Annotated in this window: 51 protein-coding genes and 1 tRNA gene (1 of these 52 running past the window's edge); 20 read left to right on the top strand and 32 right to left on the bottom strand. The window is 59.3% G+C overall.

The genetic code is table 11. The features are described from left to right. From pqqF to E4P01_RS00530, 4 genes are all read right to left on the bottom strand, one after another. Positions 1-1266: the 5' portion of a pyrroloquinoline quinone biosynthesis protein PqqF gene (gene pqqF / locus E4P01_RS00545; RefSeq protein ID WP_216090389.1), read on the bottom strand. 1110 nt of this gene lie to the left of the window's left edge; only the first 1266 of its 2376 coding nucleotides appear in the window; the start codon lies at positions 1264-1266; its stop codon lies beyond the left edge, outside the window. A gap of 48 nt (positions 1267-1314) precedes the next feature. Then, a complete protein-coding gene (locus E4P01_RS00540) occupies positions 1315-2109 on the bottom strand; it encodes a carbon-nitrogen hydrolase family protein (RefSeq protein ID WP_032879127.1) in 795 nt (264 codons plus the stop codon). Positions 2110-2119: 10 nt separating this feature from the next. Further along, positions 2120-3802 (bottom strand): NAD(P)/FAD-dependent oxidoreductase, encoded by a 1683-nt coding sequence (locus tag E4P01_RS00535; protein ID WP_032881195.1) that lies wholly within the window; start codon positions 3800-3802, stop codon positions 2120-2122. Between the two features lie 167 nt (positions 3803-3969). Next, positions 3970-4416, bottom strand: a complete 447-nt coding sequence (locus E4P01_RS00530) for an Lrp/AsnC family transcriptional regulator (protein ID WP_216090388.1) — start codon at positions 4414-4416, stop codon at positions 3970-3972. A 281-nt stretch (positions 4417-4697) separates the two neighbouring features. Between E4P01_RS00530 and E4P01_RS00525 the strand changes: the two genes are divergently transcribed. Both E4P01_RS00525 and E4P01_RS00520 read left to right on the top strand, forming a co-directional pair. Next, a complete protein-coding gene (locus E4P01_RS00525; protein ID WP_082629601.1) occupies positions 4698-4880 on the top strand; it encodes a type II toxin-antitoxin system HicA family toxin in 183 nt (60 codons plus the stop codon). Between the two features lie 52 nt (positions 4881-4932). After that, positions 4933-5334, top strand: a complete 402-nt coding sequence (locus E4P01_RS00520) for a type II toxin-antitoxin system HicB family antitoxin (RefSeq protein ID WP_216090387.1) — start codon at positions 4933-4935, stop codon at positions 5332-5334. Between the two features lie 47 nt (positions 5335-5381). Here the strand turns inward: E4P01_RS00520 and E4P01_RS00515 are convergent. The 5 genes from E4P01_RS00515 to rpsU all read right to left on the bottom strand — a co-directional run bounded on the left by E4P01_RS00515 (position 5382) and on the right by rpsU (position 13886). Next, positions 5382-5458: transfer RNA gene (locus tag E4P01_RS00515), tRNA-Ile, on the bottom strand. 15 nt (positions 5459-5473) lie between these two features. After that, complete coding sequence (locus E4P01_RS00510) at positions 5474-9217, bottom strand: bifunctional diguanylate cyclase/phosphodiesterase (protein WP_216090386.1); 3744 nt, start codon at positions 9215-9217, stop codon at positions 5474-5476. Positions 9218-9338: 121 nt separating this feature from the next. Beyond that, positions 9339-11189 carry an RNA polymerase sigma factor RpoD gene (gene rpoD, locus E4P01_RS00505; RefSeq protein ID WP_005792068.1) on the bottom strand — a complete coding sequence of 617 codons (1851 nt, stop codon included), beginning with the start codon at positions 11187-11189 and terminating at the stop codon, positions 9339-9341. Positions 11190-11256: 67 nt separating this feature from the next. Beyond that, entirely contained in the window at positions 11257-13227 is a 1971-nt protein-coding gene (gene dnaG / locus E4P01_RS00500; RefSeq protein ID WP_005792066.1) for a DNA primase, read from the bottom strand. Between the two features lie 443 nt (positions 13228-13670). Then, positions 13671-13886, bottom strand: coding sequence for a 30S ribosomal protein S21 (rpsU, locus tag E4P01_RS00495; RefSeq protein WP_002551877.1), 216 nt, complete (start codon positions 13884-13886; stop codon positions 13671-13673). A gap of 203 nt (positions 13887-14089) precedes the next feature. Here rpsU and tsaD point away from each other — a divergent pair, with 203 nt between their 5' ends. Beyond that, on the top strand, positions 14090-15115 hold the full coding sequence (gene tsaD, locus E4P01_RS00490) for a tRNA (adenosine(37)-N6)-threonylcarbamoyltransferase complex transferase subunit TsaD (RefSeq protein ID WP_005792063.1): 1026 nt from the start codon (positions 14090-14092) through the stop codon (positions 15113-15115). Positions 15116-15146: 31 nt separating this feature from the next. Here tsaD and plsY read toward each other — a convergent pair whose 3' ends face one another. Then, positions 15147-15716, bottom strand: coding sequence for a glycerol-3-phosphate 1-O-acyltransferase PlsY (gene plsY, locus E4P01_RS00485; protein ID WP_005792062.1), 570 nt, complete (start codon positions 15714-15716; stop codon positions 15147-15149). Positions 15717-15790: 74 nt separating this feature from the next. Between plsY and folB the strand changes: the two genes are divergently transcribed. Beyond that, positions 15791-16144, top strand: coding sequence for a dihydroneopterin aldolase (gene folB / locus E4P01_RS00480; protein ID WP_216090385.1), 354 nt, complete (start codon positions 15791-15793; stop codon positions 16142-16144). Next, on the top strand, positions 16135-16653 hold the full coding sequence (gene folK / locus E4P01_RS00475) for a 2-amino-4-hydroxy-6-hydroxymethyldihydropteridine diphosphokinase (RefSeq protein WP_032879174.1): 519 nt from the start codon (positions 16135-16137) through the stop codon (positions 16651-16653). Before folB ends, folK begins: the two co-directional genes overlap by 10 nt. Before the next feature lie 114 nt (positions 16654-16767). On the opposite strand, the gene E4P01_RS00470 is transcribed toward folK, so the two are convergent. The 11 genes from E4P01_RS00470 to E4P01_RS00420 form a co-directional block, all read right to left on the bottom strand. Continuing rightward, on the bottom strand, positions 16768-18000 hold the full coding sequence (locus E4P01_RS00470) for a multifunctional CCA addition/repair protein (RefSeq protein ID WP_032879176.1): 1233 nt from the start codon (positions 17998-18000) through the stop codon (positions 16768-16770). A gap of 63 nt (positions 18001-18063) precedes the next feature. Further along, on the bottom strand, positions 18064-19629 hold the full coding sequence (locus E4P01_RS00465) for a SpoVR family protein (protein WP_005792056.1): 1566 nt from the start codon (positions 19627-19629) through the stop codon (positions 18064-18066). Beyond that, positions 19626-20897, bottom strand: a complete 1272-nt coding sequence (locus E4P01_RS00460) for a YeaH/YhbH family protein (protein WP_122735999.1) — start codon at positions 20895-20897, stop codon at positions 19626-19628. Before E4P01_RS00460 ends, E4P01_RS00465 begins: the two co-directional genes overlap by 4 nt. A gap of 113 nt (positions 20898-21010) precedes the next feature. Then, positions 21011-22933, bottom strand: coding sequence for a PrkA family serine protein kinase (locus E4P01_RS00455; RefSeq protein ID WP_003194732.1), 1923 nt, complete (start codon positions 22931-22933; stop codon positions 21011-21013). 285 nt (positions 22934-23218) lie between these two features. Next, entirely contained in the window at positions 23219-23548 is a 330-nt protein-coding gene (glpE, locus tag E4P01_RS00450; RefSeq protein ID WP_032879179.1) for a thiosulfate sulfurtransferase GlpE, read from the bottom strand. Between the two features lie 9 nt (positions 23549-23557). Beyond that, on the bottom strand, positions 23558-24409 hold the full coding sequence (locus E4P01_RS00445) for a symmetrical bis(5'-nucleosyl)-tetraphosphatase (RefSeq protein WP_078822480.1): 852 nt from the start codon (positions 24407-24409) through the stop codon (positions 23558-23560). After that, on the bottom strand, positions 24409-24789 hold the full coding sequence (apaG, locus tag E4P01_RS00440) for a Co2+/Mg2+ efflux protein ApaG (protein ID WP_032879182.1): 381 nt from the start codon (positions 24787-24789) through the stop codon (positions 24409-24411). Before apaG ends, E4P01_RS00445 begins: the two co-directional genes overlap by 1 nt. Positions 24790-24979: 190 nt before the next feature. Further along, the gene (gene rsmA, locus E4P01_RS00435; RefSeq protein WP_005792048.1) at positions 24980-25792 is read right to left on the bottom strand and encodes a 16S rRNA (adenine(1518)-N(6)/adenine(1519)-N(6))-dimethyltransferase RsmA; all 813 of its coding nucleotides are present in this window, start codon (positions 25790-25792) and stop codon (positions 24980-24982) included. Then, a complete protein-coding gene (gene pdxA, locus E4P01_RS00430; RefSeq protein ID WP_078822479.1) occupies positions 25789-26778 on the bottom strand; it encodes a 4-hydroxythreonine-4-phosphate dehydrogenase PdxA in 990 nt (329 codons plus the stop codon). Before pdxA ends, rsmA begins: the two co-directional genes overlap by 4 nt. After that, a complete protein-coding gene (locus E4P01_RS00425; protein WP_143508490.1) occupies positions 26775-28109 on the bottom strand; it encodes a peptidylprolyl isomerase in 1335 nt (444 codons plus the stop codon). Before E4P01_RS00425 ends, pdxA begins: the two co-directional genes overlap by 4 nt. Next, a complete protein-coding gene (locus E4P01_RS00420) occupies positions 28090-30930 on the bottom strand; it encodes an LPS-assembly protein LptD (protein ID WP_122736004.1) in 2841 nt (946 codons plus the stop codon). The genes E4P01_RS00425 and E4P01_RS00420 overlap by 20 nt, the downstream gene beginning before the upstream one ends. Before the next feature lie 130 nt (positions 30931-31060). On the opposite strand from E4P01_RS00420, the gene E4P01_RS00415 reads away from it, so the two are divergent. From E4P01_RS00415 to E4P01_RS00405, 3 genes are read left to right on the top strand one after another with little or no spacing between them, the layout of a single operon-like run. Continuing rightward, positions 31061-32086: a phosphotransferase gene (locus tag E4P01_RS00415; protein ID WP_216090384.1), complete on the top strand. Its 1026-nt coding sequence runs from the start codon at positions 31061-31063 to the stop codon at positions 32084-32086. Further along, complete coding sequence (gene murU / locus E4P01_RS00410) at positions 32083-32757, top strand: N-acetylmuramate alpha-1-phosphate uridylyltransferase MurU (protein WP_216090383.1); 675 nt, start codon at positions 32083-32085, stop codon at positions 32755-32757. Before E4P01_RS00415 ends, murU begins: the two co-directional genes overlap by 4 nt. A 1-nt stretch (position 32758) precedes the next feature. Beyond that, the gene (locus E4P01_RS00405; RefSeq protein WP_078822474.1) at positions 32759-33526 is read left to right on the top strand and encodes a TerB family tellurite resistance protein; all 768 of its coding nucleotides are present in this window, start codon (positions 32759-32761) and stop codon (positions 33524-33526) included. A gap of 58 nt (positions 33527-33584) precedes the next feature. On the opposite strand, the gene E4P01_RS00400 is transcribed toward E4P01_RS00405, so the two are convergent. Then, the gene (locus E4P01_RS00400) at positions 33585-34559 is read right to left on the bottom strand and encodes an alpha/beta hydrolase family protein (RefSeq protein WP_032879192.1); all 975 of its coding nucleotides are present in this window, start codon (positions 34557-34559) and stop codon (positions 33585-33587) included. A 183-nt stretch (positions 34560-34742) separates the two neighbouring features. Here E4P01_RS00400 and E4P01_RS00395 point away from each other — a divergent pair, with 183 nt between their 5' ends. From E4P01_RS00395 to trpE, 4 genes are all read left to right on the top strand, one after another. Next, positions 34743-35891: an iron-containing alcohol dehydrogenase gene (locus E4P01_RS00395; RefSeq protein WP_078822473.1), complete on the top strand. Its 1149-nt coding sequence runs from the start codon at positions 34743-34745 to the stop codon at positions 35889-35891. An 84-nt stretch (positions 35892-35975) separates the two neighbouring features. Then, entirely contained in the window at positions 35976-36650 is a 675-nt protein-coding gene (gene rpe / locus E4P01_RS00390) for a ribulose-phosphate 3-epimerase (RefSeq protein WP_078822472.1), read from the top strand. Further along, positions 36647-37465: a phosphoglycolate phosphatase gene (locus E4P01_RS00385; protein ID WP_005792030.1), complete on the top strand. Its 819-nt coding sequence runs from the start codon at positions 36647-36649 to the stop codon at positions 37463-37465. The genes rpe and E4P01_RS00385 overlap by 4 nt, the downstream gene beginning before the upstream one ends. Positions 37466-37534: 69 nt before the next feature. Continuing rightward, positions 37535-39016 (top strand): anthranilate synthase component I, encoded by a 1482-nt coding sequence (gene trpE, locus E4P01_RS00380; RefSeq protein WP_005792028.1) that lies wholly within the window; start codon positions 37535-37537, stop codon positions 39014-39016. A 122-nt stretch (positions 39017-39138) separates the two neighbouring features. Here the strand turns inward: trpE and estP are convergent, their stop codons facing one another. Next, complete coding sequence (estP, locus tag E4P01_RS00375) at positions 39139-41061, bottom strand: esterase EstP (protein WP_078822471.1); 1923 nt, start codon at positions 41059-41061, stop codon at positions 39139-39141. Positions 41062-41471: 410 nt separating this feature from the next. Here estP and E4P01_RS00370 point away from each other — a divergent pair, with 410 nt between their 5' ends. The 4 genes from E4P01_RS00370 to E4P01_RS00355 all read left to right on the top strand — a co-directional run bounded on the left by E4P01_RS00370 (position 41472) and on the right by E4P01_RS00355 (position 44797). Next, on the top strand, positions 41472-42065 hold the full coding sequence (locus E4P01_RS00370; protein ID WP_032879198.1) for an aminodeoxychorismate/anthranilate synthase component II: 594 nt from the start codon (positions 41472-41474) through the stop codon (positions 42063-42065). 9 nt (positions 42066-42074) lie between these two features. Then, positions 42075-43124 (top strand): anthranilate phosphoribosyltransferase, encoded by a 1050-nt coding sequence (trpD, locus tag E4P01_RS00365; protein WP_003194694.1) that lies wholly within the window; start codon positions 42075-42077, stop codon positions 43122-43124. Continuing rightward, positions 43121-43957 (top strand): indole-3-glycerol phosphate synthase TrpC, encoded by an 837-nt coding sequence (gene trpC, locus E4P01_RS00360; protein WP_032879200.1) that lies wholly within the window; start codon positions 43121-43123, stop codon positions 43955-43957. The genes trpD and trpC overlap by 4 nt, the downstream gene beginning before the upstream one ends. 144 nt (positions 43958-44101) lie before the next feature. Next, the gene (locus E4P01_RS00355) at positions 44102-44797 is read left to right on the top strand and encodes a lipoate--protein ligase family protein (RefSeq protein ID WP_216090382.1); all 696 of its coding nucleotides are present in this window, start codon (positions 44102-44104) and stop codon (positions 44795-44797) included. Here the strand turns inward: E4P01_RS00355 and crp are convergent. Beyond that, the gene (gene crp, locus E4P01_RS00350; protein WP_103735280.1) at positions 44794-45438 is read right to left on the bottom strand and encodes a cAMP-activated global transcriptional regulator CRP; all 645 of its coding nucleotides are present in this window, start codon (positions 45436-45438) and stop codon (positions 44794-44796) included. The genes E4P01_RS00355 and crp overlap by 4 nt on opposite strands. Positions 45439-45684: 246 nt before the next feature. Here crp and E4P01_RS00345 point away from each other — a divergent pair, with 246 nt between their 5' ends. After that, positions 45685-46107, top strand: coding sequence for an OsmC family protein (locus E4P01_RS00345; RefSeq protein WP_003210947.1), 423 nt, complete (start codon positions 45685-45687; stop codon positions 46105-46107). A gap of 49 nt (positions 46108-46156) precedes the next feature. Here E4P01_RS00345 and coq7 read toward each other — a convergent pair whose 3' ends face one another. From coq7 to hemJ, 6 genes are all read right to left on the bottom strand, one after another. Further along, on the bottom strand, positions 46157-46804 hold the full coding sequence (coq7, locus tag E4P01_RS00340) for a 2-polyprenyl-3-methyl-6-methoxy-1,4-benzoquinone monooxygenase (protein WP_005792017.1): 648 nt from the start codon (positions 46802-46804) through the stop codon (positions 46157-46159). Between the two features lie 85 nt (positions 46805-46889). Further along, positions 46890-47228, bottom strand: coding sequence for a histidine triad nucleotide-binding protein (locus tag E4P01_RS00335; protein WP_005792015.1), 339 nt, complete (start codon positions 47226-47228; stop codon positions 46890-46892). A 45-nt stretch (positions 47229-47273) separates the two neighbouring features. After that, positions 47274-48062, bottom strand: coding sequence for an SDR family oxidoreductase (locus tag E4P01_RS00330; protein WP_032879204.1), 789 nt, complete (start codon positions 48060-48062; stop codon positions 47274-47276). Positions 48063-48125: 63 nt separating this feature from the next. Continuing rightward, the gene (locus E4P01_RS00325) at positions 48126-49088 is read right to left on the bottom strand and encodes a DUF805 domain-containing protein (RefSeq protein WP_032879205.1); all 963 of its coding nucleotides are present in this window, start codon (positions 49086-49088) and stop codon (positions 48126-48128) included. A gap of 68 nt (positions 49089-49156) precedes the next feature. Beyond that, positions 49157-50119, bottom strand: a complete 963-nt coding sequence (locus tag E4P01_RS00320) for a nitronate monooxygenase family protein (protein WP_216090381.1) — start codon at positions 50117-50119, stop codon at positions 49157-49159. A gap of 25 nt (positions 50120-50144) precedes the next feature. Then, positions 50145-50573, bottom strand: coding sequence for a protoporphyrinogen oxidase HemJ (hemJ, locus tag E4P01_RS00315; protein ID WP_032879206.1), 429 nt, complete (start codon positions 50571-50573; stop codon positions 50145-50147). 134 nt (positions 50574-50707) lie between these two features. Between hemJ and argC the strand changes: the two genes are divergently transcribed. After that, positions 50708-51742, top strand: coding sequence for an N-acetyl-gamma-glutamyl-phosphate reductase (gene argC / locus E4P01_RS00310; protein WP_078822468.1), 1035 nt, complete (start codon positions 50708-50710; stop codon positions 51740-51742). Between the two features lie 164 nt (positions 51743-51906). Continuing rightward, positions 51907-52257 carry an iron-sulfur cluster insertion protein ErpA gene (gene erpA, locus E4P01_RS00305; protein WP_003176443.1) on the top strand — a complete coding sequence of 117 codons (351 nt, stop codon included), beginning with the start codon at positions 51907-51909 and terminating at the stop codon, positions 52255-52257. A gap of 69 nt (positions 52258-52326) precedes the next feature. Here the strand turns inward: erpA and E4P01_RS00300 are convergent, their stop codons facing one another. Together E4P01_RS00300 and E4P01_RS00295 are read right to left on the bottom strand one after the other, a co-directional pair. Continuing rightward, on the bottom strand, positions 52327-53418 hold the full coding sequence (locus E4P01_RS00300) for an anhydro-N-acetylmuramic acid kinase (RefSeq protein ID WP_078822467.1): 1092 nt from the start codon (positions 53416-53418) through the stop codon (positions 52327-52329). Positions 53419-53421: 3 nt separating this feature from the next. Then, a complete protein-coding gene (locus E4P01_RS00295) occupies positions 53422-54834 on the bottom strand; it encodes a peptidoglycan DD-metalloendopeptidase family protein (protein ID WP_005792000.1) in 1413 nt (470 codons plus the stop codon). Between the two features lie 208 nt (positions 54835-55042). Between E4P01_RS00295 and tyrS the strand changes: the two genes are divergently transcribed. Next, positions 55043-56242 (top strand): tyrosine--tRNA ligase, encoded by a 1200-nt coding sequence (gene tyrS, locus E4P01_RS00290; protein ID WP_078822466.1) that lies wholly within the window; start codon positions 55043-55045, stop codon positions 56240-56242. Positions 56243-56330 lie beyond the last annotated feature (88 nt).

Genomic DNA, 56330 nt, shown 5'->3' with positions numbered 1-56330 from the left:
CAAGCCCCGATGGGCGCTGGTTTGGCCGCGGATCAAACCGGCGCGTTCTTCCTTGGCCGGCGCACGAAGAAAGGGGTTACCCGGTGGGAGTTGCCAACCGTGTTCAGACGCGGGCAGATGCAGCGAGGCCAGCATGGCCTTGAGGGCTGCAATGCCTTGGTCCGACAGGTCTTCGCTGTCGTCGCGAGCCAATGTCAGGGCGCCTTGAACCTGCTGTTGACGCGCATTGAGCAAGGCAAGCTCTTCACGTAATGGATTCCAGTCGCTGTGTGCGAAAAAGCTCAGCCAGTCATACAACAAGGCTTCGATCTGCGTCGCCGGTTGGCGGTCGCTATCGAGGGTAACGTCGATATCCAGTACCGCCTGGTCCGCGTAGTGGTACAGCACAGACGCATGCAGCGCGCTGGCCAGTTGGCTAGCTTTCAGTTTGGCCAACAACCCGCCTGCCGCCGAAGCGTTGAGCCAGGTGCAGAGAAACTCCAGTGCTTGGCGGGGGGCGTTACAGGTGATGACCTGATGCAGGTGCTGGCTGGCGGTGTGTTGATAGCTGCGTGCCTGGCCGTGCATCAGGGGTGGTGGTGCGGTTTGCGGGTGCAGGGGGCCGGCAATCAGTTCGTCACCGAACTGCTGGGCAAGGGTTTGCAAATCTGCCAGCGATTGCGGACCGGCGAGGCTCAAGGTCATCTGCCCGCTTTGATAGAAGTGCCTATGGAATTCGCGCAAGGCTTGCTGAAAATCGTCGCTTTCCACCGTCAGGCTGTCGCGGTTGCCGGCATGGAATCCTCGCAGCGGGTGATCGGCCGCTAAACCTTGCAACAACGCAACTTGGTGTTGTGCGCTGGCGTCCTCGGACCAGGCCACGAATTCCGCGTGCAGCACTTCGCGTTCACGTCGTTGATCGTCGAGCGTCAGGCGTGGATGAGTCACCATGTCTGCCAACCGCGCCAGCCCGTCAGCGAAGGCCGACACCGGCAGCTCAAAGAAATACTCGGTGGTTCGCTCGCGGGTACTGGCATTGACCTGCCCACCGAGGCGCTGCACGTAGGCCATCAATCCTTCCCCGGCCGGAAAACGCTCGGTACCGAGAAACAGCAAATGCTCAAGAAAGTGTGCCAGCCCCGGCCAGGCCAATGGCACATCGTGACTGCCGGCAGCCACGCGCAGAACGGCGGCGCAGCGCTTCAAGCGCGGCGCATGGCGCAGGGATACTCGCAGGCCATTGGCCAGGGTCAGATGAACGGGGTGAGGGTGAACCGGCGCAGGCATGGGCACTTCCGAGGCGTGAGAAGTGCCTATGCTAGCAAACCCGTGGGGTCAGGGCTTGTGCAGCGCGCCGTAGAGTTCGGGGCGTCGGTCTTGCAGGTAGTGGTTGGCGGCGCGTGCGCTGAGGATTGACTGGCGATCCAGGGTGCCGACGATCAAGGCTTCGTCCAGGCCGGCCTGGGCGATACGTTGGCCATCCGGTGCGGCAATGCTGCTTTGTCCACAGTAATGAATCTCGCCTTCGTGCCCGCAGTAATTGGCATAGGCCACAAAGCACTGGTTTTCAAACGCCCGCGAACGCACGGTGACGTCGGCGACAAAATCGAACGGCACCATGTTGGCGGTGGGCACCAGAATCAGTTCGGCGCCGGCCAGGGCCAGACGCCGGGTATTCTCCGGAAACTCCAGGTCGTAGCAAATCAGAAACCCCAGCTTCCAGCCGTTGAGTTCTACCACCGGAAAATCATCGTCGCCTGCGCTGAACATGGCGTGATCCAGATCGCCAAACAGGTGGGTCTTGCGATAGTTACACAGGCGCTGCCCCTCGGCGTCGATCAACTGGACGGCGTTGTAGATCTGCCCATCGTCAGCCCGCTCCGGATAGCCGTAAAGAATGGCCAGCCCGGCGTTTTGCGCGATCTCGGCAATGGCTTGGGCAGACTCCCCATCCCGCGCCTCGGCCAACGCGCCAACGGCTTCGGCGCCGATGTTATAGCCCGAGAGAAACATCTCTGGCAGCACCAGCACATCGGCGTCGGATGCCTCTTGCGCCAGTTGGCGCAGGCGCTGGATATTACCGGCCACATCCAGCGGCAGCGGCGGGCATTGGTACAGGGCGACACGCATGTTCAGCTCCTTACTCGGCCAGGGCGATTGGCCCAATTTCATCGAACACATCGCCGGGGCCCGGGTTCTCTGGGTGGGTGCTGCCACCGAAGTGAGTCATGATGCCCCACACCGCGTTGAGCGAGGTTTGTACGGCGCCTTCGACCCACGCGGGCGTCCACGATACGTCGTCACCGGCGATGAAAATCCCGCGTTGTTCGGCGGGCATGTCTTTCTGCATGAAGTGCGCGTACATCCGCTGGTTGTAGCGATAGTGGCCGGGCAGTGCACCTTTGAAAGCCCCGAGGAAGTGCGGGTCGGCTTCCCAGGAAACCGTGATCGGGTCGCCGATGATGCGTGCCTTGATATCGACGTTGGGGTAGATCTTGTTCAACGCGTCCAGGGCCAGCTTCACCCGCTTGTCGATAGGCTGGGGAAGCATTTTCAGGGCGTCGCTCATCCACGAGTAGGAAAGGCAAATCACCCCCGGCTTGTCGTCGCCATTATCGAACAGATAGGTGCCGCGGGTCAGGCGGTCGGTGAGGGTCATGCTCATCAGGTCGCGGCCGGTTTGCGGGTCTTTGTCTTTCCAGAATGGGCGGTCAACCATCACGAAGGTTTTCGACGACTGCATGTAGCGCGTGCGGTCCAGGGCCATCCACATTTTTTGCGAGAACAAGGTTTCGTCGCATTCAATCTGGGTGGTCAGCAGCCAGCTTTGGCAGGTGGTCAGCACCGCGGCGTACTCGCGGGTATCACCGTAGTTGTCAGTGACGGCGAAACGGCCATCGGCCGCATGAGCAATGCGTTTTACCCCTGCCCGTGGTGCGCCTCTATGCAGCAAGCTGAGGCTGGTGCCGGCCGGCCAATGGGCGCAGCGCTCCGGCACATGACGCCAGATGCCCATGGGCACTTGCGCTACGCCGCCAACGACCAGGTGTTGATGGTCGTCGCAGTTGGTCATCACCACGCGGAAGATTTCCAGCATGGAGTTGGGGAAGTCCGAGTCCCAGCCGCCGGTGCCGAAGCCGACCTGGCCAAACACCTCGCGATGATGGAACGACAACTTGGCAAAGGCCTTGGAGGTTGCGACGAAGTCGTAGAAGGTACGGTCATCCCACAGCGGCACGAGCTTGTTCCACAGTTCTTTGAGCCGCGGTACATCACGGTCGCGGATCGCCTGCTGGATATCGCCGAACTGCGAGCCGGCTTCCAGTGCATCGGCCCAGGCATCGGCCACTTCCTGAAACAGCGCAGGCAAGTCGGAGAGTTTTTGTGCGTAGTGGGTCTGGCCTTCCAGATCAATCACAGTGCTGCCGGACGCCGGGGTCAGCGGGTTGGGAAAGGGTTTGGTTTCCAGCCCCAACTTGTCTACGTAATGGTAGAACGCCGTCGACGACACCGGGAAGCGCATCCCGCCCAGCTCGGCGATGATGCCTTCGGCGCCTTCGAAGGCCTGGGAGCGCAAGCGGCCACCCATCTTCGAGGCTTCATACACCACTGGCTTGAGCCCCAGCTTCATCAGCTCGTAGGCCGCGACCAAACCAGCGATACCGGCGCCCACGATCGCCACTTCGGCCCCATGGTTGGCGGCGGGAATACTGCCCAGCCCGGCGGGGTGCTCGATCCAGTCATCAAAGGCAAAGGGGAAATCCGGGCCGAAAATGGTGATGGGTTTCTTGCCGTCTGCTGGGTGACGATTGGTCTTGCTGATAGTGCTGGACGGAATGCTCATGGCTGACCTTACTGACGGCTCGGCGGGATATGGCCCGTTGAGTATAGGAAAAGATGGCAGCCAGTTTAGGGAGCGTAGCGCTCGTTAATAAGACGCAATGTGTCGTCGGATTGCACTGATTTTTGTCAATATGACGAAGTTATCGATCAGATTGGCTGTCCGCGATCCAATTTGTTGCTGAGGATGATCGAGGTGGTGGTTTTCTCCACACCGTCGACACTGCCGATCTGGTCGAGCAGTTGGTCCAGTTGCTCCGGCGAATCGGTGCGCAGCCAGGCCACGTAATCGAATTCGCCGCTGACCGCACACAACTGCTGCACCTGCGCCATGGCACTCAGCCTGCGCAGCACCTCTTTGCCTGAGCGTGGTTGCACGGTAATCCCCACATAAGCCTGCAAACCCCCATCCGCGACGCGCTGGCCCAAGCGCACGCCGTAACCGGTGATCACCTGGGTTTTCTCCAGGCGTGCCAGGCGTGACGTGACTGTGGTGCGCGCAATCCCCAGTTGCCGGGCAAGCATGGCCACGCTTTCGCGGGCATTGAGCTGCAGGGCGGCGATCAGTTGGCGGTCGATTTCGTCTAGGGCGTGCAAGGGGGGGACTCCGGTGCGGGGGGTAATCGGGATTTATGTTACAGGCATGTGTGGCCGAGATGGCAGGCACGGAAGTTTTGAGCGTGGGCCGTTAGGGAGCTTAACGCTCCAGTGCATAAAAACTGACAGAAGTTTGCTGGTGAGACGGTCTACCTCGTTGTCATCATATTTTGTCTGGGGCCCGTTCAAGGTTGGACGGTCTTTTCATTGGTATGTTTTGTGTGTGTAAAAAGCGCGCTGCCCATTGGCAGTGTGTAATATACACACTGCAAGGTGGGGCGATGAGAAGTAGAGAGGTAATTGATCTGCTGGTTGCGGATGGATGGTTTGAGGTGGCGACAAAGGGCAGTCATCACCAGTTCAAACATCCTATAAAGCGGGGGCGAGTGACCGTCCCTCATCCCAAGTCAGAGATTGCCAAAGGCACTTTGCATAGTATTTTTAAATCAGCAGGGCTTAAGTGATGAGCCAGGCTGACGGTGAAGGAGCCCAGTGGGCTTGTTCAGAGGAGGAATGATGAAATTTCCAGTGGTAGTACATAAAGATGCTGATTCGGATTACAGCGTAACAGTCCCTGATGTACCCGGTTGCTTCTCGGCGGGCTCTTCGTTTTCCGAAGCGTTGGATAATGTACGGGAGGCGCTGGCGCTGCACCTCGAGGGGCTGGTTGCCGACGAGGAAACCCTTCCGCAGGCGCAAGAGGTTGATGCTCATCTCGAAAATCCGGACTACGCCGGTGGTGTCTGGGCGATTGTTGATTTTGATCTCGCGCCTTACTTGGGTAAGTCGGTACGGTTCAATGCTTCTTTACCCGAGCAGCTTCTACACCGGATTGACGAACGCGTGCAAAAAGATCATCGCTACGCTTCCCGATCAGGTTTTTTGGCGACGGCGGCGCTGCGTGAATTGTCCGCTTGAGTGAAATGCCAGATGCACAAAAGCCGCGCAATGCGCGGCTTTCAAGTTGGTGGGCCCAGCAGGACTCGAACCTGCGACCAAGGGATTATGAGTCCCCTGCTCTAACCAACTGAGCTATAGGCCCTCAGTAGGTCGCGGATTATAACGATGGTTTGTTCACTGTGCCATCCGAAAAATCCTCCAGCTTCGTACGAAGGAAGCTCGCGGCAAAAAGCTCCGGCGGCAGGGGCAGGCTGACGATGTAGCCTTGCATCTGTTCACAGCCTTCGGCGGCGAGGAATGTTTGCTGTGCGGGGGTCTCCACGCCTTCGGCAATGATGGTGAATTGCATGCTGTGGCCCAGCGCGATGATGGCGCGCACGATGGCGACGTCGTGGGGATCGTCGGGCAGGCCTCGAACGAAGGATTGGTCGATCTTGAGGAAGTCCAGGGGCAGGCGCTTGAGGTAGCTGAGGGACGAGTAGCCAGTGCCAAAATCATCGATCGCCAGCTGGACGCCCAAGCGTTTGAGTTGATGCAGAACCCCCAGGGCTTCTTCGGCCTGGCTCATGATGAAGTTCTCGGTGATCTCCAATTGCAGGCAGCCAGGTTCAAGACGGTAATCGCGCAGCAGTTGTTCGATGCGTGACAACAGGTTGGGGTGACGCAGCTGCGCGCCTGCGAGGTTGACCGACAGTGGCCCGAAATCGTCGAAAGCCTCTTGCCAGGCGTGCAACTGCCGACAGGCTTGTTCCAGCACCCAGTCGCCAATCTGCAGGATCGTGCCGTTCTCTTCGGCCAGGGCGATGAAGTGTTCGGGCGGGACGTCGCCCAAGGTCGGGTGATGCCAGCGGATCAGGGCTTCGGCGCCGATCAGCTCCTGGGTCAACAGGCTGCGCTTGGGTTGGTAATAGAGGCTCAGCTCTTCACGTTCGATGGCACGGCGCAGCTCGTGCTCCAGCGCTACGCGTTCATTGGCTTGGGCCGTCAAGTCGCGGGTATAGCTTTCGACACGGTTGCGGCCCTTGGCCTTGGAGCGATACATCGCAGCATCGGCGTTCTTGACCAGAGTGGCGACGTCGGTGCCATCCTGTGGGTAAAGGCTGGTGCCAATACTGGCGCTGATAAAAAACTCATGGTCACCGGCCTGGAATGGGGGTGTAAAGCAGTCGAGCAGTTTGTTCGCCAGATACTGGGCATCGCCGGCCTGCTGCAAGCCGGGCAGCAAGATGATGAATTCATCCCCGCCCAGGCGGGCAACGGTGTCGACGTCGCGCAGTTGCTGCTTGAGGCGTACGGCGATGTCTTTGAGCAGCAGGTCGCCGACCGGGTGGCCGAGGCTGTCGTTGATGTGTTTGAAACGGTCCAGGTCAAGAAACAACACCGCGCCTTGCCTGCCGCTTTCCTGCTGGCCGTTAAGGGCGGCCTGCAGTCGATTTTCAAACAGGGTGCGGTTGGGCAGACCGGTCAGCGGATCGTGGTGGGCCTGATAGTCCAGGCGTGCCTGGGCCAGCTTGAGGCTGGAGATGTCGGCAAACACGGCAACGAAGTGCGTGATCAATTGGTCGCGGTTACGCACGGCGCTGATGGTCAGCCAGCTTGGGTACACCTCGCCGTTCTTGCGGCGGTTGGAAATCTCTCCCTGCCAGTGTCCATGGGCCGTCAATTGGTGCCACATCGCCGCATAGAATGCGCTGTCATGCAGGCCCGAGGCGAGCAGGCTCGGGGTATGGCCGAGTGCTTCGATTTCGCTGTAGCCGGTGATCTCACTGAAGGCGCGATTGACGGCACTGATGTTCTGTCGTGTGTCGGTGATCAAAACGCCTTCAGCGGTGCTCTCGAATACCGTGGCGGCCTGTTGCAGTTTTTCCTGCATCTGCTGGCGTTCGGTGATGTCCCGAGCGATGGTCAGCATGCAGTCTTCGTCACCGATGGGCAGCGGGCGACTGGAGACTTCGCAGAGGCGAAGCTGGCCGTCGGCGCGACGGATATGGCAGATGAAATCACGCACGAAGCCGTCGCGCTGCATCAATTCCAGCATGTGCTTGCGTTCGTTGAGGTCGACCCAGATGCCCAGGTCCAGGGTTGATTGGTCGAGGGAAGAGGCGCTGGTGAATCCGGTCAGATGGCTGAAACCTTCGTTCACCTCAATCAATAGGCCATCCCTTTGGCGACTCAGCAGCAAGCCGTCGGGGGACGCATGGAACGCCTTGGCGAACTTCTCTTCGGAGGTTTGCAGTTGCTGTTGGGTTTCCTTGAGCTGGGTGATATCGCGCACTACCACCACCAGAGCTTCGGTGGTGTCGAGTTGGAAAGGCTCAGCTGAGATCAGCCCCGTAAACGCTTGGCCGTTGCTGCGCAGAAAGGACATTTCCAGGTTGCGGATACTGGTGGTCTGTACCCGCTGCAACAAATCCGGCCCGACGCCCTGAATGTCCCATATATTCAGATCTGAGGCGGCTTTGCCCACGACCTCGTCGGCGGTCAGGCCAATCTGGTCCTCGAATGCCTTGTTGACCTCCAGCAGGCAGCCATCGGATAGCCTGGCGATCACCAGAATGTCGGGGCATTGTTGGAACACCGACGCAAACTTCTGCTCGGACAGTTGCAGGGCTTCCTCCGTGCGCTTGGCTTCGCTGATATCGATCATCAGGCCGCGCAGCACTGGCTCATGGCCGTGTTCGATCAGGCTGACAATATCGCGCACCCACAGGCAACGGCCGTCCGCCGTGATGACCCGGTAATCGACGCTGTGATCACGATTGGCACGGGTTTCCCGGTAGCAATACGCTTCGGTGCGCGTGAGGTCGGCGGGGTGAATGATGTTGCGCCAGAAACCCGGAATCAGCCAGTGGGCGCGCGGATAGCCGAGCAAGTCTTCGGCATGGGGCGACACATAGCTGTAGGTGAAATCGCTGATGCTCGCTTCCCAGGCGATGGCGGACAAGCTCTCTACCAGGCCGCGATAGTGGTATTCGCTGCTGCGCAGTTCTTGTTCAAGGGCGACCCTGCGGGAGATTTCCGAACTGAGCCGGCGATTGATCCGAATGACCACCGCCAGCACGGTACTGAGCAACAATACAGCGGGCAGGCCGTACGTCAGCAGGTCGACCCAGAAGGTGCGGTGATCGGTGAAGCTGCCGACCCAATGTTGCTGGATCGCATCGGTTTCGGCTGAGCTAAGGTCGGCGAGGACTTTGTCCAGGATGCCCACCAGCATTTTCTGTTCCTGCGGGACGCCCATTGCCAATTGGTAGCGATAGGGCGTTTCGCCACTGACGTACAAGCCATCGAGCTTGAGTTGGCGCAGGCTCCAGACGCTGGATGCCAAGTCGCCGACGACTGCATCCACTTCATCGGTGGCCAGGGCTTGCAGCGTCGAACTGACGTTGGGCATCGCCACCAGATTCAGGTCCGGGTGGTGAGTGCGCAGCAATTCATGGGGCGCATAGTTTTCCACCACGGCAATTTTCAGCCCGTACAAACCCTTTAGGTTGCGTGGTTTCGCGCCGCCTTCATGGGCAAGGATGACAATGGGAAAATCGAGGTAGGGGCGTGTAAAGGCCAGGTAGCTTTGGCGCTCCGGAGTGGACATGATGCCGGGTAGCAAGTCGAGCTGGTTGCTCCGGGCTTGTTCAAGTACAGCGGTCCAGTTTGCCGGTTCGATCAGCTTGATCCTGACACCCAGTCGGTCCTGGATCAGGCGCACATAGTCGGCAGCCAGGCCCTGGTAACGACCATTCTCATCACGGTATTCAAAGGGGGGCCAGGACGCGTCCACCCCAAGGCGAAGCTCCTGATGGTCCGCCAACCAGCTACGCTCATCCTCCGTGAGAGTCAACGCGCCAGCCGTTGCGGTCCAGGTCAGCAGCGACAGTAGCAACACGGTCGGCAATCTGGGCATAACGGTCTCGTTATGGCACGGGGAATAGTTCGAGTGTAGACGGGCATTTCAGGGGAGGGGTGTTGCGGGGAATTTTATCTGTGCAAAACAAAACCCCCGGCCTGGGCCGGGGGTTCTGGTATCACTCGTCGAGGAAGGAGCGCAGATGCTCGCTTCGCGTCGGGTGGCGCAACTTGCGCAGTGCCTTGGCTTCGATCTGACGGATCCGCTCGCGGGTCACGTCAAATTGCTTACCGACTTCCTCAAGGGTGTGGTCGGTATTCATGTCGATGCCGAAACGCATGCGCAGTACCTTGGCTTCACGGGCGGTGAGGCCGGACAGTACGTCACGAGTCGCTTCTTTCAGGCTCTCAACGGTGGCGACATCGATTGGCGACTGCATGGTCGAGTCTTCGATGAAGTCACCCAGATGGGAGTCTTCGTCATCACCAATCGGCGTTTCCATGGAGATCGGCTCTTTAGCGATCTTCAATACCTTGCGGATTTTATCCTCAGGCATTTCCATGCGTTCGCCCAGCTCTTCCGGGGTCGGTTCGCGACCCATTTCCTGCAACATCTGCCGGGAAATACGGTTGAGCTTGTTGATGGTCTCGATCATGTGCACCGGAATACGGATGGTGCGGGCCTGGTCGGCGATCGAGCGAGTGATCGCCTGACGAATCCACCAGGTTGCATAAGTCGAGAACTTGTAGCCGCGACGGTATTCGAACTTGTCTACCGCTTTCATCAAGCCGATGTTGCCTTCCTGGATCAGGTCCAGGAACTGCAGGCCACGGTTGGTGTACTTCTTGGCGATCGAGATCACCAGACGCAAGTTCGCTTCAACCATCTCTTTTTTCGCGCGGCGGGCCTTGGCCTCACCGATCGACATGCGACGGTTGATGTCCTTGATTTCAGCAATCGTCAGACCGGTTTCGGTCTCAAGCGCAGTCAGCTTCTGCTGGCAGCGGATGATATCGGGCTGCAGGCGGCCGATGGCTTCGGCGTATTTCGCCTTGCCCTTGGCCAGTGCGTCGGTCCAGCTTTCGTCAACTTCGTTGCCCGGGAACTGGCGCAGGAAGTCGGTACGCGGCATACGGGCATCCCGCACGCACAGCTGCATGATCGCACGCTCTTGTGCACGCAGACGCTCAAGGGCGCTACGAACGCGCTCGACCAAACCTTCGAATTGCTTGGGCACCAGCTTGATCGGCATGAACAGCTCAGCCAGCGCCACCAGCTCGGCAATTGCCTGCTTGTTGGAGCGACCATGCTTCTTCAGGGCCTTGCGGGTGATTTCCATTTGATCGGAAACCGCACCGAAACGCTGGGCCGCGACGATTGGGTCCGGGCCGCTTTCGACTTCATCTTCGTCGTCGCTGCTGGCTTCGGCGTCGTCGTCTTCGGCGTCGTCATCCGCTTTCGCGGCTTTGGCGTCGACAGGCGGCGGTACTTCGGCGGCAGGCGGCGCAATGCCGTCGTCCGGGTCGATGTAACCGCTCAGGACGTCGGACAGGCGGCCACCTTCGGTGGTGACGCGGGTGTACTCGGAGAGAATGTGGTCAACCGTGCCTGGGAAGTGCGCAATTGCGCCCATCACTTCACGGATGCCCTCTTCGATACGCTTGGCGATTTCGATTTCGCCTTCGCGTGTCAGCAGCTCGACAGTACCCATTTCACGCATATACATGCGCACCGGGTCCGTCGTGCGGCCGATATCGGTCTCTACTGCAGCCAGCGCGGCAGCAGCTTCCTCAGCGGCGGCCTCGTCGGTATCAGCGTCGGCCAGCATAAGGGAATCCTTATCTGGCGCGACTTCGAATACGTTGATCCCCATGTCGTTAATCATGCGGATGATGTCTTCCACCTGCTCTGGATCTGAAATATCCTCAGGCAGGTGGTCGTTGACCTCCGCGTAAGTCAGGTAACCCTGCTCACGACCAAGTGTGATCAACTCTTTGATACGAGACTGCTGTTGCGCTTTTCCGGACATAACACCCTATCCACTGAAGGTCTTGGCGGGCAAAAAACAAGCCGAGGATTATACCCGAGCTATGACCTCACACGCCAGCTGAGGTCGGGTTTGATGCGTAAACATTCTGTTTTAAGAGGTCGCGCATCTGTTTTGCTATCTGAATCTGCTCTTCAGCCGACAATCCCGGCTGCCTTGCTCTCTTAATGAGCTCATCGAGGGTCTGAGTGTGTTGACCCGCAGATAACCTATTAATGGTGTCTAAAAACTGTTGTTCAAGGTTGTCGCCGTCAATTAGCCACTCCTTTTCCGCCAATGCTTTCAATAAACGGCCTTGTTCCGTGCCGTGCCAGCGAGCCATCAGCTGGATTGAGTTTAGCTTGGGATTTTTCTGCACCGCCTCGATCAGGGCAATCAGCACCTGGGCGTAGGTGTTGCTTTCGTTGGCAAAGTGGTCGGCGCTTTCAACCTTGCCGGCCAGTTGTGGGTGATGAATCAGCGTACGCAGCGCAATAAGCGTCGGGGCTTCCACTGCTACGGGTGTGCGTGGAGCGTAGGCTTCATCGCGATCACCGCGCTTGCCATTTTTGCTCCAGGGTTTCTTGTCCCATTTCTTGCCGCCGGCCCCGGGCTTTTTCGGCGTCCACTCCTGTTGGGGGGCAAAGGCCTCCTGAGGCTGGTGAAAGTCGGCATAGTCCGGCATGGCGTCGTAATCCATGCCTGGATCGTAGGCTGGCGGCGCATCTTGCGGTGCGCTATGCACCAGCTGGCTCACGGCTTCGCCACTCAAACCGGTAATTTCCAGCAGGCGCTGGCGCATCAGCGTGCGCAAATTGGCGCCTGGCACCTTGTCGATCAATGGCGCAGCGAGGGTGGCCATATGAGCCTTGCCTTCGAGCGAGCGCGGGTCGGCTTCTTCGGTCAATTGCTGGAAAAAATAATCCGCCAGCGGCTGCGCATGTTGATTGATGCGCGCACGGAACGCGTCGGTACCCTCCGAACGGACCAGGGTATCCGGGTCTTCGCCTTCGGGCAGGAACAGGAAGCGTGCGCGGCGCCCGTCCTGCAGGCTTGACAGTGTGGCCTCAAGCGCACGCCAGGCGGCGTTACGGCCGGCCTGGTCGCCGTCAAAGCAGAACAGCACGCTGGGCACAACGCGGAACAGGCGCTTCAAATGCTCTTCGCTGGTGGCGGTGCCCAGGGTTGCCACGGCGTTGCGCAGACCTTGCTGGGCCAGGGCGATCACGTCCATATAGCCTTCAACCACGATGATTTCGTCGAGGTTGCGGTTGTTCTTGCGCGCTTCGAACAGGCCGTAGAGTTCCTGGCCCTTGTGGAACACCGGGGTTTCCGGGGAGTTCAGGTACTTGGGCTTGTCGTCCCCGAGTACGCGGCCACCGAAAGCGATGATGCGGCCACGGCTGTCGCGGATCGGAAACATCACGCGGTCGCGGAAACGGTCATAACGCTTGCCGGTCTCGGCGTTTTCTATCAGCAGGCCGGCATCGATCATGGCCTTTTGCTGCAGGGTGTCGCTGCTCAGGTGTTTGTACAGGTTGTCCCAGCCGGGCGGGGCGAAGCCGAGGCCGAAGTCGCGGGCGATTTCACCGGTGAGGCCGCGGCCCTTGAGGTAGTCAACGGCGGCCTTGCGCTGCGGATGGCTTTTAAGCGCCTGGCGATAGAAGTCGGCGGCCGCGGTCAGCAGCGGATACAGCGGCGAATCGGTAGGTTGCCGGGGTTTGTGCGGGCGGCCACTTTCTTCCCGGGGGATTTCCATGCCCGCGGCTTTTGCCAGATCCTCGACGGCCTGGGGAAAGTCCAGGTTGTCGTGGTCCATCAGGAAGCCGAGGGCGTTACCGCCAGCGCCGCAACCGAAGCAATAATAGAACTGCTTGTCGGGGCTGACACTGAATGACGGCGTTTTTTCTTTATGGAACGGGCAGCAGGCGGTGTAGTTTTTGCCGGCTTTTTTCAGCTGTACGCGTGAGCTGACAACATCGACGATGTCGGTGCGGTTCAGAAGGTCGTCAATAAAGCTCTGGGGAATCAGCCCGGCCATGGCGTTCTCGTCATCACTGCGTGTAAATGAGGGCCCGTGAAGTGTTCAAGCGCACGTATGGAGTGCTTGATCATCATCGTCTGCATGGGTCTTCAGGAAGTGTATCTGCCGAATATTCACTGAGGGTAGTTTCTGATCAGTGTTCGGCATGGAAATGTTGCCCGGGCGTCCGGTCTTGGCCAATGGTGGGCCTCGGAAACGCATCGATGGGCACAGCCGATACAGTTGATCGCCTGCTTGAAGAATAGGTGTGCTCGTCAGTAGCCTTGTTAGGCTCGTCAGAAGAGACGTGCACCGCTGGCAAAAGAGCCAGCCCTGACGTGTGAAGCAGTGTCTCGGTCGCATGTGCGGCGTCGACGGTGAAGCATCAAGCGATATCCGCAAATGCCAACAGCCCGGCTGAGGGCCGGGCTTGGCAGAAGCTTGCTACGAACGTCTGTGTATTAGTACAGACGAACGGCGCGGCGCTGTTCGCGCTGAACTTTCTTGGCGTGACGCTTAACAGCGGCTGCTGCTTTACGCTTACGCTCAGAAGTTGGCTTCTCATAAAATTCGCGGCTACGAACTTCAGCCAGAACACCGGCTTTTTCGCAGGAGCGCTTGAAACGACGCAGAGCTACGTCGAAGGGTTCGTTCTCTTTTACTTTGACGGCTGGCATCCAGAGCTACCTTCTTTCATTACCGGGAATCAACGTTCTCGTCGCAAAAAATTCGCGGCTGAGGTCGTCGGTTTTTAAGGGTTGCGGATGTTAACCCCTCATTGGCCGGAATGCAAAGCCTCTGATCGAAAACCGCTAGTCGGGAGGGGGAGTGGCGACTATTATGCGCGCCTTCGAATTCAGCCTCTACAAGGCGCAAACCCATGCTAGTACTGGGACTTGAAACCTCCTGCGACGAAACCGGAGTCGCACTATACGACAGTGAACGCGGGCTTTTGGCCGATGCACTGTTCAGTCAGATCGACCTGCACCGCGCCTATGGCGGCGTGGTTCCGGAGCTGGCCAGCCGTGATCATGTCAAACGCATGCTGCCGTTGATTCGCCAGGTGCTGGATGAGGCCGGCTGTGTGCCGACCGAGATCGACGCCATCGCCTACACGGCAGGCCCCGGATTGGTCGGAGCCCTTCTGGTTGGGGCTTCTTGCGCCCAGGCGCTGGCCTTTGCCTGGGGTATTCCCGCCCTTGGCGTGCACCACATGGAAGGCCATTTGCTGGCGCCGATGTTGGAAAAAACACCTCCAGAGTTCCCGTTCGTCGCTTTGTTGGTGTCGGGTGGTCATACGCAGTTGGTTCAGGTCGATGGAATCGGCCAATACACGCTGTTGGGCGAGTCCCTGGATGATGCCGCCGGTGAAGCGTTCGACAAAACCGCGAAGATGATGGGGCTTAACTATCCTGGTGGTCCGGAAATCGCCCGTCTGGCCGAGAAAGGCGTCGCCGGGCGCTACGTTTTCCCGCGTCCGATGTGTGATCGGCCGGGGCTGATGTTCAGTTTCAGCGGTTTGAAAACGTCCGCGCTGAATACCTGGCAGCAGAGCGTCAGCGCCGGGGACGACGGTCAGCAAGCCCGTTGCGACATCGCACTGGCGTTCCAGCAGGCCGTGGTAGAGACTTTGACCATCAAGTGCAAGCGCGCCCTCAAGCAGGCAGGTATGAAGCGGCTGGTGATCGCAGGCGGCGTCAGCGCCAATAAGGCGTTGCGCAGTTCGCTTGAAAAAATGCTCGGCGACATGCAAGGCCATGTGTTCTACGCCCGCCCGGAATTCTGCACTGACAACGGCGCGATGATTGCCTACGCCGGCTGCCAGCGCTTGCAGGCCGGGCAGCATGAAAGCCTGGCGATCAGCGTGCAGGCGCGCTGGCCGATGGAGCAGTTGCCGCCGCTGTAGGGCTTACGTGAACCGGTTTCGCCCGGCGTATTTAAAAATGCCGTTCGCGCCCGGCAAACAGGTCGCGTAGATTGCCGCGGTGGCGCCAGACGATCAGCAGTGTCAGCACGCTCATCGGCAGTAACGCCTGCGGTGCCTGCCAGGCCAATAGCGGCAGGGTAAGCGGCGTGGCAATCAGCGCGGCCAACGAGCTGGTACGGGTCAGGTAGAACGTCAGCAGCCAGGCGAGCATGGCCAGCAATGCTGCCGGTGGGTAGATGCCCAGCAGCATCCCGGCCGCGGTGGCGACACCCTTGCCACCGCGAAAGCGGAAGTACAATGGGAACAGGTGACCGAGGACGGCGCATATGCCCACCCAGGCCTGCTGTTGCAAAGTAAGGCCGGCGAGACTGGCGATCAGCACGGGCAGAAGGCCCTTGCAAACGTCGCCCAGCAGGGTCAGGACGGCAAGTTTCTTGCCGGCCAGGCGCAACATATTGGTGGCGCCGGCATTGCCTGAACCACTCATTCGCGGATCGGGATTTCCCGTCAGGCGGCTGAGCAAAATGGCGAAGGACAGCGAGCCGAGCAGGTAGGCGAAAATCGCCAGTGACCAAAACATGCTAACTATTCCGGGCGAGGACGCCCTGATTCTAACGGGGCATCGCGCCCTTGTCGTGCTGCGGAGAAGAGTGCTTGGACAGAGTGTTTATCGAAGGCCTGGAAGTGGACACCGTGATCGGTGCCTACGACTGGGAGCGCGGCATCCGTCAATGCCTGCGCCTGGACCTGAGCTTTGCTTGGGATAATCGCCCGGCCGCCGCGGGTGATGACCTGACCCTGGCGCTGGACTACGCCAGTGTATCCGCGCGTATCCAGGCCTTTGCCGAGCATTCCCAGTATCAGTTGGTGGAAACCTTTGCCGAGCGCCTGGCCGAAGTGCTGATGAGCGAATTCCAGATTCCCTGGTTGCACCTCAAGTTGACCAAGTCAGGCGCGGTGCCCGCTGCCAAGGGCGTGGGCGTGGAGATCGAGCGCGGATGTCGTTGACTCAGGTTTACCTCGGGCTTGGCAGCAACATCGAGCGCGAGAGCCGTCTATGTGCCGGCCTGGATGCGCTGGCAGGGTTCCTGACGCAGATGCGCTGCTCGGCGGTGTTCGAGAGCCAGCCGGTGGGTATCAAGAGCGGGCCGTTTTTCAACCTGGTGGTGTCGGCCTATACCGACCTGCCGTTGATGGAGCTGGACCGTCGACTCAAACTCATCGAGGCCGATAATGGCCGGTATGCACCTGACCGCAAAGGGTTACCGCTGGATATCGATGTGCTGTTGTATGGCGACTTGGTGGGGGATTTTGATGGATTGATCCTGCCGCGAGCCGAAATTCTGAAAAACGCCTTTGTATTGTGGCCGCTGTCGATGATGGCGCCGGACCGTGTTCACCCTGAGGCGGGCAAGACAATGGCCGAGCTGTGGCGCGATGCGCAGATCGATCAGGTGCTGGCGCCTGTCGGCTTCGAGTGGCAAGGCCAGCAACTTACACCGGACACCCTCCTGTAGAAGCCGAGCTTGCCGTGGCGAGGGAGCTTGCTCCCGTTGGGCTGCGCAGCAGCCCCACTATTTTGGGAGCGCTTCGCACTCCAGCGGGAGCAAGCTCCTTCGCCACAAAGGCCGTTATTTCGGTGAAGGCTGTTCCTTGTAGGCTTTCAGCGCGTTCAGCCGTTCGCGCTTGAGCGCTTCTCCCAGCTCGGGGCCTTTGAAACCTTTTTCCAGCAGTGGTGCGACCGGTACTTCGCGTGCAGCCTTCGCCGCGCCGCGCAAATAATCCGCCTGTGGATAACTGCGCTGCTCAAGACCCTTGCGGCCCCGGGCATCCATTTCGCAGGCCATCACAAATTCTTCGAAGCGTTGCGGCCGGCGGTACACGTCAAAGCTTTGCAGCAACTCCAGCAAAGTCGAGGCTTTCAGCTCCAGCGCTCGATGCCCATGGGTATGATATTGCCCCACCAGCAAGGCCAGTTCCTGGCAATCCCTCGGTACCTTGAAGCGTTCGTTCACCGCCTTGATCAGCTTCAAGCCACGGTGCTCATGGGCAATATGCTGCGGCAACTTATCCACAGGCGTCAGGCCCTTGCCCAAATCGTGCAGCAGGCAGGCCCAGCGTACGGTCAGCGGCTGTTTGTACAATGCAGCTTGTTCCAGCACGCTCAAGGTGTGTACGCCAGTATCTATTTCCGGGTGATGGGCTTCGGGTTGCGGTACGCCGAACAGGGCATCTACCTCCGGCATCAGGGTTTTCAGCGCATCGCAGTCGCGTAGCACCTGGATGAAAACCTGTGGCTGATCCTCCATCAGTGCGCGGGAGATTTCTTTCCAGCTGCGCTCGGGGGTAAGGGCCTCCAGTTCGCCGGACTCACTGAGCTGGCGCATCAATTCCAGCGTCTCGGGTGCGACCTTGAAACCCAGGTGTGCATAACGTGCGGCAAAGCGGGCGACGCGCATTACTCGCAGAGGATCTTCGGCGAACGCGGGGGAAACATGACGCAAAATGCGCGCTTCAAGATCGCGTTGGCCGTGATAAGGGTCGGTCAGGGTGCCGTCATCGTCTTCTGCCATGGCATTGATGGTCAGGTCGCGACGAATCAGGTCTTCCTCCAGCGTGACATCGGGGCTCGCGTGAAACACAAAGCCACCGTAGCCTCGGCCACTCTTGCGTTCGGTGCGGGCGAGGGCGTACTCATCGCCGTTTTTCGGGTCGAGAAATACCGGGAAATCGGCCCCTACGGGCTTATAGCCTTTGGCGAGCATCTCTTCGGTCGTTGCACCTACGACGACACGGTCGATATCGGTGACCTTGATGCCCAGCAGGCGATCACGCACCGCACCGCCGACTTTGTAGATTTTCATGAAAAAGCCTCCATTAGCGGCACAGGATAACGCCTGTGCCTGAGCAATGGAGGCTTTGCTGTTTCAGAGATGAACGACGGCCATGTCCAAGCGGCCGTAGTCGTTGTCGTTATGATCGCTGCGCGGGGGCACATGATGGGTTTTCATCACCTGATCGCCTTGCAGGGTCTCCAGGTGGATGTCAAACCCCCACAGTCGGTGCAGGTGCTTGAGCACTTCCTCGGTGGAATCGCCCAACGGCTTACGGTCGTGTTGCTGATGACGCAGGGTGAGCGAACGGTCGCCGCGCACATCGATGCTGTAGATCTGCACGTTGGGCTCGCGGTTGCCCAGGTTGTATTGGGCGGCCAGGGTTTCGCGAATGATGCGGTAGCCGGGTTCATCATGGATAGCCGGGACCACAAGGTCGTCTTTCAGGTCGTCATCCAGAATGCTGAACAGCTTGAGGTCACGAATCACCTGAGGTGAGAGGTACTGCAGGATGAAACTCTCGTCCTTGAAGCTGCTCATGGCGAACTTGATGGTCGACAACCAGTCGCTGCCAGCGATCTCCGGGAACCAGCGACGATCCTCCTCGGTGGGGTGCTCGCACATGCGACGGATATCGCGGTACATGGCAAAGCCCAGGGCATAGGGGTTGATGCCGTTGTAATACGGGCTGTCGAAGCCGGGTTGGAAGACTACGCTGGTGTGGGACGTGAGGAACTCCATCATGAAGCCGTCCGTGACCAGGCCCTCGTCGTACAGGTCGTTCATCAGCGTGTAGTGCCAGAATGTTGCCCAGCCTTCGTTCATCACCTGTGTTTGACGCTGCGGATAAAAATACTGGGCGATCTTGCGCACGATACGCACAATCTCACGTTGCCAAGGCTCCAGCAGCGGGGCGTGTTTTTCCAGAAAATACAGGATGTTTTCCTGGGGTTCGGCGGGGAAGCGTGCATTGTCCTTGTCGTTGTTTTTGCCGGCGCGCTTGGGAATGGTGCGCCACAGGTCGTTGATCTGTTTCTGCAGGTGCTCCTCGCGTTCCTTCTGGCGCAGGCGCTCTTCCTCGGCTGAAATCGGATAGGGACGCTTGTAGCGGTCGACCCCGTAATTCATCAGTGCATGGCAGGAGTCCAACAGGTCTTCCACCGCATCAATGCCGTGTCGTTCTTCGCATTGCATGATGTACTGCTTGGCAAACACGAGGTAATCGATGATTGAGCTGGCGTCGGTCCAGGTTCGAAACAGGTAGTTGCCTTTGAAGAAACTGTTATGTCCATAGCAGGCATGAGCCACCACCAGCGCCTGCATGCAGATGGTGTTTTCTTCCATCAGATAGGCGATGCACGGGTCGGAGTTGATCACGATCTCGTAGGCCAGGCCCATCTGGCCTCGCGTATAGGACTTCTCGGTGCTGAGGAAGTGTTTGCCATAGGACCAGTGGTGATAACCCAGCGGCATGCCCACCGAGGCATAGGCATCCATCATTTGCTCAGCGGTGATCACTTCAATCTGGTTGGGGTAAGTGTCCAGGGCATAACCTGCCGCGATACGGCTGATTTCCCGGTCATAGGCCTGGATCAGTTCAAAGGTCCACTCGGAGCCAGTGGATAGGGGTTGGCGCTTGTTCTCTTTTTTGGCGGTCATGTCACTAACCTGCGCTGGAAGAGTTCACGGAAGACCGGATAGATATCGCCGGCCGAGACCAGTTGCTGTTGGGCGAACGTGTCGGCAAAGGCTTCGCCGATGCGCTCGTATTCGAACCACAGGGCCTGATGCTCACGGGGGGTGATTTCAACATAGGTGTAGTACTGCACGAACGGCATGATCTGGTTGATCAGAATGTCGCGGCAGATCGGCGAATCGTCGTTCCAATTGTCGCCATCCGAAGCTTGTGCAGCGTAGATGTTCCATTCGTTGGCAGGGTAGCGCTCGGCCATGATTTCCTGCATCAGCTTCAAGGCGCTGGATACGATGGTGCCGCCGGTTTCCCGCGAATAAAAAAACTCTTCTTCATCCACTTCCCGTGCGCTGGTGTGATGGCGAATAAAAACTACGTCAATCTTGTCGTAGTTCCGTTTCAGGAACAGGTACAGCAGGATGAAGAAACGCTTGGCGATGTCCTTGGTGGCCTGGGTCATGGAGCCGGAGACATCCATCAGGCAGAACATCACGGCCTTGGAGCTGGGGTTGGGTTGCTTGACCAGCAGGTTGTATTTCAAGTCAAAGGTGTCGAGGAACGGGACGCGGTGAATGCGTGCGCTGAGTTTCTCGATTTCCGTCTCGATTTCCTGGATATCGCCGAAGTTGTCTGGTTCTTCACGCTTCAAACGCGCCAGCTCTTCCTTGGCCGCCTTCAGTTTTGCGCGGCTGCTGCCCGAGAGGGCGATGCGTCGTGCATGGGCTGAACGCAAAGTGCGGATGATGTTGATGCGCGAGGGGTTGCCCTCGTTGCTGATCCCGGCGCGTACGGTCTTGAACGTGTCGGTGCCGGTCAGGTTGCGCTTGACCAGGTTGGGCAACTCCAGGTCTTCGAACATGAATTCGAGAAATTCCTCCTGGGTGATCTGGAACACGAATTCGTCCATGCCTTCGCCGGAATTACCGGCCTTGCCCGGACCTTTGCCGCCACCGCCGCCTTGTGGGCGCTGGATGTGTTCGCCGGTGGTGAATTCCTTGTTGCCGGGGTGCACGACGGTCTGTTTGCCGCCGCGCCCGTGGTGAAGCACGGGCTCGTCAATGTCCCGGCCGGGAATGCTGATTTGCTCGCCATGCTCCATGTCGGTAATGGAGCGGCGGCTGACGGCTTCTTCTACGGCCTTTTTGATGTGGTCACGGTAACGCCGCAGGAAACGCTGGCGGTTTACCGTGCTCTTGTTCTTGCCATTAAGGCGTCGGTCGATCACATAGCTCATGGGGAGCCCTCCGGGCAGCTTCACGTTACAAGCTTCAAGCCGCGAGCTGGAAGCTTAGAGACAAGCGGTCAGCCGCCAGGCCGGATGCCTGGCAGCGTTGGCTTGTCGCTGCCTTACTGCGATTTACGCACCCGCAAGTACCACTCGGAGAGCAGTCGTACCTGTTTGTCGGTGTAGCCGCGCTCGACCATTCGTGTGACGAAGTCGTTGTGTTTTTGCTGATCCTCCTTGCTGGCCTTGGCATTGAAGCTGATGACCGGCAGCAGATCCTCGGTGTTGGAGAACATTTTCTTTTCGATGACCACCCGCAGCTTCTCGTAGCTGAGCCAGGTGGGATTCTTGCCATTGTTGTTGGCACGGGCGCGCAGTACGAAGTTGACGATTTCGTTGCGGAAATCCTTTGGGTTGCTGATGCCGGCCGGTTTCTCGATCTTCTCAAGCTCTTCGTTGAGCGCCACTCGATTGAGGATTTCGCCGGTTTCCGGATCGCGGTACTCCTGGTCCTGAATCCAGAAGTCGGCGTACAGCACATAGCGGTCGAAGATGTTCTGACCGTACTCGCTGTAGGACTCCAGGTACGCGGTCTGGATTTCCTTGCCGATAAACTCGATGTAGCGCGGTGCCAGGTATTCCTTGAGGAAGCGCAGGTAGCGTTCGCGGGTTTCCGCCTGGAATTGCTCCTGTTCGATCTGCTGCTCCAGTACATACAGCAGATGCACCGGGTTGGCGGCGATCTCGTGGGGGTCGAAGTTGAAGACTTTGGACAGGATCTTGAACGCAAAGCGTGTCGACAGGCCATTCATGCCCTCATCGACGCCCGCTGTATCGCGATACTCCTGGATCGACTTGGCCTTGGGGTCGGTGTCCTTGAGGTTCTCGCCGTCATACACCCGCATTTTCGAATAGATATTCGAGTTCTCCGGCTCCTTGAGGCGCGACAGTACGGTGAACTGGGCGAGCATCTTCAACGTGTCGGGTGCGCAGTGGGCCTTGGCCAGGGAGCTGTTGAACAGCAGCTTGTCGTAAATCTTGATCTCATCGCTGACCCGCAGGCAGTACGGCACCTTGACGATATAGATCCGGTCGATGAAGGCTTCGTTGTTCTTGTTGTTACGGAAGGTGTGCCATTCCGATTCATTGGAGTGGGCCAGCAGGATCCCGGTGAACGGAATCGCGCCCAGGCCTTCGGTGCTGTTGTAGTTGCCTTCCTGGGTAGCGGTGAGCAGTGGGTGGAGCACCTTTATCGGCGCCTTGAACATCTCCACGAACTCCATCAAGCCCTGGTTGGCCCGGCACAGCGCGCCGGAGTAGCTGTAGGCGTCAGCGTCGTTCTGTGGGAATTCTTCGAGTTTGCGGATATCGACCTTGCCCACCAGTGCAGAAATATCCTGGTTGTTTTCGTCGCCCGGTTCGGTCTTGGCTACGCCGATCTGGTTGAGGATCGACGGGTAGAGTTTCACTACGCGGAATTGGCTGATATCACCGCCGAACTCGGCCAGGCGCTTGGTGGCCCAAGGCGACATGATGGTGTTGAGGTAGCGCCGCGGGATACCGAAGTCTTCTTCGAGAATCGCGCCATCTTCCGTGGCGTTGAACAGGCCCAGGGGCGACTCGAAGACCGGCGAGCCCTTGATCGCGTAGAAGGGCACCTTCTCGATCAACTGCTTGAGCTTTTCCGCCAGGGACGACTTGCCGCCGCCGACTGGCCCGAGCAGGTAAAGGATCTGTTTCTTCTCTTCCAGGCCTTGGGCGGCATGGCGGAAGTAGGAGACGATCTGGTCGATGCATTCTTCCATGCCATGGAAGTCTTCAAAGGCCGGATAGCGGCGGATCACCTTGTTGGAGAATATTCGCGACAGGCGCGAATTGTTGGCGGTTTCCACCAGCTCCGGCTCGCCGATCGCCAATAGCAGGCGTTCGGCGGCAGAGGCATAGGTGCTGCGGTCTTGCTTGCACAGCTCGAGATACTCTTGAAGCGTGAGTTCTTCCTGCTGCGTGGACGCGAAGCGTTGTTGGAAGTGGCTAAAGATACTCATGACGTCGTCACCTCGCTCGATACGTGGAGCCGACGCCGGATCAATCAGCGGATGCTGGCAGTCATTGACACGCGCCAATGGCTGTTTTCCCCCCAGAACACCCTGAAACGCTACCGATGACCCGTACGCCGGTGTACCGGCTCTCCCCTGATTCGGATGGCCTGCGCTTAAGGATAGTTCGGAATCCGGGAGGTCAAGGCGCGATGCGCAATTAGTTTGGCTGCGCCGTTCGTCAGAAACGGCGCAAGCCCAAGCGTCACGCGGGATAGCGGGGTGTGAAAAAAATTATTGCGAATCGCCTTCGGAAATTTCCGAAGGGTAGGTCCCACGCCACAGCTCAAAGCCGCCGTCCAGGCTATAGACGTCGGAGAAGCCCTGGCTGACCAGGTAAGCGGCCGCGCTCTGGCTGGAATTGCCGTGGTAGCAGGCTACGATCAGCGGCGCATCGAGGTCGGCGGCGCGGATGAAGTCGGCGATGTTGACGTTGTCCAGATGCTTGGCGCCGGGGATATGAGCTGCCGCATAGGTAGGCTGGTCGCGGATATCGACGACCACCGCGCCTTGCTCGCGCAGCGCTTGGGCTTCTTGGGGAGGGATACGTTTGAATTCGGTCATGGCGGGCTCCTATGGTTTGGCGGCGGCCGGCTGGGTAATGGAAAGAGGGGGTTCACACTGGCAGCCGAAGCGCTCGCCGGTGTCGATGTTCATCAGGGTCATGGCGCCGCCCCATACGCAGCCGGTGTCGAGGGCGAACACGCCGGGTTCGTCGCATTTGCCTTCCAGGGCGGCCCAGTGACCAAAGATGATCTTCGTATCACGGGTCTTGCGCTCCTTATGGGCGAACCATGGCTTGTAGCCGGGTAGCGCGGTGTCGGCGCCTTCCTTGCTCTTGAGGTCCAGCTTGCCTTCAGCGGTGCAGAAGCGCATCCGCGTAAAGTAGTTGGTGATCACGCGCAGGCGGGTTACGCCCGTGAGGTCGTTGTCCCACTTCACCGGTTCGTTGCCGTACATGCCGTCCAGGTAGGTGGTGTACAGGGTGTCATCGGCCAGTGCACTTTGGACTTCAGCGGCGCATTTGAGGGCTTTTTTCAGCGTCCACTGAGGTGGGATGCCTGCATGCACCAAGGCCATGTTGCGGCCCTCATCGTAGTGCATGAGTTTTTGCCGGCGCAGCCAGTCGAGCAACTCGGCGCGGTCCGGCGCTTCGAGGATTTCGCGCAGGGTGTCGCCCTTTTTCAGGCGCTCGATGTTATTGCCGGCCGCGAGCAGGTGCAGGTCGTGGTTGCCGAGTACGCATACCAGCGAGTCACGCAGGCTATAGAGATAGCGCAGGGTCTCCAGGGAGTGGGGGCCTCGGTTGACGAGGTCGCCCACCAGCCACAGGCGATCGCTTGCGGGGTCAAAGGCTACGCGCTCGAGCAGGCACTTGAGAGGTTCCAGGCAACCTTGCAGGTCGCCGACCGCGTACGTCGCCATCAGTGCAGGGCTCCGGGCACCGCGAGGCGGAAGGGCTTGATCGTTGCGTCGAACAAATGACCGTCGGTAGCTTTCATCTGATACGAGCCCTGCATGGTGCCGACCTTGGAGGTCATCACCGTGCCGCTGCTGTAGGTGTGGCTGGCGCCGCTGTTGATCAAGGGTTGCTGGCCGACAACGCCTGCTCCACGCACTTCCTCGACCTGGCCGTCGCCATCGGTAATGACCCAGTGGCGCGACAGCAGCTTGGCCGGGACCAACCCGTTGTTTTTTACGGTGACGGTGTAGGCAAAGGCAAAGCGGTTCTGTTCGGGTTGCGATTGGTCCGCCAGGAAGCGGGTGACGACGCTGACGTCGATCTGATAGCGAGGATCGGACATGCAAGAGGCCTTAAAAGCAGGGGACAGCAGATGCGGGTCAGTCTAGGCCATGAGGTGGGCACTAGGCCAGATACGTGATCCAAATGTGGGAGGGGGCTTGCTCCCGATAGCGATGTGTCAGTTGAAAATGTATCCACTGATACTCCCCTATCGGGAGCAAGCCCCCTCCCACATTGGATCGCGTTGAGCCTTATCCTTCTGTCGGAGCTGGCTGAATCGCCAGTTGGTCAGCCAGGCGTACGAACGCGGCCAAGTCCAGCTGTTCGGGGCGCAGGCTGCCATCGACACCGGCAGCTTCGATTTCAGCGTTGCTCAGCAGGGCCTTGAGCGTGTTGCGCAGCGTCTTGCGGCGTTGGTTGAACGCTTCACGCACAACGCGCTCCAGCAGCTTGTGATCCTTGGCTGGGTGGGGCAGCACGGCATGCGGCACCAGGCGTACGATGGCTGAATCAACCTTCGGCGGCGGGTTGAACGCGCCCGGGCCGACGTTGAACAGGTGCTCCACGCGGCAATGATACTGGACCATGATCGACAAACGGCCCCAATCGCCACCGCCAGGGCCTGCGGCCAGGCGCTCCACCACTTCCTTCTGCAGCATGAAGTGCATGTCGCGGATGATCCCGGCGTTGTTCAGCAGGTGGAAAATCAGCGGTGTGGAGATGTTGTACGGCAGGTTGCCCACCACCCGCAGGCTATTGGGGGCGGCATTCAGGCTATTGAAGTCGAACTTCAGCGCATCACCCTGGTGCAGGTTGAAGTTGGGCTTGCCAGCGAACTGCTGGTTCAGGATCGGGATCAGGTCCTTGTCCAGTTCCACCACGTCCAGTTGCCCGCCGCTGGCAAGCAGGCCTTGGGTCAGCGCGCCCTGGCCCGGGCCGATTTCCAGCAGGCGGTCTTCTGGCTTGGCGTGGATGGAGCGCAGGATGCGGTCGATCACGCCCGCGTCGTGCAGGAAGTTCTGTCCGAAGCGCTTGCGCGCCCGGTGTTGGTAATGCTCAGTCATATACGGGTCTCGGCCATCTGATAGGCGGTTTCCAGGGCTACGTGCAGGCTGCCGGTATCGATCTTGCCGCTGCCCGCCAGGTCCAGGGCAGTGCCATGGTCGACGGAGGTGCGGATGATCGGCAGGCCCAGTGTCACGTTGACTGCAGCACCGAAGCCTTTGTACTTCAGCACGGGCAGCCCCTGGTCGTGGTACATCGCCAGCACTGCGTCGCAGTGCTCCAGATATTTGGGGGTAAACAGAGTGTCTGCAGGCAATGGGCCGCGCAGGTCCATGCCTTCTTGGCGCAGGCGCTCTAAGGTCGGTTCAATGATGTCGATTTCTTCATGGCCCAAGTGGCCGCCTTCACCGGCATGGGGGTTTAGTCCGCAGACCAGGATACGCGGTCGGGCAATGCCGAATTTGTGTTGCAGGTCGTCATGCAGGATGCGCGTGACGCGCTCTATGCGCTCGGCGGTGATGGCGTCGGCAATATCGCGCAGTGGCAGATGTGTGGTCACCAGCGCAACACGCAGGCCACGGGTCGCCAGCATCATCACGACCTGTTCGGTATGGGTCAGCTCGGCGAGGAATTCGGTATGGCCGGAAAACGCGATGCCGGATTCGTTGATCACGCCTTTATGCACGGGCGCGGTGATCATGCCGGCAAAGTCGCCGTCGATGCAGCCTTGCCCGGCGCGTGTCAGGGTTTCCAGCACAAAGGCTGCATTGGCCTTGTTCAGTTGCCCGGCGACCACCTTGGCCTGTAAAGGGGTGTCCCATACATACAGGCTGCCGGCCGGGGCGGGCAGGTCCGGCCAATTGCCCGGTGCCACTTCCAGCAAGTTGACAGCCACGCCCAACTGCGCGGCCCGCTCAAGGAGCAGGTCGCGGCTGGTAATGGCAATCAGGGGGTGTGGCTGAGGTTGCGAGGCGAGCAGCAGGCACAGGTCTGGACCAATGCCGGCCGGCTCGCCGGGTGTCACCGCGAAACGCTGGGGTTTCACTGGGTTGCCTGGTCGGTGCCTGTTTGCTCGGCGCCTGGCAGCTTGTTCTCTACGTAGGCTTCGTCACGGATCTGACGCAACCAGGTTTGCAGCTCTTCGTCGTATTTGCGGTTACGCAGCACGGTCAGGGCTTGCTGCTCGCGGGCCTGGTTGGTGTTGTCGGTGGCGCGACGGCCAAGGACTTCCAGGACATGCCAGCCGTATTGAGTCTTGAACGGCTTGGACAATACGCCTTGCGGTGTGTCGGCCATGACCTGTTGGAACTCGGGCACCAGGGCTTTCGGGTCGATCCAGTTCAAGTCGCCGCCGTTAAGGGCAGAACCAGGGTCTTCCGAGAAACTTTTGGCCAGGGTGGCGAAGTCTTCACCGCTTTCGATGCGGTCGTAGATCTTCTGCGCCAGTTCCTTGGTTTGTGCCTCGGTACGGATTTCGCTTGGTTTGACCAGGATGTGACGAACGTGTACTTCGTCTTTCAGCGAGGTCTCGCCGCCGCGCTTGCCCAGCAGCTTGAGGATAATGAAGCCACCTGGGGTACGTGCCGGTTGGGTGATGCCGCCGACTTCCATGGAGCTCAGCTCGCGATCGAACGGAGGCGGCAGCTGTGCGGCTTTACGCCAGCCCATGTCACCGCCGTCCAGTGCGTTATCGCTGCCGGAGACGGCAATGGCGGTCTGGGCAAAGTCAGCACCGGCTTTCAGGCGGTCGTACACCGCTTGGGTCTTGGCCGCAGCGGCATTCAGTTGCTCGGAGTTGGCGGCGTCAGGGGTAGGAATAAGAATATTGGCCAGGTGCAGTTCTTCGGAGAGCTGCATCTTGCCAAGGTCCGAGGCCAGGAAGTTCTTCACTTCCTGCTCCGATACCTGGACCCGTTCGGCCACACGGCGCTGGCGCACACGGCTGATGATCATCTCGCGCTTGATCTGGTCGCGGGCGTCCTCATAGGACAAGCCATCGTGAGCCAGGGCGGCGCGGAACTGATCAATGCTCATGTTGTTGCGTTGAGCAATGGTGCCGACGGCCTGGTTCAGCTCTTCGTCCGAAATCCGGATGCCGGAACGTTCGCCGATCTGCAACTGCAGGTTTTCGACGATCAGACGCTCCAGTACCTGGGGTTCCAGGACGCTGGTCGGCGGCACACCACCGCCACGCTTGGCGATGGTTTGCTGAACTTCCTTGACCCGTTGGTCCAGCTGGCTCTGCATGATCACGTCGTTGTCGACGATGGCCGCTACTTTATCCAGCTGTTGAACCGCGGCGTGTGCCGAAACAGTACCCAGGAACAGCGCGCCCAGCACTAGCGGGCGCAAACACTCAGAAAGCTTTGTCTTCACGTTCACGATAACCTTCAATGCCTTTGTCGAGGAAGCTCTCTACCTTGGCGCCGGTCAGGCCGCCGAGTCCTTTGAGGACGATCTGGAAGAAGAGCCCGTGGTCACCCTTTTCGTTAAGCGGGGCGATCTGGCTGTATTCGTCGTTGGAAACCCAATAGCGATTGATGACGCGCAGTTTCCAGCAGCAGTTGTCGTACTCGAAACCACCGAAGGCTTCCAGGGTGCGGTTGCGGGCATAGTCATACTGCCAGCGGGTGATCAGGTTCCACTGAGGAATGATCGGCCACATCATCGAGAAGTCGTGTTGCTGGATTTTGTAGTAATCCTTCACGTAGTTCTCTTGACCCGGAGTGCCGTAGTCACCACCGAACTGCCATTTGCCGGTCAGCTGGTTGTAGACCACCTGGTCATTGCGATAGCGGTAGCCGAGGTTGACGACCTTGTTCGGGTTGTCTTCTGGCTGGTAGTGGAACATCGCGCTGCCAGAGCGTGGGGCATGGCTTTCAGTGTCCCAGTTATAATCGGCCGTGGCACGCCAGTCGCGGTTGAAGCGGAATGCGTATTCCAGAGCGATCGGCGAGACATCTGTTCGGGAGTCATCTCGGTCAGCGGCCAGGACTCCTGGCAGTTGAACCTCGCGATCCTTGAAGTACAGTGCCTGGCCCACGGAAACACGCTGGCGTTCGAAGCCATTTTCTTCGATCCACCGGCTGGTTACGCCTAGGGATAACTTGTTCTCGTCACCGATCCGATCGTTACCGGCGAAGCGGTTATCACGGAATAGAGAGGCATAGCTGAACGAATATTCACTGGTGTCGAAAACCGGAATATCGCTTTGATCTTTGTTCGGTACGTAGAGATAGAACGCCCGCGGCTCAAGGGTCTGGTTATAGTCTTTACCGAACCAATTGGTTTTGCGGTCGAAGTACAACCCGCTGTCTACGCTCGCGATAGGAACAGCGCGATCTTGCGAACTCTTGAACACTCCGCCAGCGTAAGGGGCTGCACCGGGCCGGGTAGCGGCCAGTTGCGCGGCGACAATGTCATCCTTGCCTTTGCTGTCCAGGTCAAGATCATATTTGGTATAGACGTATTTGAGCTTCGGCGTAATAAAGCCATAGCTCCAGTTCATTGGGTACTCAACAGCGGGAGCTACGTTCAAGCGTGTTCCGTTTGCACGGGTCAGGCCGTTTACGTAGGTATCCAGGCGTCGTTCACCTATAGTGCCATCAGGATTGAACGGCCCGCCGTCTTCGTTAACCACATTACCGTTTCGAAGGTCTCGGTCAAATCTTACGGCTTCAGTCTCGTAGGAGAAGTTGAGCCCCCCCGGATGGTACGGCAGCTGACCATTGAAGGTGATCTGCGGCAAACGGTCATACGGAGTGATCTGCGAAATCGTCGCCAGTTGATATGACTGCAGGTTCACGCGAGCTTGATAGTTATCACCACTATAAGTCACGGAGCCCTGCTGGTTCAGGAAGTCCTGGCTCTGGATGCCTTCCTGATACGACTTCAAGTCCTGGAAGTAGAACGGATCACTGATCTTGGTGTAATCGACCTGAGTCGTCAGACGCGAATCCAACCCACCCTTATGCTGCCAATTGAGCATATAGCGGGTTTTTTCGTAATCGGTCTGCTTCTTCCGCTCGTCGCTATCATCATTGAGATACGCCCCACCAAACTGCCCTTCACTCGACTTGGTCAGGTAGCGGAATTCGCCCTCCATCAACAAGCCGCGCTTGGTCATGTATTGCGGGTACAACGTGGCATCGTAGTTCGGTGCCAGGTTGAAGTAGTACGGCGTTACCAGCGTGAAGCCAGTCTCGCTGCCGGTGCTGAAGCTCGGCGGCAGGAAGCCGGATTGACGACGGTCGTCGATCGGGAAGTAGATGTACGGGGTGTACAGGATCGGGATGTTCTTGACCCGCAACGTCGCGTTGGTGGCCGTACCGAAACCGGTGGCCGGGTTCAACGTGATGTTGTTGCCCTTGAGCTGCCAGGCGTTGCTGTCCGGCTCGCAGGTGGTGTACGTACCGTCCTTGAGGCGGATGATCGCGTTCTCGGCACGCTTGGCGTACAGGGCGTTACCGCGAATGCGCGACTTGTGCATCACGTATTCGGCGTTGTCGATCTGGGCGGCGCCGGTGTCGAGCTGGACCTGGGCATGGTCGCCCACGATCAGCGCGCCGTTGTCGCGCAGTCGCACCTTGCCGTTCAGCTCGCCACGGTTCTCGGCCTGGTACAGGCTGGCTTCGTCCGCTTCAAGCTGCATGCTGCCCTGGCGCATGACCACGTCACCGGCCAGGGTGGCGACCTGCTGTTCCTGCTCGTAGCGCGAGGCCTTGGCACCGATGAAGGTCGGCGCATCGCTCTTGTCCGTCTTGTCGTTCATGCCAGGACGAGTCGGCTCGATGTAGGCACCGCCGCAGTAAGGGCCGGTCTCGGCCAGCTGCGCTGCAGTCAGCTTGTCGCGAGGCACCCAGTCCAGGTGGCTGTAGTCGGCGCTGCGCGAGCGCAGGCCACGGCCCTTGGATTCGGTGACCAGCACGGTCTTGGGCTCGGCGTCGACGCTGCCGCCAGCCTTGCCTTGCGGCGTGCCGTTGGCCGAGCTGACGGCAGAACCGTCATGCACCGGGCGCGGTGGCAATGGGGCTGCGGCGGTCTTCGGCGCGCAATCCCAGGCACCCGAAGCAGAGACTGAGCAGTCATACTGTTCCGCGGCGACCACGAATGAGGTGGCGAAAGGTTGCAAGGCCAGCAGACTGCCGGTTACCAGCAACGGAAATTTTCTACGAAACGCGGGGGATTTCAATGCCATCTTATTAGTCCGGGCTTCCTGCGTGCCATCTGCCCGCGGTTTGGGCCGCACGCCTCTCGATGGTCTGAAAAAGATGCGTGATAATAAAGCATGCCCCGCTTGACGGCTAGCGCCGTCGGAGACCCTTGTAATGCCCGAGCAAGATCTACGTTTACAACAGCTGGAAGTCTGGCTGGATGAGCAGTTGCCGATCCTCTTCAACGCTCAGGACTGGGGCCCCGTACCCCCGGCCACATTGACCGCGGCCAGCAGCGACGCGAGTTTCAGGCGTTACTTCCGGTGGGAGGGCGGTGCCCATACGTTCGTCGTAATGGACGCTCCACCCCCCCAGGAAAACTGCAAACCTTTCGTCGATATCGCGCATTTGCTGGCGAAATCAGGAATAAATGTGCCAAAAATTTATGCAGAAGACTTGCCTCGTGGCTTTCTTTTGCTCAATGACCTGGGCAGAAAAACCTATCTGGATGTGATTGACGCTGAAAATGCCGATCAATTATTTGCCGATGCCATCGATGCGCTGCTGGCTTTCCAGCAATTGCCGATGGACGCACCATTGCCCAGCTACGACGTGGCCTTGTTGCGTCGCGAGCTTGAATTATTCCCGGAATGGTATGTGCGCCGTCACCTGGGGATCGACTTCGACGCTGAGCAACAAGCCCTCTGGCAACGCGTCAGCGAAAAATTGATCGACAGTGCCCTGGCGCAGCCCAAGGTGCTGGTGCATCGCGACTATATGCCGCGCAACCTGATGATCAGTGAACCGAACCCTGGCGTACTGGACTTTCAGGATGCGGTCTACGGCCCGGTGACTTACGACATTACCTGCCTGTTCAAGGACGCCTTCCTCAGTTGGCCCCAGGCGCGTGTGCGTGAATGGCAGCACGGCTACTGGCAGCGCGCCGGGCGGTTGGGGATCCCGGTGCAGGACGACTTCGAAGACTTTCTGCGCGCCAGCGACCTGATGGGCGTGCAGCGTCATCTCAAGGTCATCGGTATTTTTTCGCGTATTTGCCACCGTGACGGCAAACCGCGCTACCTGGCCGACGTGCCGCGTTTCTTTGCTTATATAGACGCGGTGCTCGCCGACCGACCCGAGTTGAGCGACCTGGGCGAACTGCTCGCCAGCCTGCGCCAGCCCGCCGAGGCCATTGTATGAAGGCGATGATCCTTGCGGCGGGCAAGGGCGAGCGCATGCGTCCGCTCACCCTGCATACGCCCAAGCCGCTGGTGCAAGCCGGCGGCAAGCGGTTGATCGAGTATCACCTTGAAGCTTTGGCGAAGGCCGGCTTTACCGAGATCGTGATCAATCATGCCTGGCTAGGCCAGCAAATTGAGAAGTACTTGGGTGACGGCGCCCAGTTCGGGCTGCGCATCCGCTACTCGCCGGAGGGGGAGCCGCTGGAAACGGGGGGCGGGATATTCCAGGCGTTGCCGCTGCTGGGGGATGACCCCTTCCTGGTGGTCAATGGCGATATCTGGACTGACTACGATTTTACCCGCCTCGGGCAGCCGATCCAGGGCCTGGCGCACTTGGTGATGGTCGACAACCCTGAGCACCACCCGTCAGGCGGGGATTTCTACCTGGATAAAGGTCTGCTTCATGATGCCACGCCCGGTGCCGATAACCTGACCTTCAGTGGCATTTCAGTGCTCGACCCCAAATTGTTCGCGGGTTGCAGCGCCGGTGCCTTCAAGTTGGCGCCGCTGTTGCGTGCGGCCATGGCTAAAGGTCTGGTAACGGGGGAGCACATGACGGGACGCTGGGTGGATGTCGGGACGCTGGAGCGTCTGGCGCAAGTCGAAACCTTGCTGACAGCGGAGCAGTAGGATGTTGTGGCCAGGGACGCTGATCGGCGCCGGGGCTGGCTTTGCCATTGCCAGTATTCCGGGGGCCTTGTTGGGTGCATTGCTGGGGCAGGCGCTGGATCGTCGCCTGCAACTGCACAGTTGGGCGCAGTTGCGCGAACGCCTGGGCGGGCGCCCGGCGTTGCGCAACGACGAACTGTTGTTTGTGCTGTTGGGGCGGTTGGCCAAGAGTAACGGCCGGGTTGTGGATGGGCATATCCAGCAGGCGCGTCAGGAGATGCGCGCCTTGGATATGTCCGAGCCGGCCCAGCGTCGCGCTATCAGCGCCTTCAACCGGGGCAAGTCTGGCAGCGACCGTGTGCGCAGCTACCTGCGTGTGCTCAAGGCGCAACCCCATGCGGCGGAAGGCGTGCTACGTGCCTGTTGGCGCATGGCCTGGGCGGACGGACGGGCGGATGACGCCGAGCGCGACCTGATCGACCTGTGGGGCAAATGGCTGGGCTGGACGCCGCAACAACTCCAGGCACTGGCAACCGATTACGCGCCGCAGCGCAAACCGCTGGCCAATCGTGGCGGAGCCTATCAGGAGGCGTTGCGGGTTCTGGGTGTGACGGCGACCACTGAGCCCTCGGTGATCAAGCGTGCCTACCGTCGCCTCCTCAGCCGCCACCACCCGGACAAGATCGCCGGCACGGGCGCCAGCCCTGCACAAGTGCGTGAAGCCACCGAACGCACCCGGGAGCTGCATAACGCTTATGCGTTGATTCGCGAGCGTCGGGATTTTCGCTGAGGCTGTCGGCCTGAGAGTCCCCTCCCACATTGTTTCTGCAACAGGTTCGAAGACATGATCAGTCTGCGCCGCCCTGCGGGCTGAGCCACCCGCGAACCCGCCGATACAACTGTTCCTGCTCTGCTGCACTATTGCCGGGCAACGCCGTGAGCGATACCTGCTTGTAACCGTCATTCTTCGAGCGCTTGGCCGCCTGGATACGCTCCTGCGCGTTTTTGCGTTCCTGGGGGGTGTCTTGATAAAACACATCCGCCGTGGGCACCTTCAAGCTCGGCGCCAGTTGTTGCAGGTCCGGTTGGCGAGCCGCCGGCGTCTTCCCGGCCACCATGATCAGCTTCTGCACCTGGGATGGTTGTTTTTCGCTCAGGTAACGTGCGGCCCACCAGGCGCCGGTGCCGTGGCCGAGCAGCACCACGCTGCGGGCGCTTTGGGTCTGGGCGAAGGCGACGGCGGCGTCGATGCGGTCGAAGATGCGCTTGGCGTCGGTCTTGTCCTGTTCATCCGCATCCGGCACCACCGCCGGATCAGTACCTTCGGCCTCGGCGCTGGCGGCCTGTTCGACAGGTTTGGCAGCCGTGCTGCCGTCCTTGCTGCTGGTGTCGACCGCAGCTTTTGGCGGTTCGATGACCCGTGGCGGCAAGGTGTCTACATTTACGTCCGGCAGTGACAGGCTCAAGGTGCCCCAGGCCGCATCCGGTAACTTGCGCCGCAAGGGGGCGATTGCTTGCGGCCAGTCGGCGTTCTCCCCGGCGCCCGGTACGATAATCACCACACCTTCGGCCTCTGCGCCGTTGGCGGGTTTCCAAAGGGCCAGGAACGAATCGCTACCGGCTTGCAGCTGTTGTTGTTCCGGTTGCGGAATCTGGCGCTCCAGAGCGCTGGCTTGCGACTGGCTGCGCTCGGGCAGAGGTTGGCGCTCAGCAGGTTTTTCGGCAGCGGGCGCGGGCGCGTCGGCGGCGTGAGCAGGCAGGGCGCTGGCACATAGTAGCGACAGGCACAACGTTGGCAGTGCCGAACGGTGGAGAAAAAGCATCGTTAATTTCCGGCCATAAGTGATGTGAGCAGCCTAATGGGTTGGTCAGTATTTGTCAGTGATGTGGGGCGTGGTTTTCTGCCAGCAGGTTATCGGCGATGACCATTCAACCAGTGAATGGCAGACAACACGCGATGGGCAGCTATTCTTGTGCCAGCCCATCATTCATAAGAGGCCGCGCACATGAGTACTTCCTCATTCAAGATCGCCCATAAACTGCTGACCGGCGCGGGCGCCATCGAGCAATTGGCCGCGGAACTGACCCGGCTGGACGTGGATAACCCGCTGATCGTTACTGATGCGGCCCTGGTCAAGTCTGGCACCGTGGCCCTGGCCCTCGAACAGCTGGGCGATCGTGCTTACGAAATCTTCGATCGCGTACTGCCCGACCCGGAAATCGCCATCGTTGAAGACTGCATGCGTGCGTACCGCGAAGGCGGGCATGACGGCCTCATTGGTGTGGGCGGCGGCAGTGCCATCGATATCGCCAAGAGCGTGGCGGCGTATGCCGGCTACCACGGTGCGCTGGCGGATTTGTTCGGGGTCGACCAGGTGCCGCGCAAGGGCCCGCCGCTGATCGCCATCCCGACCACGGCGGGCACCGGTTCGGAGGTGACCAATGTGGCGATCCTCTCCGACAAGGCCGCACAGCTGAAAAAAGGCATCGTCAGCGACTACCTGCTGCCGGATGTCGCGCTGATCAGCCCACAAATGACTCTGACCTGCCCGCGCAGTGTCACCGCGGCCAGTGGTGTGGACGCCTTGGTGCATGCCATTGAGTCCTATCTGTCACTGAACGCCTCGCCGATCACCGACGCCCTGGCCATCGGCGCCATCAAGCTGATTGCCAACGCGCTGCCCAAGGCTTACGCCAACCCGGCCAACCTGCAGGCCCGTGATGACATGGCGACCGCCAGCCTCATGGCCGGCATGGCATTCGGGAATGCCGGAGTCGGTGCCGTGCATGCGCTGGCTTACCCGCTGGGCGGGCGTTTCAATATTGCCCATGGTGTGAGCAATGCGCTGTTGCTGCCGTACGTCATGCATTGGAACAAGTTGGCCTGCGTCGAACGTATGCAGGATATTGCCCAAGCCATGGGCGTGAATGTGACGGGCTTGAGTGTCAGCGAGGCTGCCGACCGCGCGGTGGAGGCTATGACGCGACTGTGCGCCGCTGTCGAGATTCCCGCCGGGCTGCGCAGTTTCGGGGTGCCCGAAGACGCCATTGCGGCCATGGCCACGGAAGCTGCGGGCATTGAGCGTCTGATGCGCAATAACCCGCGTCAGCTCAGCGCGGCCGATATCGAGAAAATCTACCGGGCGGCTTACTAACCATTGAGGTAGGTCACGGTGCGCGCAGCAAAGCATGAGGTATACAATGCGCGCCATCGTGATTTAGCTCAAAAAAGGTGCGTCATGCAGCCCTTCGTCATTGCTCCATCGATTCTCTCCGCCGACTTCGCCCGCCTGGGTGAGGAAGTGGACAAGGTGTTGGCCGCGGGTGCCGACTTCGTGCACTTCGATGTCATGGACAACCACTACGTACCCAACCTGACCATAGGCCCGATGGTCTGCGCAGCGCTGCGCAAATACGGCATCACCGCGCCGATCGACGCCCACCTGATGGTCAGCCCCGTGGACCGCATCGTCGGTGACTTCATCGAGGCCGGCGCGACCTACATTACCTTCCACCCGGAAGCCACGCTGCACGTCGACCGCACCCTGCAACTGATCCGCGAAGGCGGCTGCAAGGCGGGCCTGGTGTTCAACCCAGCCACTCCGCTGAACGTGCTTGAGTACGTGATGGACAAGGTCGACATGGTGCTGCTGATGAGCGTCAACCCAGGTTTCGGCGGGCAGAAATTCATCCCGGGCACCCTGAACAAGCTGCGTGAAGCGCGAGCGCTGATCGACGCCTCAGGGCGCGATATCCGCCTGGAGATCGACGGCGGCGTCAACGTCAACAATATTCGTGAAATCGCTGCCGCCGGCGCCGATACCTTCGTGGCAGGCTCGGCGATCTTCAACGCACCGGACTACCAAGCCGTCATCGACACGATGCGTGCCGAACTGGCGCTGACGCGTCCATGAGCGGCTTCGAGCAGCTGTTCCCCGGCAAGCTGCCACGGCTGGTGATGTTCGATCTGGACGGTACGCTGATCGACTCGGTGCCTGACCTGGCAGCGGCGGTGGACCAGATGCTGCTCAAACTGGGGCGCAAGCCGGCGGGGATCGAGTCGGTGCGCGAGTGGGTCGGCAATGGCGCGCCGATGCTGGTGCGCCGGGCCCTGGCCAACAATATCGACGCTTCGGGTGTCGATGAGGTGGAAGCCGAGCACGCTCTGGAATTATTCAATGTCGCGTACGAAAACGGCCACGAACTCACCGTGGTCTACCCCGGCGTGCGTGACACTCTCAAATGGCTGAGCAAGCAGGGCGTGGAAATGGCCTTGATCACCAACAAGCCGGAGCGCTTTGTCGCGCCGCTGTTGGACCAGATGAAAATCGGCCGTTATTTTCGCTGGATCATCGGTGGCGATACCTTGCCGCAGAAAAAGCCTGACCCGGCTGCACTGTTCTTTGTGATGAAAATGGCGAATATCCCGGCGTCCCAGTCATTGTTTGTCGGCGATTCGCGCAGTGATGTACTGGCGGCAAAAGCTGCAGGCGTGCAGTGCGTAGCCTTGAGCTACGGCTACAACCACGGGCGCCCGATTGCCGAAGAGTCGCCGGCGCTGGTGATTGATGATCTGCGCCTGCTAATCCCCGGTTGCCTGGGAGCGGGCGCTGAGATAACGTTGCCCGACATTGATCCGTCCCCTTCTGGAAACGCCATCGTGGTGGTCACTCGCAAACTCTGGATGAAAGTCATCAAGGCCCTGGCCCGCTGGCGTTGGCGCGCCTGACTGATTCTCGCCGCGCTGCGGCACGTTTGCCTACCTGACCGTTTGACCCTCAAGCCACGAGGCTCCCCCATGATCCGTGAAGAATTCCTGCGTTTGGCCGCTGCCGGCTATAACCGTATTCCCCTGGCCTGCGAAACCCTGGCCGACTTCGACACGCCGTTGTCGATTTATCTGAAGCTTGCCGATGCGCCCAACTCTTACCTGCTCGAATCGGTACAGGGCGGCGAGAAATGGGGCCGTTACTCGATCATCGGCCTGCCATGCCGCACAGTGCTGCGCGTGCACGACCATCATGTCAGCATCACCCACGATGGCGTAGAGATTGAAAGCCATGACGTAGAAGACCCGCTGGCCTTCGTCGAAGCTTTCAAGGCGCGCTACAACGTACCGACCATTGCCGGCCTGCCGCGTTTCAATGGTGGCCTGGTGGGGTATTTCGGCTATGACTGCGTGCGCTATGTCGAAAAGCGTCTTGGGAAATGTCCGAACCCAGACCCATTGGGTGTGCCGGACATTTTGCTGATGGTCTCCGACGCAGTAGTGGTGTTCGACAACCTTGCCGGCAAGATGCATGCGATTGTCCTTGCCGACCCTGCTCAAGCGGATGCCTTCGAGCAAGGCCAGGCCAGTCTGCAGGCGCTGCTGGAAAAACTCCGCCAGCCGATCACCCCGCGTCGCGGCCTCGACCTGAGCCGCCCACCCGCGGCCGACCCGGTGTTTCGCTCCAGCTTTACGCAGGATGACTACGAGCGCGCAGTCGATACCATCAAGCAATACATCCTCGCCGGTGACTGCATGCAAGTGGTGCCGTCACAACGCATGTCCATCGACTTCAAGGCCGCGCCGATCGACCTGTATCGTGCGCTGCGGTGCTTCAACCCGACGCCGTATATGTACTTCTTCAACTTTGGCGACTTCCACGTGGTGGGCAGCTCGCCGGAAGTGCTGGTGCGCGTCGAAGATAACCTGATCACCGTACGCCCGATTGCCGGCACACGCCCACGTGGCGCGACCGAAGAGGCAGACTTGGCGCTGGAAGAAGACCTGCTCAGCGATGACAAGGAAATCGCCGAGCACCTGATGCTGATCGATCTGGGGCGCAATGATACCGGGCGTGTTTCAGAAATCGGTTCGGTGAAGTTGACCGAGAAGATGGTCATCGAGCGCTACTCCAACGTGATGCACATCGTGTCCAACGTGACTGGCGAACTGAAGGCCGGGCTGACGGCGATGGATGCACTGCGCGCGATTTTGCCGGCGGGCACCTTGTCGGGCGCACCGAAAATCCGTGCGATGGAAATCATCGACGAACTGGAGCCGGTCAAGCGTGGCGTGTATGGCGGTGCCGTCGGTTACTTCGCCTGGAACGGCAATATGGACACTGCGATCGCGATCCGCACCGCGGTGATCAAGGATGGCGAACTGCATGTACAGGCCGGTGGCGGGATTGTGGCGGACTCGGTGCCGGCCCTTGAGTGGGAAGAAACCTTGAACAAGCGCCGGGCGATGTTTCGTGCTGTGGCGCTGGCAGAGCAAACCCCACAAGACTAAAGCTGGAATAAAAAGTGTGGGAGCTGGCTTGCCCGCGATGGCGGTGTATCAGTCGAGATATTCAGTGACTGATCCACCGCCATCGCAGGCAAGCCAGCTCCCACATTTGTTTTGCGTGGTATTTAGAAATCCAGACTCACCCCCACATTGACCCCTTGCTGGGTCAGGTTGTCATCCTTCCTCACGTTATATGCCGCCCGCAACGCCAGCTCCTGAGTCAGTTTGTGGCTGACCCCAAGGCTCAAACGGTCAGAGTTGCTGCGAGGCGTGTAGCCGTCCAGCTTGAAGTCGATCCCCTGAACACTGTTGAGCGAAATGTTCACCTTCTGGGTGTCATTTTCGAACTCATGCTCGTGGGCCACTTCGCCAAATACCTGGGTTTGCGGGGTGATGCGGTAGCTACCTTGCAGGCCGACGCCCAGGCGCCTGGAGTCGCGTTGTTGGTCATCAAAGGTCAGTGCGGTGGAGCGACTGTTTTTCTCCGAGTAGCCATTCACTTCGACGCGTGCGTAATCGGCGCTGACGAAGGGTGACAGGTGCCAATCGCTACCCGGTGCAGCAAGGTCGTAACCCAAGCGAGCGCTCAAGGCCCAGAGCCAACCGTCGGTGTCGCCTTTCTCGGACGCTTCGTTGACGCCCAGGGCGAACTTGCGTTTGAGGCTGTCGAAGTCCAGCTTGCCACCCGTTAACGCGGCGTCGGCCCACCATTGATTGTGCTGATATTGCGCGAATGCCGTGCCCATGTAGCTGTTGAGCTTGTAGTCCGAGTCGCTGGCCCCGGCTTCGAGTGTTTGCCGGTACAGGCCGGCAGCAACGCCCACACGCCAATTGTCATCAAGCCGGTAGCTGCCACCGATATTCAGGTTATAGCCGCTGCCGTCACCACTGGCTGAACTGCTCTGATCATCGAAGTCCAGGCGCTGACCGCCGCCGGCCACGATTGCGCGCCATTGGCCGACGGCTTGCCAGTGGCCGTTGTCTGCTTGCCATTGGTTGCGTAGTTCGTCCTGATGGGCGCGCAACGTGCCTTGGGCCATTTCCGGCAGCAAGGTCAGCTCCCAGGGCGCTGCGAGCAGCGAGTAAGCATAGTCGGCGATCAGATGTTGCCCGGCTACGGTGGGGTGGACCGAGTCGTTATAGACCAGCTTGGTCGGGTCCGGGTTGGTACCGCCGATGCCATAGACCGGGTTGGCGGTGCAGCTGTTGCCGCTGAAGCAGGTGGCGGTCAGGTTTTGCCCGGTTGCGAGGCCGAAGCGCGCAGGATCGGCGAAGGCTTCGTTCAATAGCAGCGGGATGTTCAGTGGAATAACCTGGGCATCGATTTGCGACAGGCGCTGTACCAGCGATTGGTTGAAAATATTGCTCAGGGCAGAGGTCGCGGCCTGCTGTGGGGTGCCGTTGATGGCGGGCGTCAGCCCCAGGTCGGGCAGCATCCACACCATGATGTAACGCGCACCGGCTTGCTGCAGCACTTGGGCACTGTCGGCCAGTCTCCCGCCTGCGGCGACTGCTTGCGCGGGGCTGAGCACGCGGCCTTGAAGGAAGTCATTGCCACCACCGGAAAGGAAGTAGAGCGCGTTCGGGTCGGCTCGTCCGCCGTTAGCCGGTAGATAGCCCTGGCGACTGCGCAACACTGTGCCACCGCCAGGATTTCCGGGTGGGATCGCGGCGTTGGAGACCGAGGTAATAGAGTCCAGGATGTTATCGGTGCGGTAGCCACCGACCGCCCAGTTGCTTCCATCTGGCAAGCCTTGGGCCGCCCGAACCGGTGAGGTGGAGGCATTCAAGTCGTTGGGGGCCACACCCAGTTTGGTGCCCAACAGGGTTGATGAAACCAGGCCGTACTCACCCTGGAAGTTTGGACCTGTCCGGTTGGTAAAACGTAGTGTCGAGCCATTCGAACCATCGGGGAACTGGCCTGCATCGGCCAGGCTGTCGCCGAAAACCACCATGGCTGAATAAGGTGACGGGGCGGCAAAGGCTTGGGTGCAGGCCAGTGCCAAGAGGCAGCCGGCAAGGGGTGTGAAAAACGCTGGTTTGAGCATGAGAATTCCATTTGGTTGTTTTTATGCAGGAAACGAAACACTAGCAAAACTTCCGGCATTTTCTGTAGGGATATGCGGAATGCGCCTACGCAGGCCCCCGTATTTGCTGCTCCATATTGCACCGCTGGCGAGGCTACGTTACTGTGCCTGAACGTATGAATGAGACCCTCCCCGTGTTGATCATCAGCAAACTCTTGATGCGAGTAGTCAAGGCACACGCCCGTTGGCGTTGGCGCGCCTGACATTTTTCTCTGCCGGCCTGGCCGGACCTGTACCGATCTGCCTTCTTCACCCTGTGTCTGACGCCCCTTGCCGGCCAACCCCGGCAACCGGAACGTGCGTTTGGCAGCGGGTTACCCTTCTGAAAGGCGGTCATTTGAAATCAGTGAATTCAAGAGGTTTGAACCCACATGTTGCTGATGATTGATAACTACGATTCCTTTACCTACAACGTTGTGCAGTACCTGGGCGAGCTGGGCGCGGACGTCAAGGTGGTGCGCAATGATGAACTCACCGTTGCGCAAATCGCCGCCCTGAACCCTGAGCGCATTGTGGTTTCGCCTGGCCCTTGCACGCCGACCGAGGCGGGTATCTCGCTGGAAGCCATCCAGTATTTCGCCGGCAAGCTGCCGATCCTGGGCGTGTGCCTGGGTCACCAGTCCATTGGTCAGGCGTTTGGCGGCGATGTGGTGCGTGCGCGTCAGGTGATGCATGGCAAGACCAGCCCGGTGTTTCATAAGGACCTTGGTGTATTCCAAGGCCTGAACATGCCGGTGACGGTGACCCGTTACCACTCGCTGGTGGTCAAGCGTGACACCTTGCCTGAATGCCTGGAGCTGACCGCCTGGACCCAGTTGGAAGACGGTTCGGTCGACGAGATCATGGGCCTGCGTCACAAGACACTGAACATCGAAGGGGTGCAGTTTCACCCTGAATCAATCCTGACCGAGCAGGGCTACGAGCTGTTCGCCAACTTTCTCAAGCAGAGCGGCGGCACGCGCTAAGGACTTTTCATGGATATCAAGACTGCCCTGAGCCGTATCGTCGGCCATCTGGACCTGAGCACCGCTGAAATGAGCGATGTGATGCGCGAAATCATGACCGGTCAATGCACCGACGCGCAGATCGGCGCCTTTATGATGGCAATGCGCATGAAGAGCGAGAGCATCGACGAAATCGTCGGCGCGGTCTCGGTGATGCGCGAGCTGGCGGACAAGGTTGAGCTCAAGACCCTCGACGGCGTCGTCGATGTGGTCGGCACCGGCGGTGACGGTGCGAATATTTTCAACGTATCGACAGCGTCATCCTTCGTGGTGGCCGCCGCTGGTTGCACCGTTGCCAAGCACGGTAACCGCGCGGTGTCCGGCAAGAGCGGCAGTGCCGACTTGCTGGAAGCGGCCGGCATCTATCTGAACCTCACGCCTGTGCAAGTCGCGCGCTGTATCGACAGCGTTGGCATCGGCTTCATGTTTGCCCAATCTCATCACGGCGCCATGAAACACGCGGCCGGCCCGCGCAAGGACCTTGGCCTGCGTACCCTGTTCAACATGCTTGGCCCGCTTACGAATCCGGCCGGTGTGAAGCATCAGGTGGTGGGAGTGTTCAGCCAGGCGTTGTGCCGGCCGCTGGCCGAAGTCTTGCAACGCTTGGGCAGCAAGCATGTGCTGGTAGTGCATTCCAAAGACGGCCTGGACGAGTTCAGCCTGGCGGCGCCGACCTTTGTTGCAGAGCTGAAAAACGACGAGGTCACCGAATACTGGGTCGAGCCTGAAGACTTGGGCATGAAAAGCCAGAGTTTGCACGGCCTGGCAGTGGAGAGCCCGGCAGCTTCGCTGGAACTGATTCGCGATGCCCTGGGGCGTCGCAAAACCGAAAACGGCCAGAAAGCTGCGGAAATGATCGTTCTGAATGCTGGCGCGGCACTTTACGCAGCCGACCATGCCTATAGTCTTAAGGAAGGTGTCGCGTTGGCCCACGATGCGCTGCACACCGGTCTGGCTCGAGAGAAGCTCGAAGAGCTGGGTGCATTCACTGCCGTATTCAAGATGGAGAATGAGGGATGAGTGTGCCAACCGTTCTGGAAAAGATCCTGGCCCGCAAGGCCGAGGAAGTGGCCGAACGCCGCGCCCGTGTGAGCCTGGCTGAGCTTGAGGCGCAGGCTAAAACCGCTGATGCGCCGCGTGGCTTTGCCAATGCTCTGATCGCCCAGGCCAAGCTCAAGCAACCGGCAGTGATCGCCGAGGTCAAGAAAGCCTCGCCGAGCAAAGGCGTGATCCGCGAAAACTTCGTACCAGCTGAAATCGCCGTCAGCTATGAGAAGGGCGGGGCGACTTGTCTGTCTGTGTTGACCGATATCGACTACTTCCAGGGTTGCGACCTATTCCTGCAACAAGCTCGCGCGGCGTGCAAGTTGCCGGTGATCCGCAAGGATTTCATGGTTGACCCGTACCAGATCGTCGAAGCCCGTGCTCTGGGCGCCGACTGCGTATTGCTGATCGTCTCGGCGCTGGATGACGTGAAGATGGCGGAGTTGGCGGCCGTGGCCAAAAGTGTCGGCCTGGATGTGTTGGTTGAGGTGCATGACGGCGATGAGCTGGAGCGCGCATTGAAAACCCTCGACACCCCGCTGGTGGGGGTCAACAACCGTAACCTGCATACCTTTGAAGTCAGCCTGGAAAATACCCTGGATCTGTTGCCGCGTATTCCTCGCGACCGCCTGGTGATTACCGAGAGTGGCATCGTCAACCGTGCCGATGTGGAACTGATGGAAATCAGCGGCGTTTACTCATTCCTGGTGGGCGAGACATTTATGCGCGCCGAGAACCCGGGAGCAGAACTGCAGCGCCTGTTCTTTCCGGAGCGCGGTACGACGATCAGCAGTTCGACATTGGATTGATGTGAAATACGCTCGAAACTGTGGGAGCGGGCTTGCCTGCGATAGCGGCGGGTCAGCCAACCTCTGTGTAGCTGACACACCGCTATCGCAGGCAAGCCAGCTCCCATATTGGGTTTTGTGTTTATTCAGATAGGTAGGTGTTCGATGCTCCAGCCCGTGATCATGACTGTCGAAGCAGGCCTTGCCGCCGAGCAAGCCCTATTGGCAGCCGTTTGCGCGCATGAGCAGGAATTCGGGCTGCTGTTCTGGCAGCCCAGCGACCAAGCGCTGGTCATGCCGCGCCGTTTGAGCCGGCTGCCTGCCTTCGCGGCGGCGAGCCAAGTCTCGGCCGGTGCGGGTTGGCCGGTATTGCTGCGTGAAACCGGCGGTGAGCCGGTGCCGCAGTCCGGCGCCACGGTCAATATCGCCCTGGTCTATGCCCCGCCCCGTAGCGAAGGCGACCAAGGGCGCATCGAGACGGGTTATCAGCGCTTGTGCCAACCGATCTGTGATCTATTGATTGAATTGGGCGGCGATGCATCCGTCGGCGAAATTGACGGTGCCTTTTGCGACGGTCGTTACAACGTCAATCTCAATGGTCGCAAAATGGTGGGCACGGCCCAGCGTTGGCGACAAAGCGGTGGCCGCCCGGTCGGGTTGGTGCATGGGGCGATGTTGCTGGAGAATGATCGTGAGGAGTTGATTGCGGCGGTCAACCGCTTCAATCAAGCCCGTGGCTTGGAGCAGCGGGTTCGCGCCGAGAGCCATATCGCGCTGCACGAAGCCTTTCCGGCACCGGATGCGATCAATCGGCTCGATACCTTGTACCGTCAGATGCTGGCCAGCTTCCTGCCGGTTTAACGGGTGCCGAATACCACCATCGTCTTGCCTTTGACGTGTACCAGGTTGCGCTCTTCCAAGTCCTTGAGCACGCGGCCGACCATCTCCCTCGAACAACCGACAATGCGCCCGATCTCCTGGCGGGTGATCTTGATTTGCATGCCGTCGGGATGGGTCATGGCATCGGGTTGCTTGCACAACTCCAACAGGCAACGCGCCACACGACCGGTCACATCGAAGAACGCCAGGTCGCCGACCTTGCGCGTAGTGTCGCGCAGGCGCTGGGCGATCTGGCCGCTCAGGGCGTACAAGATATCCGGATCTTGCTGGGCCAATTCGCGAAATTTCGCATAGCTGATCTCGGCCACTTCGCACTCGACTTTGGTTCGGACCCAGGCGCTACGCTCCTGTTCTTTGCCTGCTTGTTCAAACAACCCCAGCTCTCCGAAGAAATCGCCGGTGTTGAGGTAGGCAATGATCATTTCGCGACCGTCTTCATCTTCGATCAGGATGGTGACTGAGCCCTTGATAATGAAAAACAGGGTTTCCGAGCGCTCGCCGGCGCAGATGATGTTGTGCTTGGCCGGATGACGCCGACGCTGACAATGCATCAACAGCTTGTCGAGGTTCTTGATCTTGGGTGTGGGAGTAAGAGCAACCATGGTTGTATCCCGAAAAGACTGCACGGTGTAAGTGGCGTTGTTTTTATCCAGCGGCATCGGCATTGATGCCGGCTGTAAGAATCATGGCAATGCGCCATTGATTTGGCGCCAGCTTACCAGACACATTCTGCCTCGATTAGCCAATTTAGCGGCAAACGCAGTCATTTATCGATTTTATCCGGGGTGCTGCTGTTTCAAGGGCCTGTGCTAAGCTGGCGCCCCTTTTTTAGCAGTGGAGTCTGGGCGATGAAGGCACGCATCCAATGGGCGGGCGAAGCCATGTTCCTCGGTGAGTCGGGCAGTGGCCATGTGGTGGTCATGGACGGTCCGCCGGAAGCCGGTGGCCGTAACCTGGGTGTACGCCCGATGGAAATGTTGCTGCTGGGTGTTGGCGGTTGCAGCAATTTTGATGTGGTCAGCATCTTGAAGAAGTCCCGCCAGGCAGTGGAAAGCTGCGAAGCCTTCCTGGAAGCCGAGCGCGCCACTGAAGACCCCAAGGTATTTACCAGGATCCATATGCATTTCGTGGTCAAGGGCCGGGCGTTGAAGGAAGCCCAGGTCAAGCGTGCAATCGAGCTGTCGGCCGAGAAGTATTGCTCGGCGTCGATCATGCTGGGTGCCGCGGGTGTGGCCATCACTCACGATTATGAAATCATCGAGTTGGGCTGATTGCGGTAATTGGCAAAAGAAAGGGCGCTTCGAGCGCCCTTTTTTGGGTTTAGATCCTGTAGGTACTTTTGGTCATGACCTTGGCTAAAACGCTCATGCCGAAGCGCACCGGTGCTGGAAAGCGGAAGCCGCCCGCGTCCAGCGCGCTATCTGCATGGTGTTCTTCATCGATGCGCATCTGCTCAAGGATGGCGCGGGACTTTTCATCTTCGGCCGGCAGTTGCTCAAGATGCTCATCCAGATGCTTGCACACCTGATGTTCTGTCGCGGCGACAAATCCGAGGCTGACTTTGTCGCTGATCAAACCAGCGGCGGCGCCGATACCAAATGACAAACCGTAAAACAGCGGGTTCAGCACGCTGGGGTGGCTGCCCAATTGGCGGATACGTTGTTCGCACCAGGCCAGGTGGTCGATCTCTTCCTCGGCCGCATGCTCCATCGCTGCACGTACCTGCGGCAATTTGGCAGTTAACGCCTGGCCTTGATACAGCGCCTGGGCACACACTTCGCCGGTGTGGTTGATGCGCATCAGGCCGGCGACATGGCGGGTGTCCGTTTCGCTCATCTGGGCATCGGGCTGTACGATGGCCGGTGACGGGCGGTACGGTTGGCCACTGAATGGCAACAGCGTGCGCATGGCCATATCGGCTTGCAGCAGCAGACGGTCAATCGGCGAGTAGTGACGTTGGGTAGTCATGCTGACCTCCGGGAAGAATCTCGGCGGCCAGTTTACCGCAAGAGAGGACGAAGCGTTTGCGCTGAGTCAATTTGACCCTGGGCACTCAACCCGGCGGCCAGTTCATCTGACGTTGACCCAGCACGTGCATATGGATGTGGTAGACAGTCTGCCCACCGTCTTCATTGCAGTTCATCACCACACGAAAGCCTTTTTCGCAGCCCTGTTCCACGGCCAGGCGCTGGGCGGTGAACAAAATATGGCCGGCCAGGGCTTTGTCTTCCTCGGTCAAGTCATTGAGGGTACGAATCGGCTTTTTCGGAATAACCAGAAAATGCACCGGCGCCTGTGGGGCGATATCGTGGAAGGCGAGGACTTGATCATCTTCATAGATAATCTTGGCGGGTATTTCTCGGTTGATGATCTTGGTGAACAGAGTATCCACAGCTGTTTCTCCAGGGTGAAAGTCTAGGTAAGTGTAATCAGGCGGTTAGCGTGGGCAATAGGCTTTATTGATGGCGCCGGCAATCTTGCGGGTCAGCCAGCGTGGACTGAAACGTGGGCTGAATGCCAGCCAGCGGTTGCGGCGCCCGGGAATGATGATGGCTTTGTTCTTTTCCAGCGCGCGTACGGTGTAGAGCGCGACTTCCTCCGGGCTCATTAGCTGCTGGCTGCGGTCGAGTTTTGCGGTGTCCATCTGCGCAGTGCCGAAGAACGCGGTGCGCGTAGGGCCGGGGCACAGCACTGAAACCTTGATGCCGCAGGTCTTCAGTTCTTCGCGCAAGCCCTCAGAGAAGTGCAATACATAAGCTTTGCTGGCGTAGTAGCTGCTCATCCACGGGCCTGGCTGAAAGGCGGCGATCGAAGCGACATTGAGTATCTGCCCGCCGCCTTGCAGCGCCATGGAGTTGCCGAGGGCATGGCACATACGGGTTAGCGCCAGGATGTTGACTTCGATCAGGTCTTGCTCGGTCATCCAGTCTTGGGCCAAAAATGGCCCGCTGGTGCCGATGCCTGCGCAGTTGACCAGCAGGTCGATCTGCCGCTCGCCTTCTTCGAGTTCCAGCAAAAAACCGGACAAACGCAGCGGCTCGCCCAAGTCGCAGGCACGAAACAACACCTCGACACCGAAGCGTTGGGTCAGTTCGATGGCAATGCTTTCCAACTGATCACGTTGACGGGCCACGAGAATCAGGCTGCGGCCGCGTCGAGCCAGCGCTTCGGCCAAAGCCAGGCCGATGCCGCTGGAGGCGCCGGTGATCAGAGCGTAACGGGTCATGCCTTTCTCCATCGCAACGTCGCCTGCCTGTGACAGTGGCGTCACAGGCAGGCGGGCGTTTCTTCACTGTTGCGTAGAGTCTACAGGTTCGGCTGCGTCGTCAGCACTTTGCTCTGCGGCCTCATCAGTGATGACGCTTTGATCGGCGCCTTCATCGGAGGTCATTGAGCTGCTTTCGTAGCTGCTGTCCATGTTGGCTTCAAGTTGATCCAGGTAGCCGTTCATGCCCAGGGTCAGGCCGATGATGAGCATCAATGGAATAAACGCCAGCCACAGCGAGGCCAGGATTTTCACCGCAGTAGAATTCGGTGGTGGCGGTGCGCCGTATTGGTTGGCACCCGCGTTCCCCGGCAATACCAGCAACAGGATAGGGAACACGCTATTGACCACTGGAACCAGGTTCAGCAAGTACAGCCAGCCAGACCAGCCCATATCGTGCAAGCGTTGCACACCGATTTGCACGCTCACGACTACCAGAGCAACAAACAGTGCGAAACCCAGTAGCGAGCCGAGGATGATGGCTATGGTTGGCGAGGCTGTCGCCACTGCGAAGCCGACGGTACTGATGATGCCTGCGGCTACCAGCAACGCGACGGTCAGCGCCAGTGTCCAGGCCAGATAACGCAGGCGCCCGATGCGCCCGTGGATGGTGAAGACCTTGAGTGTGGCGAACTCCGGCAAGTCATCGCCAACCGCTGCGCGTGGCGGGGCATAAGGCGAAGCTTCGGAGCGGGAAAAGTCGGAGCCAGGGGAGCTCGTCTCGTGGGTTTCAGCGAGGCTGAACGCCACGGGCTGTTCGGCTTCGATGCGTGCGTCGACCCCGGCGTTTTTCAATGCCGTCAGGTAGGTTTCGGCATCGGGGCGGGAAAGATCGCGTTTGAGCGCGACCGGGCGGCCGGTAAAGAGTTTTTCGATCGCCTCGACATCGCTCTTGAACAGCTCGGCGAGGTTCAGCTTGGCGGTGGTGCTTTCGACACCCGGAAGCAAGGCTCCGTCAAACACAATCTTGAAACGGTTGTCGCTCATGCGGGCATCCTTGTCACTTAATCAGGGAGGGTGTGCAGGCCCGTCCAATCGGCGGGCCGTGCAGTAGGTCAGCGTGGCCAGCGCAGTTGCGCGGCATGCTCGCGTGCTTTGCGGTATTCGGCATCCAGGCGGGCGACGAGTTCATCGACGCTGGGTAAATCATCGATTTCACCGACGCCCTGGCCCGCTGACCATACAGTTTTCCACGCTTTGGCCTCATCACTCAATGGTTTGAGCTTGGAACCGAAATTGACTTCACCTTTGCCTTGCAGCGCGGCGAGGTCGAAACCGGCATTTTCCAGGCTCTGGCGCATAAAGCTCGCAGGTACGCCGGAGACTGACGGAGTGTGCACGATGTCGGCGGCGCGCGATGTGAGCAGCATCTCTTTATAGGCATCTGGCGCGTGGCTTTCGGTAGTACCGATAAAGCGCGTGCCGAAATACGCCAAGTCGGCGCCCAGCAACTGGGCGGCGAGAATTTCGTGGCCGTGGTTGAGGCAACCGGCCAGCAGCAGGGTTTTATCAAAGAACTGGCGAATCTCGGCGATCAGAGCGAAGGGGCTCCAGGTGCCAGCGTGGCCACCGGCACCCGCGGCTACGGCAATCAGGCCATCGACGCCCGCCTCAGCGGCTTTCTCGGCATGTCGCCGGGTGGTGACGTCATGAAACACCAGGCCGCCGTAGCTGTGGACGGCATCGACCAGTTCCTTTACCGCGCCGAGGCTGGTGATGACGATGGGTACCTTGTGCTCTACGCAGATTGCCAGGTCTGCTTCCAACCGTGGGTTGCTGTTGTGCACGATCAGGTTCACAGCATAGGGAGCAGGGTTGTCCAACTGGGCCAAGCCCGCTTCGATTTCTTCCAGCCAGGCCCTGAAACCACTGCTTTCACGCTGGTTGAGCGCCGGGAAGCTGCCAACCACGCCATTACGACAGCAGGCCAGGACCAGTTGCGGATTGGAAATCAGAAACATCGGCGCCACCACGACGGGTAGGCGCAGATGTTGTTCCAGTAAAGCGGGCAGCGACATTGAAAGTTCCCCCGAGTAATTGAAACTAGAACGGTTTGACCACGACCAAAATTACGATAGCCAGCAATATCAGAACCGGCACTTCATTGAACCAGCGATAAAAGACATGGCTGCGGGTGTTTTCGCCACGGGCGAAGCGTTTTACCTGCGCTCCACACATATGGTGGTAGCCGATCAGCAGAACGACCAGGGTCAGTTTGGCGTGCATCCACGCGCCTGACTGGAAAATGCCGGGGTTGAGCGTCAGCATCCAGATACCGAAGACCAGTGTGGCAATCATCGCCGGTCCCATGATGCCGCGGTACAGTTTGCGCTCCATAACGCTGAAGCGCTCCTTGCTGACGCTGTCTTCGCTTTGGGCGTGGTAGACGAACAGGCGCGGCAGGTAGAACAGCCCGGCAAACCAGCAGACGATGCTGACGATGTGGAAGGCTTTGACCCATAGATAGAGCATTTTGGTTATTCCCAGGTTCACGGTAGCGAAGATAGTAGTGGCTCATGCGCCCGTACGTCACGTTGACGGTTGTCGCAGGACGATACGGCCCCTATTATCGACGGCTTTCCAGTGGGTTCGTTGAGGGCAGGTTTATGGTCAAGGTCGGTATCGTCGGCGGCACGGGTTACACCGGTGTCGAATTGCTGCGTCTGTTGGCTCAGCATCCGCAAGCTGAGGTGGCGGTCATCACTTCCCGATCCGAAGCTGGGCTGGCCGTGGCCGATATGTACCCGAACCTGCGAGGCCACTATGACGGCCTGGCGTTCAGCGTGCCGGACATCAAGACCCTGGGCGCGTGCGACGTGGTGTTCTTCGCCACGCCTCACGGTGTCGCCCATGCACTGGCCGGTGAGTTGCTGGCGGCCGGCACCAAGGTTATCGACTTGTCGGCCGACTTCCGCCTGCAGGACGCCGATGAGTGGGCCAAGTGGTACGGTCAGCCTCATGGAGCGCCGCAGTTGTTGGAGGAGGCGGTGTACGGCTTGCCGGAAGTCAATCGTGAGCAGATCAAGCAAGCACGCCTGATTGCGGTACCAGGTTGCTATCCGACGGCGACACAGTTGGGGTTCCTGCCATTGCTGGAAGCTGGCTTGGCGGATGCGTCGCGCCTGATCGCCGACTGCAAATCGGGCGTCAGCGGCGCTGGTCGTGGTGCGGCGGTGGGGTCTTTGTACTCCGAAACGTCGGAAAGCATGAAAGCCTATGCGGTAAAAGGCCATCGCCACTTGCCTGAAATCCGCCAGGGGTTGCGTCGCGCCGCGGGGAAGGATGTGGGGCTGACCTTTGTGCCGCACCTGGCGCCAATGATCCGTGGGATTCACTCCACGCTTTATGCAACCGTCACTGATCGCTCGGTCGACTTGCAGGCGCTGTTTGAAAAGCGTTATGCCAATGAGCCGTTCGTCGACGTGATGCCGGCGGGCAGCCACCCGGAGACTCGTAGTGTGCGTGGTGCCAATGTGTGCCGTATCGCCGTGCATCGTCCGCAGGATGGCGACCTGGTTGTGGTGCTGTCGGTGATCGACAACCTGGTCAAAGGCGCGTCGGGCCAGGCGGTGCAGAACATGAACATCCTGTTCGGTCTGGATGAGAAGTTGGGCCTGGCCCACGCGGGAATGTTGCCTTAACGCAGTCTGGTGGTTACGCAAAAGGCCCGGTGATCGGGCCTTTCGTGTTTTTATGGCGGCTGCACAGATTGATATACCGTAACAATAGTTGACCGCTTTTCTAGGAGAAGCGGATAATGCCGGTCATTACGCATATGGCGGCGCTACGCCGGGAGATTATCAGCATGAGCGTTGAATCCTTCACCCCCACGGCTTTGCAATTCACCCACGGTGCTGCGCACAAGGTGAAGAGCCTGGTCGATGAAGAGGGTAATGATCGCTTGAAGCTGCGCGTATTTGTTACGGGCGGCGGTTGTTCAGGGTTTCAGTACGGTTTTACCTTCGATGAAGATGTGGCCGATGACGACACCATCGTCGAGCGCGAGGGCGTCAGCCTGGTCGTGGATCCGATGAGCTTCCAATACCTGGCTGGTGCCGAGGTGGATTATCAGGAAGGTCTGGAAGGTTCGCGTTTCGTGATCAAGAACCCTAATGCCACCACGACCTGTGGCTGCGGATCTTCGTTCTCGATCTGATCGGTAGCGGATACAGAAACGCCGCTTGGCTTTTATGGGCCAAGCGGCGTTTTGCTGTCTGAAGCTAGTTTAGGCCGGGTAGATGGCGCCGAGCACCCGTAACCCACGGGCGCCGGTTACGCTAGGGCGGTTGGCGGCGATGCCTTCCAGGCAGCAGTGCGCCAGCCAGGCGAAGGCCATGGCTTCGACCCAGTCCGGGTCTACCCCGTAAGTGGCTGTGCTACTGACGTGAGTAGAAGGCAATAGCGCGGTCAGCCGATTCATCAGCATCGTGTTGTGCGCGCCGCCGCCGCAGATGAGCAACGCCTCAGTGCTCGTCTGTGCGCTTTGCAGAGATTCGACGATGGTGAGAGCCGTCAGCTCCAGCAGAGTGGCCTGCACGTCTTCGGGCTCAAAGACGGGCAACGGGCTCAGGTGCTGTTGCAGCCAGGCCAGATTGAACACTTCGCGACCTGTGCTTTTGGGGCCTTTGGTCAAGAAGAACGGGTCGCTGAGCAATGCGTTGAGTAGTTGAGGCTGAACCTTGCCGCTAGCGGCCCATTGCCCGTCGCGGTCGAAGTGTTCACCGCGCTGGTGGTGAATCCACGCATCCAGAAGAACATTCCCGGGACCGCAGTCGAAACCCGCTACAGGCTTGTTCGCCTCGATGAGGCTGAGGTTGCTGAACCCGCCGATATTCAACACTGCGCGATTGCCAGTGTGCTCGCCAAACAGAGCTTCATGAAACGCTGGAACCAGAGGGGCTCCCTGGCCTCCGGCGGCAACATCACGGCTGCGGAAGTCGCTGACTACGCTGATCCCTGTCAGCTCGGTGAGCAGGGCAGGGTTGCCGATCTGCACGGTAAAGCTTCGAGCGGGTTCATGGCGGATCGTTTGCCCATGGCTGCCAATTGCGCGGATGTCCTGAGGCTTGAAGCGGTTTTGCTCCAGCAAGGCCCGGATGCCTTGCGCGGCGAGTGTTACCCACTGTTGCTGGGCGATTGCCGAGCGGGCGATTTCATCCGGGCCGCTGGCGCACAGGCTCAGAAGTTCAGCCCGCAAGGTGTCTGGCATCGGGATGTAGTGCGTGGCGATCAGCTTGATCGCCGCACCTTGCTCGATAAGGGCGATATCCAGTCCATCAAGGCTGGTTCCGGACATCACACCGATATAGAGCGGCATACCTTAACGCTTCGCCGAAGCCAGCAAGGTGGAGCGCTCTTGATCCATCCGTGCCATCAACGGCTGGCTCTGTTGCATGAAGCGTGCGCGTTCGGCCTTGGCGATCGGATCGGCCATTGGCAGTTTTTGACCCAGGGGGTCGACGTGTACGCCGTTGACCTGGAACTCATAATGCAAGTGCGGTCCGGTGGACAGGCCGGTGGTGCCGATGTAGCCGATCACTTGACCTTGCTTCACGTTGCCGCCGGTTTTGACGCCCTTGGCGAACCCTTGCATGTGGCCGTATAGCGTACGGTAAGTGTTGCCGTGCTGGATGATCACCGTATTGCCGTAACCACCCCGGCGCCCCGCCAGCAGTACCTTGCCGTCGCCCGCCGCCTTGATGGGTGTGCCACGCGGAGCGGCATAGTCCACACCCTTGTGTGCGCGAATTTTGTTCAGAATTGGATGCTTGCGGCCCATGGAGAAACGCGAGCTAATACGGGCGAAGTCCACGGGCGTACGGATGAAGGCCTTGCGCATGCTATTGCCGTCGGCCGTGTAATAGCTGCTATTGCCTTGTTTGTTTGTGTAGCGAACGGCTGTGTAGGTTTTGCCGCGGTTGGTGAAGCGCGCAGAAAGAATATTGCCAGTGCCCACCACTTTGCCGTTGGCCACTTTCTGTTCGTAGATCACATCGAATTCGTCGCCCTGGCGGATGTCCTGAGCGAAGTCGATGTCATAGCCAAATACGCTGGCCATGTCCATGGTCATGCTGTGGGACAAGCCGGCTCGGGCAGCCGATTGTGACAAGGAGCTGTTGATCACCCCGTGTACGTAGGCGGAACGCATAACCGGCTTGGTGGTGATGCGGTTGAAGGCGAAGCCTTTGGCACCTTTGCTCAGGCTGATGCTTTCCAGGTCGCTGAGGCTGGTGTGCAGGTTGTTCAACTGGCCGTCTGGCGTCAGTTCAAATTCAAGCTTCTGGCCGCGTTTGAGCTGGGTGAATTGCTTGGCTTGCTTATCGCTGGCCAGCACTTCATTCACAGCGGTGGCAGGCAGCCCAACCTTTTCGAACAGGGTGGATAGCGTGTCGCCTTTGCCCACGATGACTTCGCGATGCTGGGGATTCTTTGCGGCAGCTGCCGCAGGTGCTTCCTGGGCGGCTTGCTGGGTGTCTTCGGGAGCGCTTTCGATCTGTGCGAAAGGTGATTCAGTTGCAGTGTTTGTGGCTTGTTGGGCGTCGGAAGCGTCTTGATCTTGTGTCAGTTGTTCAACTGGGCTTTCCAGATCAAGGCTCAGGGATGTTCGTTTGGCTTCTACGTCACTGGAAGGGAATACCAGCAGTGCCAGGCTGAGAAGGGCGGCGATACCACTTGCGGCGAGCAGGTGGGTCTTCGGGTAAAGCGGCGGCGCTTTAGACGGTTCAGTGGTCATAGGTAATTTGACTTTGAAGATGAAATGGAAAAGATGAATGACATGATGAAGATGAAATAACTGTATAAAATATAACCAAATCATCTGTGGCGCAAGCTCGCGAATGCTGGGCTCGCTGAACGGTGTCCGTGCGCAGGGCAAAACTTGTAATTAGTCCCTGATCTTGTATGGTTGGTTCCCTTTTGAATCTGAGCCTTGCGGGTCTGTTATGAAGTCGGTTGAAGAGCAGCTAGCGCTGATAAAACGTGGTGCGGAAGAACTGTTGGTTGAGGCTGAGCTGATCGAAAAGCTTAAGCGTGGCCAGCCCCTGCGTATCAAGGCTGGCTTTGATCCGACTGCGCCGGATCTGCACCTTGGTCATACCGTGCTTATTAATAAGCTGCGTCAGTTCCAGGAGCTGGGCCATCAAGTCATCTTTCTTATCGGTGACTTCACGGGAATGATCGGTGATCCCAGCGGCAAGAGTGCTACGCGCCCGCCGCTGACTCGTGAGCAGGTTCTCGATAATGCCGAGACCTACAAGACCCAAGTGTTCAAGATCCTTGATCCGACCAAGACCGAGGTGGCATTCAACTCCACCTGGATGGACAAGATGGGGCCGGCAGACTTTATTCGCCTGACCTCCCAGTACACCGTGGCACGTATGCTCGAGCGCGATGACTTCGACAAGCGCTACTCCACCAATCAGCCGATCGCGATTCATGAGTTCCTCTACCCATTGGTCCAGGGGTATGACTCGGTGGCTCTGCGTGCGGATGTTGAGTTGGGCGGTACCGATCAGAAGTTCAACCTGCTGATGGGGCGTGAGTTGCAGCGCGCATACGGTCAGGAGGCTCAGTGCATTCTGACTATGCCGTTGCTGGAAGGATTGGATGGCGTCAAGAAGATGTCCAAGTCCCTGGGTAACTATGTCGGTATCCAGGAGGCGCCGGGCGTAATGTACGGCAAGCTGGTTTCCATCCCTGATGCGTTGATGTGGCGTTACTTCGAACTGTTGAGTTTCCGCTCGATGGACGAAATCAATGCGTTGCGTGCGGACGTAGAGGCAGGCGCCAATCCGCGTGATGTGAAGATCAAGCTGGCTGAGGAGATTGTCGCGCGCTTCCATGGCGAAGAGGCTGCTGCCAGTGCGCATCGTGCAGCTGGTAACCGTATGAAGGATGGTGAGCTGCCGGACGATCTGCCGGAGATTGAACTGACCGCTGCCGAGGCTATGCCGATTGCGGCTGTCCTTAATAAGGCGGGCTTGGTGAAGAACTCGGCGGTCGCTCGTGATCTCTTGGGGTCGGGTGGTGTACGTATAGATGGTGAAGTGGTTGATCGCACATTTATGTATGAGCTGGGCGCCACTCACGTTTGTCAGGCGGGTAAGAAGGCGTTTGCGCGAATTACGCTCAAATCCGAATAAGTCTGAAATTAGATGTTGACGGCGAATTATATCTGTCTATAATTCGCCCCACTTCCGGCGCAGTCGAAACGGAAAACTCCTTGGTAAA

This window comes from Pseudomonas sp. NCIMB 10586 (assembly GCF_023127895.1).
GTDB classification, from domain to species: domain Bacteria; phylum Pseudomonadota; class Gammaproteobacteria; order Pseudomonadales; family Pseudomonadaceae; genus Aquipseudomonas; species Aquipseudomonas synxantha_A.
Note: the sequence above shows the minus strand (reverse complement) of the source record. Positions and strands in the feature narration are given on the sequence as shown.

What these genes read in the sequence shown, in the direction of transcription:
- E4P01_RS00400 (WP_032879192.1), bottom strand. Translation starts at nt 34,559, where the DNA reads ATGCTTTTTCTCCACCGTTCGGCACTGCCAACGTTGTGCCTGTCGCTA.
- E4P01_RS00385 (WP_005792030.1), top strand. Translation starts at nt 36,647, where the DNA reads ATGAGCGGCTTCGAGCAGCTGTTCCCCGGCAAGCTGCCACGGCTGGTG.
- E4P01_RS00540 (WP_032879127.1), bottom strand. Translation starts at nt 2,109, where the DNA reads ATGCGTGTCGCCCTGTACCAATGCCCGCCGCTGCCGCTGGATGTGGCC.
- E4P01_RS00510 (WP_216090386.1), bottom strand. Translation starts at nt 9,217, where the DNA reads ATGCCCAGATTGCCGACCGTGTTGCTACTGTCGCTGCTGACCTGGACC.
- E4P01_RS00330 (WP_032879204.1), bottom strand. Translation starts at nt 48,062, where the DNA reads ATGACCCGTTACGCTCTGATCACCGGCGCCTCCAGCGGCATCGGCCTG.
- folK (WP_032879174.1), top strand. Translation starts at nt 16,135, where the DNA reads ATGTCGTTGACTCAGGTTTACCTCGGGCTTGGCAGCAACATCGAGCGC.
- E4P01_RS00320 (WP_216090381.1), bottom strand. Translation starts at nt 50,119, where the DNA reads ATGTCGCTGCCCGCTTTACTGGAACAACATCTGCGCCTACCCGTCGTG.
- E4P01_RS00345 (WP_003210947.1), top strand. Translation starts at nt 45,685, where the DNA reads ATGAAGGCACGCATCCAATGGGCGGGCGAAGCCATGTTCCTCGGTGAG.
- E4P01_RS00295 (WP_005792000.1), bottom strand. Translation starts at nt 54,834, where the DNA reads ATGACCACTGAACCGTCTAAAGCGCCGCCGCTTTACCCGAAGACCCAC.
- trpC (WP_032879200.1), top strand. Translation starts at nt 43,121, where the DNA reads ATGAGTGTGCCAACCGTTCTGGAAAAGATCCTGGCCCGCAAGGCCGAG.
- E4P01_RS00370 (WP_032879198.1), top strand. Translation starts at nt 41,472, where the DNA reads ATGTTGCTGATGATTGATAACTACGATTCCTTTACCTACAACGTTGTG.
- E4P01_RS00415 (WP_216090384.1), top strand. Translation starts at nt 31,061, where the DNA reads ATGCCCGAGCAAGATCTACGTTTACAACAGCTGGAAGTCTGGCTGGAT.
- E4P01_RS00395 (WP_078822473.1), top strand. Translation starts at nt 34,743, where the DNA reads ATGAGTACTTCCTCATTCAAGATCGCCCATAAACTGCTGACCGGCGCG.
- rsmA (WP_005792048.1), bottom strand. Translation starts at nt 25,792, where the DNA reads ATGACTGAGCATTACCAACACCGGGCGCGCAAGCGCTTCGGACAGAAC.
- crp (WP_103735280.1), bottom strand. Translation starts at nt 45,438, where the DNA reads ATGGTTGCTCTTACTCCCACACCCAAGATCAAGAACCTCGACAAGCTG.
- E4P01_RS00420 (WP_122736004.1), bottom strand. Translation starts at nt 30,930, where the DNA reads ATGGCATTGAAATCCCCCGCGTTTCGTAGAAAATTTCCGTTGCTGGTA.
- E4P01_RS00405 (WP_078822474.1), top strand. Translation starts at nt 32,759, where the DNA reads ATGTTGTGGCCAGGGACGCTGATCGGCGCCGGGGCTGGCTTTGCCATT.
- apaG (WP_032879182.1), bottom strand. Translation starts at nt 24,789, where the DNA reads ATGTCCGATCCTCGCTATCAGATCGACGTCAGCGTCGTCACCCGCTTC.
- rpe (WP_078822472.1), top strand. Translation starts at nt 35,976, where the DNA reads ATGCAGCCCTTCGTCATTGCTCCATCGATTCTCTCCGCCGACTTCGCC.
- E4P01_RS00470 (WP_032879176.1), bottom strand. Translation starts at nt 18,000, where the DNA reads ATGAAAATCTACAAAGTCGGCGGTGCGGTGCGTGATCGCCTGCTGGGC.
- plsY (WP_005792062.1), bottom strand. Translation starts at nt 15,716, where the DNA reads ATGTTTTGGTCACTGGCGATTTTCGCCTACCTGCTCGGCTCGCTGTCC.
- E4P01_RS00300 (WP_078822467.1), bottom strand. Translation starts at nt 53,418, where the DNA reads ATGCCGCTCTATATCGGTGTGATGTCCGGAACCAGCCTTGATGGACTG.
- erpA (WP_003176443.1), top strand. Translation starts at nt 51,907, where the DNA reads ATGAGCGTTGAATCCTTCACCCCCACGGCTTTGCAATTCACCCACGGT.
- tyrS (WP_078822466.1), top strand. Translation starts at nt 55,043, where the DNA reads ATGAAGTCGGTTGAAGAGCAGCTAGCGCTGATAAAACGTGGTGCGGAA.
- glpE (WP_032879179.1), bottom strand. Translation starts at nt 23,548, where the DNA reads ATGACCGAATTCAAACGTATCCCTCCCCAAGAAGCCCAAGCGCTGCGC.
- dnaG (WP_005792066.1), bottom strand. Translation starts at nt 13,227, where the DNA reads ATGGCCGGGCTGATTCCCCAGAGCTTTATTGACGACCTTCTGAACCGC.
- E4P01_RS00445 (WP_078822480.1), bottom strand. Translation starts at nt 24,409, where the DNA reads ATGGCGACGTACGCGGTCGGCGACCTGCAAGGTTGCCTGGAACCTCTC.
- coq7 (WP_005792017.1), bottom strand. Translation starts at nt 46,804, where the DNA reads ATGACTACCCAACGTCACTACTCGCCGATTGACCGTCTGCTGCTGCAA.
- hemJ (WP_032879206.1), bottom strand. Translation starts at nt 50,573, where the DNA reads ATGCTCTATCTATGGGTCAAAGCCTTCCACATCGTCAGCATCGTCTGC.
- E4P01_RS00355 (WP_216090382.1), top strand. Translation starts at nt 44,102, where the DNA reads ATGCTCCAGCCCGTGATCATGACTGTCGAAGCAGGCCTTGCCGCCGAG.
- rpsU (WP_002551877.1), bottom strand. Translation starts at nt 13,886, where the DNA reads ATGCCAGCCGTCAAAGTAAAAGAGAACGAACCCTTCGACGTAGCTCTG.
- tsaD (WP_005792063.1), top strand. Translation starts at nt 14,090, where the DNA reads ATGCTAGTACTGGGACTTGAAACCTCCTGCGACGAAACCGGAGTCGCA.
- trpE (WP_005792028.1), top strand. Translation starts at nt 37,535, where the DNA reads ATGATCCGTGAAGAATTCCTGCGTTTGGCCGCTGCCGGCTATAACCGT.
- estP (WP_078822471.1), bottom strand. Translation starts at nt 41,061, where the DNA reads ATGCTCAAACCAGCGTTTTTCACACCCCTTGCCGGCTGCCTCTTGGCA.
- E4P01_RS00465 (WP_005792056.1), bottom strand. Translation starts at nt 19,629, where the DNA reads ATGACCGCCAAAAAAGAGAACAAGCGCCAACCCCTATCCACTGGCTCC.
- E4P01_RS00520 (WP_216090387.1), top strand. Translation starts at nt 4,933, where the DNA reads ATGAAATTTCCAGTGGTAGTACATAAAGATGCTGATTCGGATTACAGC.
- E4P01_RS00455 (WP_003194732.1), bottom strand. Translation starts at nt 22,933, where the DNA reads ATGAGTATCTTTAGCCACTTCCAACAACGCTTCGCGTCCACGCAGCAG.
- E4P01_RS00325 (WP_032879205.1), bottom strand. Translation starts at nt 49,088, where the DNA reads ATGAGCGACAACCGTTTCAAGATTGTGTTTGACGGAGCCTTGCTTCCG.
- trpD (WP_003194694.1), top strand. Translation starts at nt 42,075, where the DNA reads ATGGATATCAAGACTGCCCTGAGCCGTATCGTCGGCCATCTGGACCTG.
- E4P01_RS00525 (WP_082629601.1), top strand. Translation starts at nt 4,698, where the DNA reads ATGAGAAGTAGAGAGGTAATTGATCTGCTGGTTGCGGATGGATGGTTT.
- murU (WP_216090383.1), top strand. Translation starts at nt 32,083, where the DNA reads ATGAAGGCGATGATCCTTGCGGCGGGCAAGGGCGAGCGCATGCGTCCG.
- argC (WP_078822468.1), top strand. Translation starts at nt 50,708, where the DNA reads ATGGTCAAGGTCGGTATCGTCGGCGGCACGGGTTACACCGGTGTCGAA.
- E4P01_RS00460 (WP_122735999.1), bottom strand. Translation starts at nt 20,897, where the DNA reads ATGAGCTATGTGATCGACCGACGCCTTAATGGCAAGAACAAGAGCACG.
- rpoD (WP_005792068.1), bottom strand. Translation starts at nt 11,189, where the DNA reads ATGTCCGGAAAAGCGCAACAGCAGTCTCGTATCAAAGAGTTGATCACA.